Raw genomic sequence first — 56,685 nt, 5'->3', positions numbered from 1 at the left:
TCAAGGTCAAGGAAGTGCTGCAGCGGCCGCCGCTGTTCACCCTGCCGCAGCTGCCGCGGGCCTTCGCCGGCGCCGCCGACGTACGCGGGCGCAGCGTGCCGGTGCTCGACCTCGCGCGCGCGATCGGGCACGACGACGAAGGCGCCGGCGAGCCGCACTACCTGGTGGTCACCGAGTTCAACCGCTCGGTGCAGGGCTTCCTGGTGGCCGGGGTGGACCGCATCGTCAACATCGCGGTCGAGCACATCCAGCCGCCGCCCGAGCTGGGCGGCGACTGCAACTACCTCACCGGCGTCGCCCGCCACCAGGGCGAGCTGATCCAGCTGATCGACGTCGAAAGCGTGCTGGCCGAATCGGCCCCGCGCGGCAGCGACCTGGGCACGCTCGGCCCGCTGCCGGTGACCGGCGGCCCGCGCGAGGTGCTGGTGGTCGACGACTCGCGCGTGGCCCGCAACCAGATCCGCTCCGTGCTCGAACAGCTCGGGCTGGAGGCGGTGCTGCTGTCCGACGGCCGCCAGGCCCTGGACCACCTGCAGGCGTTGGCCCGCAACGGCGAACCGCCGGGCGAGCGCTACGCACTGGTGATCTCCGACATCGAGATGCCGGCGATGGACGGTTACACCCTGACGACGGAAATCCGTCGCGACCCGGCGCTGCGCGGGATGTTCGTGCTGCTGCACACCTCGCTGTCGGGGGTGTTCAACCAGGCCATGGTCGAGCGCGTGGGCGCCGACGATTTCGTGCCCAAGTACTCCGAAAGCGAGCTGGCGCAGCGCGTGACCGCGCGCGTCAACGCCCTGCGCTAGGCGGCGGGACCGGCGCCGCGGCGCGGCTGGCACGCCGCTTGCCTGCCTTCCAGGGCGTATCCGCCCCCGGAGGGCTCCATGTCCGATTTCCTAGGCATCCACGGCACCGCGCTCGCCCTGCGCGAGCAGCGCCTGCAATTGCTCAGCGCCAACATCGCCAACGCCGACACCCCGGGCTACAAGGCCCAGGATCTCGACTTCAACAGTGCGCTGGCGTCCGCGCTGCACCCCGCCACCGCCGCGGGCGGCGACGCCATCGCCACCGCCGCCGAAGCGGCGCGCTACGCCCGCATCTCCACCCAGCCCAGCCTGGACGGCAACACCGTCGACGGCGACCGCGAGAACGCGGTCTACGCCCAGGCCACGCTCGAATACCGGGCCTCGATGTCGTTCGTCGAGTCCAAGGTGCGTTCGATGCTGACCGCGATCACCGGCCAGTGAGCGCCGTGAACGGAGCCCGCCCATGAGAAACCTCCCGATCTTCGACGTCGCCGGCTCGGCGATGAACGCGCAGTCGGTGCGCCTGAGCACGATCGCCTCGAACCTGGCCAACGCCAATTCGGTCAGCGGCAACCCGGACGAGGTGTTCCGCGCCAAGCAGCCGGTGTTCTCGGCCACCCCGATCGACGGCAACCCGGCCCTGGCCGGCGTGCGCGTCGATACCGTGCAGGACAGCACCGCGGCGCCGCTCAAGCGCTACGAACCCGGCCATCCGCTGGCCGACGCCGAGGGCTACGTGTACGCGCCCGACATCGACCCGGTGGCGCAGATGGTGGATCTCATTTCCGCCTCGCGCAGCTACCAGGCCAACGTCGAGGTCTTCAACAGCGCCAAGGAACTCGCCATGGCCACCCTGAACATGGGCCGCTGAGTGCGCGCCCGCCCCGAGGATCCACGATGACCACGATCGCCAACGGCACCGACTACGCCTCGCTCGGCCTCGGCCAGCAGCAGGCGCCGCGCAGCACGGCGCTGGGCCAGGCCGATTTCCTGCACCTGATGACCGAGCAGCTCAAGAACCAGGACCCGCTCAAGCCGCTCGACAACAACCAGTTCCTCGGCCAGCTGGCGCAGTTTTCCACCGTGCAGGGCATCGAGGGGATGCAGGGCGCGATGGCGGCGATGGCCAGCGTGATGGAATCGGACCAGACCCTGCGCGCGGCCGCGCTGGTGGGCCGCGAGGCGCTGGTGGGCATCCAGTCGGTCGACCTGGCCGCCGGCGCCGGGCTGCGCGGCGAGATCTCTGCGCGCTCGGCCGGGCCGGTGACCCTGGACGTGGTCGACGCCAACGGCAACCGCGTGCGCCGCATGACCGTGGAGGCCACGTCCGCCGGCGCCACGCCCTTCGAATGGGACGGGCGCGACGAGGCCGGCAACGCGATCGCGGCCGGCACCTACAGCTTCCGCGCCGTCACCGGCGGCAGCGATCCGTCGGCCATCGACGCCGACCTGCTCGCCGTGCGCGCCAGCGCGCGCGTGGACAGCGTCTCGATCGAACCCACCGGACTGTCCCTCAACCTCGCGGGCCTGGGCGGCGTGCCGCTCTCCGCGATCCATCGCATCGGCTGACCGCCGGCCCGCCCGTCCGCGCGCGCGCCGGACTTTCCCAGGAGCACACCATGAGTTTCCTCATCTCGCTGAGCGGCATGAACGCGGCCTCGGCCGACCTCAACATCACCTCCAACAACATCGCCAACGCCAACAGCACCGGCTTCAAGCAGTCGCGCGGCGAGTTCGGCGACGTGTTCGCGGTCTCCGGCTACGGCCTGTCGAACAACGCCATCGGCGCCGGCACCCGGTTGCAGCGCGTCGCGCAGCAGTTCGGCCAGGGCAACGTCGACTACACCGGCAAGTCGCTGGACATGGCGCTGACCGGCGAAGGCTTCTTCACCCTGTCCGGCGGCGCCGGGCTCTCGTACTCGCGCGCCGGCAATTTCGGCGCCGACCGCGAGGGCTACGTGGTCAACCCGACGGGCCAGCGGCTGCAGGTGTTCCTGCCCAACGCCAGCGGCCAAGGCTTCGACACCGGCCGCATGTCCGACCTGCGCCTTGCCATGGGCGACGCCCCGCCACGCGCCACCGGCGGGATCGACGTCGGCCTCAACCTGCCCGGCAATGCGACCGCGCCGGCGGCGACGCCGTTCGACGCCAACGATCCGGAGACCTACAACCACACCACCTCGGTGCGGGTGTACGACTCGCTGGGCGCGGCGCATTCGCAGTCGATGTACTTCGTGCGCACCGCCAATCCCAACGAGTGGCAGGTGCACACCCAGATCGACGGCGTCACCGTGGGCGGACCGCAGACCCTGCAATACTCGGAGACCGGCGCACTGGTCGTCCCCGCCAACGGCGAGATCCCGCTGCCGGCGTTCACCCCGCCCGGCGGCGCCGCGCCGATGGACATCACCCTGGCGTTCGACGGCTCCACCCAGTACGGCGACCGCTTCGGCGTGTCGGCCCTGGTGCAGGACGGCCATGCCACCGGCCGCCTGAGCAGCATCGAGATCTCGGACGGCGGCGTGGTCAGCGCGCGCTACAGCAACGGCGTGTCCACGCCGCTGGGCCAGGTGGCGCTGACCAATTTCGCCAATCCGCAGGACCTGCAGCCGATCGGCGACAACGCCTGGACCGAGACCTTCGGCTCCGGCCAGGCGCTGCGCGGCGCGGCCGGCACCGCCTCCTTCGGCCAGATCCAGGGCGGCGCGCTGGAGGCCTCGAACGTCAACCTGACCGAGCAGCTGGTGAACATGATCACCGCCCAGCGCAACTTCCAGGCCAACGCCCAGATGATCCAGGCCCAGGACCAGCTGACGCAGACCGTCATCAACATCCGCTGACGCGGTGTGATTCGTGATTGGGGATTGGTGATTCGGACAAGCGCACCAACGCGACCGGATCCACCCAATCACGAATCACCAATCACCACCAATCACGGCCCTCATGGACAAGTCCCTCTACATCGCGATGACCGGCGCCAGCGCCACCCTGCGCGGCCAGGCCGCGGTCGCGCACAACCTCGCCAACGTCGACACCACCGGCTTCCAGGCCACGCTGAGCGGCACCGTCGCCTCGCCGGTCGAGGGCCCCGGCCTCGCCTCGCGGGTAGCCACGGTGCAGCGCACGCTCGGCGTCAGCGACGCCGCCGGCGCGCTCACGACCACCGGCAATCCGCTCGACGTCGCGCTCCAGTCCGGTCACTGGCTGGCGGTGCAGGACCGCAACGGCGGCGTCGCCTATACCCGCGCCGGCGACCTCAGGCTCAACCAGAACGGCCTGCTGACGACCGCCAGCGGGCTGCAGGTGCTCGACGCCGGCGGCGCGCCGCTGGCGCTGCCGCCCTCCGATGCGATCGAGATCGGCGGCGACGGCACCGTGTCGGTGGTGCCGCAGGGCCAGCCGATGGCGACCATGGCCGAGGCCGGCCGCCTGCAGGTGGTCGCGGCCGCGACGCGCGACCTGGTCCGCGGCGACGACGGCCTGATGCGGCCGGCCCCCGGCGCCGAGCCGCCACCACCCGCCGTCGGCACCGTGCTCACCGCCGGCGTGCGCGAGGGCAGCAACGTCGACGCCGCCGGGATGCTGGTCTCGATGATCGAGCTGGCGCGCCAGTTCGAGATGCAGGTACGGGTCTTGCACAGCGGTGACGAGACCGCCCGCTCGGCCAACAGCCTGTTGTCCTCGCGCTGAGCGCAACCACCGACCACGACGGAAAACCGCCATGACCCAGGCTCTATGGATCGCCAAGACCGGCCTCGACGCGCAGCAGACGCGCATGGCGGTCATCTCCAACAACCTCGCCAACACCAATACCACCGGCTTCAAGCGCGACCGCGCCAGCTTCGAGGACCTGCTGTACCAGACCACCCGCCAGCCCGGCGGCGCCACCTCGGAACAGACCACCCTGCCCACCGGCCTGTCGGTCGGCACCGGCGTGCGCGTGGCCGCGACCTCGAAGGAGTTCGCCCAGGGCAGCCTGGGCCAGACCGGCGGCGCACTGGACGTGGCGATCAACGGTCGCGGCTTCTTCGAGGTGCTGCTGCCCGACGGCAGCACCGCCTACACCCGCGACGGCAGCTTCCAGATCAACGCCCAAGGCGAGCTGGTGAACAATTCCGGCTTCCCGATCCAGCCCGGCCTGCAGCTGCCCGAGGGCGCGCAGGCGGTGACCATCGGCGCCGACGGCACGGTCAGCGTACAGCTCGCCGGCCAGGCCGAATCGGTGCAGGTCGGCGCGCTGACCGTCGCCGACTTCGTCAATCCCGCCGGCCTCAAGGCCAAGGGCGAGAACCTCTACATCGAGACCGGCGCCAGCGGCCCCGCGCAGAGCGGCGCGCCCGGCGAGAACGGCATGGGCCTGCTGGTGCAGGGTTCGCTCGAAGGCTCGAACGTCAACGTGGTGCAGGAGCTGGTGTCGATGATCGAGACCCAGCGCGCCTACGAAACCAACGCCAAGGCGATCTCGACCATCGATTCGATGCTCGCCTACCTCAACAACAAACTGTGAGCACGCCGATGAAAGCGCTCCTTGCCGGCGGCCTCGTGCTCGCCCTCTCCGGTTGCGCCGCCACCCTGGGCGACGCGCGGCCGTTCGCCTCCTCGCCCGGCCCGGCCCGCGGCTATGCCGTGGCGGCCCCGGCCCCGGGTTATGCCGCGATGCCGGTGGCCGCGGTCGCCGGCGACGGTGGCGGCTCGATCTATGCGACGGCGGCGGCCGGCTCCGGCAACCGCGGACTGCGCCTGTTCCAGGACAGCAAGGCGCGCGGCGTCGGCGACCTGCTGACCATCGTGCTGGTCGAGAACACCCGCGCCAAGACCAATGCCCGCACCTCGGTGACCAAGGACAGCGGCGTGGACATCGCCGCACCCACCCTCTTCGGCCAGGACATCACCTACAACGGCCGGCCGCTGCTGCAGACCGGGATCGAGGGCTCGCGCGACTTCGCCGGCGCCGGCGACAGCGCCCAGAGCAACCAGCTCGCCGGCAACATCACCGTGAGCGTCGTCGAGGACCTCGGCAACGGCAACCTGCGCGTGGCCGGCGAGAAGCACATGCGCCTGAACCAGGGCGACGAACTGGTGCAGATTCAAGGGCTGGTGCGGGTGGCCGATATCGGCCCGGACAACCGCGTGACCTCCGACCGGGTGGGCGAGGCCCAAATCCTCTATGGCGGCCGCGGCACCCTGGCGCGTTCGAACGCGATGGGCTGGCTCGGCCGGTTCTTCAATTCCGCTGCATTCCCGTACTGAGGGCCGTGCCATGTTCCGGTTGGATTCGATGACAGGGTGGTTCGGGCAGGCGGGTGCGGGCGCTGCGCCGCGTCGGTGGGTGAAGGCCCCGGATGCGGCCTGCGGCCTTATCCGGGCTACGGTCGCGGCGGTTGCGTTGCTGGCGTTCGCGATGCCGGTGCAGGCGGAGCGGATCAAGGACCTGGCCCAGGTGGCCGGCGTGCGCGGCAACCCGCTGGTCGGCTACGGCCTGGTGGTGGGCCTGGACGGCAGCGGCGACCGTACCAGCCAGACGCCGTTCACCGTGCAGAGCCTGAAGACCATGCTCGACCAGCTCGGCGTCACCCTGCCGCCGGGCGTGAACCCGCAGCTCAAGAACGTGGCTGCGGTCGCGATCCAGGCCGAACTGCCGCCGTTCGCCAAGCCCGGGCAGACCATCGACATCACCGTGTCCTCGATCGGCAACGCCGGTTCGCTGCGCGGCGGCAGCCTGCTGATGGCGCCGCTCAAGGGCGCCGACGGACAGGTCTACGCGATCGCCCAGGGCACCCTGGTGGTCAGCGGCTTCGGCGCCTCGGGGCGCGACGGCTCGCGCATCTCCACCAACGCGCCCAACGGCGGCAGCATCCCCAATGGCGCCATCGTCGAACGCGCGGTGGCCGGCGCCGCGCCGACCGGCGTGGTCACGCTGAACCTGCACGATTCCGACTTCACCACCGCCGCGCGCATCGTCTCGGCCATCGACGGCGCCTTCGGCCCGGGCCGCGCGCGCGCGCTCGACGGCGTCACCATCGAGGTCACGCCGCCGGCGGGCGACCGCATCGCCTTCCTCTCGCGCCTGGAATCGCTGGACATCAGTCCCGGCGCCGCCGCGGCCAAGGTGATCGTCAACGCCCGCACCGGCACCGTGGTGATGGGCGGCGAGGTCACGGTGATGCCGGCGGCGGTGTCGCACGGCTCGCTGACGGTCTCGGTGACCGAGAGCGTCCAGGTGAGCCAGCCGGGCGCCTTCGGTCGCGGCGGCACCGTGGTCGCGCCGCAGTCCACGCTCGAGGTCAGCCAGGATGGCGGCCGCATGTTCCTGTTCGAAGGCGGATCCTCGCTGCAGGCGATCGTGCGCGCGGTCAACGCCGTCGGCGCGGCGCCGGGCGACATCGTCGCGATCCTCGAGGCGCTCAAGCGCGCCGGCGCGCTGCGCGCCGAGCTGGAAGTCATATGAAGCCGGGAATCGGGAATCGGGAATCGGGAATCGGCAAGGCGCCGATTCCCGTTCGCGTTCCCGACGCGCGGCCGGGGCACGGCGCTTGCATCCGTGCCCACATGCACTGGTCCGCCGCCATCTCGACCGCCTTGAGCCGGACCCCGGAAGCCTCCGGGCGGCCGCTGCTCCGATTCCCGATTCCCCATTCCCCATTCCCGGCCTTCTAGTGCGCCTGCCCGCCGCCACCGCGATCGAACTCTCGCCCTCGCAGGCCACGCCGCGCGCGGGCATCGAGAAGGCCGCGCGCGAGCTGGAAACGCAGTTCGCGCAGATGCTGATCAAGACCATGCGCAGCGCCTCGCCCGACGGCGGCCTGGGCGGGGATACCCGCTACCGCGACATGTACGACCAGCAACTGGCGCGCGAACTGTCCAAGGGCCGCGGCCTGGGCCTGGCGCCGATGATCATGCGCCAGCTCGAGCGCAGCGCCGGCGGCGCGGACGCCTCGCTTCCCGCGCCGGCCGCGACGCCACTGCGGACGCATGGCCAGCCGCCCGGGATGCTGCCGTTGTCGCCCACCGGCACGTCCGGCATGCTGCCGCTGGCGCCGACGCGCAGCGGCGTCTCGATGCCGGGCCTGGACGTGCAGGCGTACGCACCGCCACGCCCGGCGCCGTCCGACCCCGGGTTCGACCTGTCTTCCGCGGCCGCGGTGGCCGATGCGCCGCTCGACGCCAGTTCGCCCGAGGCCTTCGTGCAGTCAATCTGGCCGCAGGCGCAGAAGGCCGCCGCCGAACTCGGCGTGCCGGCCAAGGCCCTGGTGGCGCAGGCGGCGCTCGAAACCGGCTGGGGCCGCCGCTTCGCCGGCCGCGAGGGCAGCTCGTCGCTGAACCTGTTCGGGATCAAGGCGACCGGCGGCTGGAAGGGCGACCGGATGAGCGCACGCACCCACGAATTCGTCGGCGGCAAGCGCGTGGACGAAAGCGCCGAGTTCCGCGCCTACGGCTCGGTCGCCGAGAGCTTCGCCGACTACACCCGGCTGATCGGCCGCGACCGCTACGCCGCCGCGCGCGGCACCGGCAGCGACGTGCACCGCTTCGCCAGCGCGCTGCAGAAGGCCGGCTACGCCACCGATCCGTCGTACGCGGCCAAGATCACCGCGATCGCCACCGGCGCCACCTTGAACCGCGTCCTGGCCGCGATGCCGACGCGCGATCCCGCGACCGTGCAGTACGCGAGCGCGGGCGCCACCGTGCCGGCCCGGGGCCGGTCCGAAGCCACCGCCACCGTCGCTACGGCCGCGGCCGTGGGCACCAGGGGATAAGCCATGACCGGGATGCTCAGCTCCGGCACCTCCGCGCTGCTCGCGTTCCAGCGCGCGCTGGGCACCGTCAGCCACAACGTCGCCAATGCCTCGACCCCCGGCTACAGCCGCCAGCGGGTCGAACTGTCCGCGCGCGCCGGCCATCCCGAGGGCAGCAGCTGGATCGGCCAGGGCGTCGACGTGACCAGCCTGCAGCGGCTCGCGGACGGCCTGGTGTTCGCGCGCCAGGTCGACAGCAGCGGCGAGCTCGGCCGGCTGGGGCAGCTGTCCTCGTTGTCCGCGCGCGTCGACGCGCTGGTCTCCGGCCCGGCGACCGGCCTGTCGTCGCAATGGTCGGCCTTCTTCACCGCCGCCGACGCGGTGGCCGCCGAGCCCGGTTCCAGCGTGGCGCGCAGCCAGCTGCTCGCGGCCGGCGAACAGCTGGCCGGCCGCTGGCGTTCGCTCGACGGCCAGCTCTCGGCCCTCGAGCAGGAATCGGGGCAACGGCTGCAGGGCACGATCTCCGATGCCAACCAGCTCGCCAGCGAGATCGCCGGACTCAACCGCGCGATCCTGGACGGCGGCCGCAACGTCTCGCCCGACCTGCTCGATGCACGTGCGCTGCGCGTGGAGCGGCTCGCGGGCCTGGTCGGCGCGGAAGCGATCGCCCAGACCGATGGCACGCTCAACGTGTTCACCGCCGGCGGCCAGCCGCTGGTGCTCGGCGCGCAGGCGATGCAGCTCACGACCGTGGCCGACCCGCTGCGGCCCGATCGCCAGCAGATCGCGCTCGACGGCCCCAGCGGCAAGGTGCGCCTGCCTTCGTCGAGCGTGTCCGGCGAACTCGGCGGCATACTCGAATTCCGCGACCGGGTGCTGGATCCGGCGCGCGCCGAACTCGGCCGGCTGGCCACCGTGTTCGCCACCTCGTTCAATGCCGCGCAGCGCGCCGGCGTGGACTACACCGGCGCGCCGGGCGCCGACTTCTTCTCGCTGTCGCCGCCGCGCGTGGACGCGCATACCGGCAACACCGGCAGCGCCAGCGTGGCCGCGCGCATCGACGACGCGTCGGCGCTCAAGGGCCAGGACCTGGTGCTGCGCTACGACGGCGCCTGGTCGGCCACCCGCGCCGATACCGGCGAGGCGGTGGCGCTGTCCGGCAGCGGCACCGCGGCCGATCCGTTCCGGGTCGCCGGCGTGTCGTTCGAGATTTCCGGCACGCCGGCGGCGGGCGACCGCTTCGCCCTGCGCCCGGTGGCCGACGCCGCGGCGAGCCTGCGCGTCGCCCTCACCGATCCGGCCCAGGTCGCCGCGGCCTCGCCGCTGCAGGCGGCCGCCGATACCGGCAACCTGGGCAATGCGCGCGCGGCTTCGGCGCGGGTCACCGATGCCGCGGCGTTCGCCGGTTTCGCCGGCGCCACGATCGAGTTCATCGACGCCAACCAGTACACGATCGACGGCATCGGGCCGTATCCGTTCACCCCCGGCAGCGCGATTTCCGCGCCCGGTGGCGGCTGGTCGCTGTCGCTGGAAGGCGCACCGGCCGCCGGGGACGCCTTCACCCTGGCGCGCACGCCGCCACGCTCGACCGACAACGGTAACGCGCTGGTGCTGGGTGCGCTCGACCAGCGCGGGATCCTCGACGGCGGCAGCCGGTCGCTGACCGCCGGGCTCTCGCAGCTCACCGCCCGCGTCGGCACCGATGCGCGCCACGCCAGCCTCGGGCTGGAGGCGCAGAGCGCGATCCACGCCCAGGTCACCGCCGAACGCGAATCGGTCAGCGGTGTGAACCTCGACGAGGAAGCCGCCGACCTGATGCGCTTCCAGCAGGCCTACCAGGCCGCGGCGCAGGTCATCAGCACCGCCGACTCCATGTTCCAGACCCTGCTCGCGGCCGTGCGTCGCTGAGGATCCGCCATCATGAGCGCACTCCGCATCTCCACCGCCGGCCTGTACGCGCAGGGCCTCCAGGGCATGCTGCAGCAGCAGCAACGCGTGGCGCGCACCCAGCAGGAACTAGTCAGCAACACGAAGCTGCAGCGCGCCGCCGACGATCCCGCCGCGATGGCCCGCGCCCAGCAGCTCGACCATGCCCTGGCCTCGCTCGGCCAGCAGGACCGCAACGCCAATCTTGTCCAGCACCGCCTGCGTTCGCAGGAATCGGCGCTGGCAGATGTCGGCAACCAGCTCAACCGCGCCCGCGAACTCGCGATCCAGGCCAACAGCGGCGCGATGTCGGCGCAGGACCGGGCCTCGGTCGCCGCGGAACTGCGCGCGGTACGCAGCGAACTGCTGGCGATCGCCAACCGCGACGACGGCAACGGCCGCCGCCTGTTCGCCGGCTCGCGCGACGGGATCATCCCGTTCGCCGACAACGCCGGCACCGTGGCCTACGCCGGCGACGACGGCCGCAACGTGGTCGAAGTCGCGCCGGACCAGTGGGTCGCCGATGGCGACGCCGGCAGCGACGTGTTCCTGCGCGTGCGCACCGGCGACGGCATCGTCCGCGGCAGCGCCGCGACCGCCAACACCGGCAGCGGCGTACTGCAATCGAGCGCGGTCGCCGACCACGCGGCCTGGGGCGGGCAACCGCTGCGGGTGGAGTTCACCAGCGCGGACACCTGGCGCGTGCTCGATCCGTCGGGCACGGAGCTGGCCACCGGCGCCTACGCCGATGGCGCCACCATCAACGCCGCCGGCATGCAGCTCACCCTGACCGGGGCGCCCGCGACGGGCGACACGTTCACGGTGGAACCCGCGCCCACGCGCGATATCTTCGCCACCCTGCAGGGACTGGTCGACGCGCTGGAAGCGCCTGCGGCGACCGCCGCGGAGTTCGCGCGGCGCGACAACCTCGTCGGTGCCGCGCTCGGCGACCTGGCCTCTGCGCAGAACCACATGCTGGCGCTGCGGTCGGGCACCGGTTCGCGCCTGGCGGCGCTGGAGACCGCGGAGGACGCGCGCAGTGCGGGCGACCTCACTCTCACCCAGTCGTTGTCGGAACTGCGCGACGTCGATTTCGCCGAGGCCGCCAGTCGCCTCTCGCTGCAGCTCACCGCGCTGGAAGCGGCGCAGAAGACGATGCTGCGCGTGCAGACGCTGTCGTTGTTCGACCGCTTGTAGCAGTTCTCCCTTTGGGTCGCGCCGGCCCTAAAGCTTGACACGCCGGCGCCGTTACCCATCACAGCAGCGGCGAGGACCAATCCCGGTCAGCACCCTGCGAACACCGGCCCAGCCTTCTCGTCGCCGCCGGACCCAACCTTCCAGGAGATGTTCAAATGTCGTCTGTCATCAACACCAACGTGATGTCGCTCAATGCGCAGCGCAACCTGACCGCGTCCGGCGCCGACCTCGCCACCAGCCTGCAGCGCCTGTCGTCCGGCATGCGCATCAACAGCGCGAAGGACGACGCCGCCGGCCTCGCCATCTCGCAGCGCTTCACCACCCAGATCCGCGGCATGGACCAGGCCGCCCGCAACGCCAACGACGGCATCTCGCTGTCGCAGACCGCCGAAGGCGCGATGGCCGAGATCGGCAACAACCTGCAGCGCATCCGCGAGCTGGCCGTGCAGTCGCGCAACGCCACCAACTCCCCGTCCGACCGCGCCGCGCTGAACGCCGAAGCCCAGCAGCTGAAGGCGGAAATCGACCGCGTCGCCAGCACCACCAACTTCAACGACGTCAAGCTGCTCGACGGTTCGTTCCAGAACCAGAGCTTCCAGGTCGGCGCCAACCAGGGCGAGACGATCGACATCGCCAACATCGTCGACGCGCGTTCCAGCGCCCTCGGCAGCTGGACCTCGGCGAGCACCACCACCTACACGCAGACGACGGCAGCGGCGACCGCCACGGCCTTCGCGACCGGCGTGTCGCTCGACATCAACGGCGTGACGATCACCACCGCCGACGGCGCCGCCGATGCGGCAGCGGCGACCGCCGCCCTCGTCGCCGCGTTCGATGCCGCCAAGGCTCTGCCCGCCAATACCGCGCTGGCCAACGTGACGATGGACGCGACGGGTGCGATCACCTCGACCGACGAGACCCTGACCCTGGCCAACCTGACCAACGTCAGCGGCGTGACCGCGGGCTCGACGGACGGCACCGCGACGGTCGTCGCCGGCACGGCCCAGACCGGCTTCGCCACCCTGGACATCTCCACGGCCAACGGCGCCGACGCTGCGATGCTGGCGATGGACGGCGCACTGACCGCCATCAACTCCGCGCGCGCCGACATGGGTGCGGTGCAGAACCGCTTCACCTCGGTCGTCGCCAACCTGTCGACCACCTCGGAGAACCTGTCGGCTGCACGCAGCCGGATCCAGGACGCCGACTTCGCCAAGGAATCCGCGCAGCTCTCGCGCAACCAGATCCTGCAGCAGGCCGGCACCGCGATGCTGGCCCAGGCCAACCAGTCGTCGCAGGGCGTGCTCAGCCTGCTCCGCTGATGGTTCGCACGGGGCGCGGCTGCGGCCGCGTCCCGTGCATTTTTTGCACGACCTGGCCGGCGCGGACCCGCGTCCCCGACGCTTCGCATCCGGCGGCCGCATCCGCTTCACGCTCCACGTTGTCCCGCAGGCGCTGCGCAAGCCGCGACCCTTGCCGCCATCCGCGGCTTGCGCAGCGCCTGCGGGAATTCCCGTCCCACCGCACCACCCCGCATCCGTCCCGCCGAGGAGCACGCCATGCATCGCCAGCGCCCTGAACGCCCGGCCCATGCCGTCGTCCCGGCCCACATCCGCCGGCAGGCGCCACGATGAGCACCACCATCGGCACCGCCGGCAAGCTCGATGTGCCGACCATGGTCGCGCAGCTGGTCGCGGCCGACCGCGCCCAGCCCGATGCGCGCATCGCCCGCAGCGAACGCCAGGTCAACGCCCAGGTCTCGGCCATCGGCCAGCTGCGCGGCGCATTCTCCGCGCTCGGCACCGCCGTCAACGCACTGACCGCGCCCACCAACCTGCAGGCGCGCAAGGCGATCCTGCCGCCCGAAGCCAACTTCTCCGCCACCGCCGGCACGGGGGCCGCCGCCGGCCGCTACCAGATCGAAGTGCTGGCGCTGGCGAGCGCGCAGAAGCTCACCTCCGGCGCGTTTGCGGCCGACGCCGCGATCGGCACCGGCACGCTCACCATCCGTGCCGGCGACACCACGCTCACGATCGATATCGACGCGCCCGCCAACACGCTCGCCGACATCCGCGATGCGATCAACGCCAGCGCCGGCGGCAAGACCGTCTCCGCCACGATCGTCACCGGCGACGACGGCCCGCACCTGGTCCTCAACGCGGTCGATTCCGGGACCGCCGGCGCACTGACGGTCACCGCCAGCGGCGGCGACGGCGGCCTGTCGGCGCTCGCCTACGATCCCGACGGCCCGTCGGGCCTGACGCAACTGCTGCCGGCCGCCGACGCCCGGGTGAAGGTCGACGGCATCGAGCGCACCAGTTCGGCCAATACCATGGCCGACCTCATCCACGGCGTCAGCCTGACCCTGACCAAGGCCGAGCCGGGCGTCGTGCGCGACCTGCGCATCGAGAACGATGCCAGCCTCCAGCGCACCGCGGTCAAGAGTTTCGTCGGCGCCTACAACGCGGCGCTGGGCGCCATCACCCAGACCACCGCCTACAACCCCGCCACCAAGGTCGCGGCGGCGCTCAACGGCGACGCGATGGTGCGCAATGCCACCCGCGAACTGCGCGACATCCTCGGCGACAACGTCACCGACCTGAAGGCGCTCGGCATCACCATCAACAAGGACGGCACGCTCAAGCTGGACGAGGCGGCGTTCGACGCCGGGCTCGCCGCCAATCCCGCGGCGGCCGCGCGCGTGTTCGCGGGCGGCGACGGCCTGGTCGGCAAGGTCGATGCCGTCGTCGACCGGCTGGTCGATCCCGAGGGCCTGCTGCAGGGCCGCAGCCAGAGCCTGGCCGCTCGCAGCAAGGCGCTCGCCAGCCAACGCAGCGCGCTCGACTTCCGCATGAGCCAGGCCGAATCGCGCTACCGCACCCAGTTCACCGCGCTCGACGTGCTGCTCAGTTCGCTCCAGAGCAGCAGCAACTTCCTGACCCAGCAGCTCGCCATCGGCAAATCCACGGACTGACATGAACGCCCGCATCCTCGCCAACCAGTACCGGCAGACCGGCGTGTCCAGCGCGGCGCTGGAAGCCAGTCCCCACCGGCTGATCGCGCTGATGCTCGCCGGCGCGCGCGAACGCGCGCGGCTGGCCGCGGCCTGCCTGCAACGCGGCGACCTGCCGCGCAAGTCGCAGGCGATCAGCGACGCCAGCGCCATCATCGGCGGGCTCAACGGCGCGCTCAACCTGGAGGCCGGCGGCGAGATCGCCGACGGACTGCAGGCGCTGTACGACTACGCGCAAAGGCGCCTGCTCGCGGCCAACGCCGAGAACGATGCGACGCCCCTGCATGAGGTCGACGCCCTGCTCGGCGACATCGAATCGGCATGGCTGGCGATCGCGCCGGCGGTGGGACCGTGATCCCGGTCCTGCCCGTGGACGAGGTCCGCGCGGCGATCGCCGCCGACGCCTGGGACCGCGCGAACGCGCTGCTGCAGGCGCACGACCGGGCCGTGGTCGCGGCCGTGGCCGGGGTCGATTTCAGTACCCAGCCGCAGGCGCCGTGGCGCGCGCTGCTGGCCGCGCAGCAGGCGCTGGCCGACGAGGTCCGGGCTGCGCGCGACGAGGTCGGCCGCAGCCTGGACAAGCTCCACCAGGATCAGCGCGGCGCCCGCGCCTGGCGGCAGGCACTGGCGTGACCACGCCCGCCGCCGCCGCGGAACTGCTGTTCGGCGACACCCTCGCCTGCGAGGAGCTGCGCCCGGCAACGTTCCTGCCCCGGCCGCAGCGCGCCGATCCGGTGCTGGCGGCCAGCGGCGAAGCGCTACTGCGCACGCTGGCGGTGGTCGAGGACGGGCCGCGGCCCGAAGAACCGGACGCCGGCGACCATGCCCTGCACCGGATCGAGGCCAAGCTCGACCTGCTGACCGCCCTGGTGGCCGGGCTGTGCCGCCACGACGACGACGACCCGGTGCGCGCCCTGCAATGGTCGGCCCGCGGCGCCTGCCTGGTACTGGCGGACCCGCCGCCGGCCGGCAGCAACGGCCTGTTCCGGGTCCGACCGGCGGACTGGTTGCCGTCGGCGCTGCTGCTGCCCGCCACTGAGATCGCCCGCGAGGCGACCGACGGCGGCGTCCGCAGCTGGCTGCGCTTCGATGCCCTGCCCGCCGCACTGGAGGCGGCACTCGAACGCCACCTGTTCCGCATCCATCGACGCGCGATCGCCGAGAGCCGCCGTCCGCATCCGGAAATCTGAGCGGCCCGTCACATTTTCAGGCGACCTCGCGCGCACGCCGGGATGGCGCCGCTATCGTGGCGGCAGCGGGCCGAGGGGGCGATGCGTTGCTGCGAGTACTGATCTGCGATGACCACACGCTGGTGCGCGCCGGCCTGCGGCGCTTGCTGGAGTCGTTCGCGGACATCGAGGTGGTGGCGGAGGCCAGCAGCGCCGACGAGGCCGTGCTGCGCACCCGCGAGGCGCTGCCCCACATCGTCCTGCTCGACCTGTCGATGCCCGGGCGCAGCGGATTCGACGCCCTCGCCGAGTTGCGCCGCACCGCGCCCGATTCGGCGGTGGTGATCATGTCGATGCACGACGACGCCCTGCACGTGCGCGAGGCGCTGGCGCGCGGGGCAATGGGCTTCGTGGTCAAGGAGGCCGCGCCGGCGGAACTCGAGATCGCCATCCGCGCTGCCGCCGCCGGCCGCACCTACCTCAGCCCCCAGGTCTCGGCACCGCAATTGCAGGGCTACCGCAACGGCGCCCGCGGCGAAGGCAACCCCGACGCACTGCCCCGCCGGCAGCGCGAGATCCTGCAGGCCCTGGGCGCCGGCCGCACCACCAAGCAGATCGCCGGCGACCTGGGCATCAGCGTCAAGACCGTCGAAACCCACCGCGCGCGGATCATGGAGGCGCTCGGCTGCCGCAACGCCGGGGAACTGTTGCGGGTGGCGCTGCGCCTGCACGACCGCCCCTGAGCCGGGCTGACGCAAAGCGTCGCGCCGCGTCACCTTCTTCCCTCAGCGCGTCGGAAACACGACGCGATGTCGGGGCCGCCCCGACAAGGGCGCGGGAAAGCCCTGATCCGGACCCGGGTCCGCCCCGATTCGAGATCCGTCACCCGAGCCTCACGCTTGCCTCCATGGTCGACAGGGGTCGGCACGGGAGACGCGGCGATGAAAGGCAACATGCGTACCGGGATGGTCCAGGGCGTCAACCTGACGCCGCAGCTGCTGCAGTCGATCCGGCTGCTGCAGCTGACCGCTCCGCAGCTGGAACAGGAGCTGCGCCAGGCGCTGGAGCGCAACCCGCTGCTCGAGCAGGACGAGGCCGCCGAGGAATCCGAGGCCGAAGACACGCCCGAGGCCGCCGCGCTCGAAGTCGCCGCCTGGGACGAACTGCCGGAACCGGCGTTCCTGTCCGGCGGCAGCATCGGCGGCGACGACGACGCCACGCTGCGCATCACCGACGGCGAGTCCAGCGATCCGCGCCTGCGCCTGCTGCGCCTGCTGTCCCTGCACTGGGACGCGCGCGACCTCGAGGTCGCGGCCTGGTGGCTCGACCACTGCGACGACCGCGGCTATCTGGAGCAGCCGCTCGATGCGTTGCTCGCCCAGGCGCGCGCCGCGTTCCCGGCGCGTGCCGACGACGTCGGCCTCCTGCGCCTGCGCCTGCTGCACGGCGACTGGCCGGGCATGGCCGCCACCGACGCCGGCGAGTGCCTGCGCGCGCAGCTGCGTGCGCTGCCGGAAGACGCGACCCGCGCGCTGGCGCTGCGGATCCTGGGCGACCATCTCGACCTGCTCGCCGCGCACGACGAGGCCGCCCTCGCCGCCGCGACCCGGACCGATGCCGACGCGGTGCGCGCCGCGGTGGCCATGATCCTGGGCCTGCGCCCGCACCCGGTGCAGGCGCCGGTGGAGGCCGACCTCGGCCACATCGTCCCCGACGTCGTGGCCTGGCAGGGCGGTGGCGCCTGGCGCGTCGCCCTCAACCGCCGCGGCGCGCCGCAGGTGCGCATCGCCGCGCATTGCGAGCGTGCGCTCGCCGGCAGCGACCATGCCGTGCTGCGCGGCCTGCTCGACGAGGCGCGCTGGCTGGTGCGCGGCGTGGCCATGCGCAACGACACCCTGCTGCGCACCGCGCAGGTGCTGGTCGAGCGCCAGCGCGACTTCCTCGACCAGGGCCCGGAGGCGATCCTGCCGCTGACCCTGCGCGAAGTCGCCGACACCATCGGCGTGCACGAGTCCACCGTGTCGCGGATCGTCAGCGGCAAGTACATCCAGACCCCGCGCGGCACCTTCGAGCTCAAGCGCCTGTTCGCGGTGCGGCTGGAAGGCGCCGGGATCGCCGGCACCGCGGTCAAGGCGATGGTCAAGCGCCTGATCGACGCCGAGCCCGTCGCCGCGCCGCTGGCCGACGACGTGATCGCCGGCCTGCTCGCCCGCCAGGGCGTGCGCATCGCGCGCCGCACCGTGGCCAAGTACCGCGACCAGCTGGCCATCGGCCCGGCCCGCGCGCGCCAGCGCCTGGCCCCGCGCCAGGCCCGGCAGGAGTGTGTGTGATGCGCCAGATTTCCGTGCTGCTCGTCGACGACCATGCCGGCTTCATCTCCGCAGCCATGCGCCACCTGCGGCGGCTGCCTTGGCTGACCGTGGCCGGCACCGCCAGCAATGGCGTCGAGGCGATCGCCCAGTGCGAAGTGCTGCGCCCGGACGTGGTGCTGATGGACCTGGCCATGCCCGAGATGGGCGGGCTGCAGGCCACACGCCTGATCAAGGCCCAGGACAACCCGCCCTACATCGTCATCGCCAGCCATTTCGACGACGGCGAGCACCGCGAGCACGCGCTGCGCGCCGGTGCCGATGCCTTCGTCAGCAAGCTGGCCTACATCCACGAAGTGCTGCCCCTGCTCGAGGCCCTCGCGGGCGTGGACGGCGCCGGCAACGACACGGAGGCCTCGGCATGAGCGAGTCCCGCATCCTCGTCCTCGACCGGGACGGCGCCCGCGCCGAGCGCGTGGCCACCCTGCTCGAGTTCATGGACTTCACCCCGCGCCTGGTCGACGACGCCGCCGATCTCGACCTGTCGCGCGCGCGCGCCAGCGACTGGGTCGCGATCGTGGTCGGCGACGTCGGCGACGGCACCTCGTGGCAAGTGTTCGCCGCGTGGCTGGCCGCCCAGGCCCTGCACCCGCCGGTGCTGGAACTGCCGGGCCACGCCGCCGACGCCGCATGGCGCGCGCACCTGCATCCGCAAGCGGTGTGGCCGCTGGCGTTCCCGATCCGCCGCACCCAGCTGCAGGAGGCCCTGCGCCGCGCCAGCCTCAAGCGCCTGGACGACGATGCCCGCCGCGAGGTGCCGACCTTCGGCCCGACCGGGCGCAGCGCCGGCGTGCTCCAGCTCAACCGCATGATCGACCAGGTCGCACCGCACGACACCACGGTGCTGGTGCTGGGCGAATCCGGCACCGGCAAGGAGGTCGCCTCGCGTGCCCTGCACGCGCGCTCGGCGCGCCGCGACAAGCCGTTCGTCGCGATCAACTGCGGCGCGATCCCGCCCGACCTGCTCGAGAGCGAGCTGTTCGGCCACGAGAAGGGCTCGTTCACCGGCGCGCTGACCCAGCGCAAGGGCCGCTTCGAGATGGCCGAGGGCGGCACCCTGCTGCTCGACGAGATCGGCGACATGAGCCTGCCGATGCAGGTCAAACTGCTGCGCGTGCTGCAGGAGCGCTGCTTCGAACGCGTCGGCGGCACCACCACCATCAAGTGCGACGTGCGCGTGATCGCCGCCACCCACCGCAACCTCGAGGACCGGATCGCCAGCGGCGAGTTCCGCGAGGACCTGTTCTACCGGCTCAACGTGTTCCCGATCGAGATGCCGGCGCTGCGCGAGCGCGGCGAGGACCTGCCCGACCTGGTCGCGGCCATCACCCGCCAGCTGGCCGAGTCCGGCCGCGGCCAGGTGACCCTGGCCTCCGACGCCATCGACGCCCTGCGCCACTACGCCTGGCCGGGCAACGTGCGCGAGCTGAGCAACCTGCTCGAGCGCCTGGCGGTGCTGCATCCGGGCGGCACCGTGCGCGCGGCCGACCTGCCGGCGCGCTACCGCGCCGCGGCCGCCGCCGCGGGCGAGGTCTTCGACCCGGTGGCCGCGAGCGCGCCCGCGCCCGTGGTCGTGGAGCCCGTGCACGCCGCGCTCGCGCCCGACCCGGCGCAACTGTCGGCCACCACCACCCTGCCGCCGCAGGGCATCGACCTGCGCGGTCACATGGCCGGCATCGAACTGGAGCTGCTGCGCGCCGCGCTGGAGCAATCCGGCGGCGTGGTCGCGCACGCGGCGCCGCTGCTGGGCCTGCGCCGCACGACCCTGGTCGAGAAGCTGCGCAAGTACGGCATCGACCGCGACCACGCCGGCGCCTTCGGCCACGAGGACAGCCGTCAGGCGGCGGGTTTCTGACGCCAGCGTGGCACGGGACTTGCCTGATTCCACCCAGACCGACCGGCAGCCCACGCGATGACCGACGCCATCTCATCGATCCTTTCGCAGATCCGCGCGCACGAGATGCGCACGGGCGCGGCGCGCGCCGATGTCGCGCCCTCGAACGCGATCGACGTCGGCGGCGCCGGCAAGGCGGGCGCCGCACCGGGGTTCGCACAGACCCTGTCCAACACCATCGACAAGGTCAGCGCCACCCAGGCCAACGCCGGCGCCCTGCAGCACGCGTTCGAACTGGGCGACCCGCGCGCCGACCTCGCCCGGGTGATGGTGGCGATGCAGCAGTCGCAGGTCGCGTTCCGGGCCACGGTCGAAGTGCGCAACCGGCTCGTGCAGGCCTACCAGGACGTGATGAACATGCCGATCTAGGCGGGGAATGGGGAATGGGGAGCCGGAGAAGCGACTTACCAGCTCCATCTACCGACCGGTCGCACCTGATCTCCGCTCCTGATCTCCCAATCCCGATTCCCGATTCCCCATTCCCCATTCCCGAGTCCCGACCTTCCCATGTCCGTGATCGCACTCCCCAAGGCCACTGCCAACCTGCGCGACCTCGGTCGCCTGCAGGACATCCCGGCGGTGCGCCAGCTCGGCCTGCTGGTCCTGGTCGCCGCCGCCATCGCGCTCGGCCTGTGGCTGTTCTTCTGGAGCCAGAAGCCGGACTTCGTTCCGGTCCAGGCCGGCCTCGACCCCAAGTCCACCGCCGAGGCCTCGGAACTGCTGCGCGGCGCCCGGATCCCGTTCAAGCTCGACCCCGCCACCGGCGCGCTCGCGGTGCCCGTCGACCAGGTCGGGGAGGCGCGGATGGCACTGGCCGCGGCCGGGCTGCCGGCCGGCGAGGGCACCGGCTTCGAATCGATCCAGGGCGACCAGGGGTTCGGGACCAGCCAGTTCATCGAGAACGCGCGCTACCAGCACGCGCAGGAGATCGAGCTGGCCCGCACCATCGCCAACCTGCGCCCGGTGCGCGAGGCGCGCGTCCATCTCGCCCTGCCCAAGCCCAGCGCGTTCACCCGGCAGAAGGAGCCCGCGAGCGCGTCGGTGGTGCTGCAACTGCGCAGCGGCAGCACGCTGGAGCAGGGGCAGGTGAACGCGATCGTGCACCTGGTGGCGTCGTCCATCCCCGGGCTTCCGCCGGAACGGGTCACCGTGGTCGACCAGTTCGGCCGCATGCTGTCCAATGCCGATCCGCAGAGCGACGACGCGATCGGCGCCAAGCAGTTCGACCAGCAGCGCCGCCAGGAATCGGTCTACGTGCAGCGCATCGAGGAGTTGCTGGAACCGATGACCGGCCCCGGCCGGGTCAGCGCAAAGGTCAGCGTGGACATGGACTTCGCCCAGACCGAGGAGGCCAGCGAGCGCTACGGCCCGCAGCCGGCGATGGTCCGCAGCGAGCAGATTTCCGAATCCGGTACGCTCGGCGGCGGCGGCGATGCGGTCGCCCAGGGCGTGCCCGGAGCCGCCAGCAACACGCCCGACGCGGCCGACCTGGCCGCGCCCGTAGCGGCCGAGGCCGCGGCCGGCCCCGGCAGCCGCAGCTCGGTGCGCAACTACGAGATCGACCGCACGCTCACCCACACCCGCCAGGCGCCGGGCCGCATCCGCCGGGTCACCGCCGCGGTGCTGGTCGACAACGTGGCACCGGCGACGGCGCCCGCCGGGACTGCGGGCGCCGCCAACAGGCCGGCCGAGGGCCGGGCGCTGAGCGCCGCCGAGATCGCGCGCATCGAAACCCTGGTGCAACAGGCGATCGGCTTCGATGCCGAACGCGGCGACGTGGTATCGGTGGTGAACGCGCCGTTCGCACGCGGCGCGCTCGACGCCCCCGAGGACGGCCCGCCGATCTGGCAGCATCCGCGCGCATACGAACTCGGACGCCTGGTGTTCGGCGGCCTCGCAGTCCTGCTGCTGATCTTCACCGTGCTGCGCCCCGCTTCACGCCAGCTGCTCGCGGGCAGGGCCGCGACCGCCGCCGCGGTGCCGGCCGGCAGCGTCGACGACGACCTGCCGGTGAGCCTGTCGGGCCCCGCGCCGGCGCAGGTGGCCGCGCCCTCGACGCCGATGTCCGCGGCGTCGATGAACTTCGACGACAAGCTCGAGATCACGCGCGCAGCGGTCAGCACCGACCCCAAGCGCGTCGCCCAGGTGGTCCGCGACATGGTCGACTCCGATGGCTGACCAGTCCCAGGGCGTCGCGCTGACCGGCGTGCAGCGCGCGGCGATCGTGCTGCTCTCGCTCGGCGAGCAGCAGGCCGCCGAAGTGCTCAAGCACATGGGCGCCAAGGAAGTGCAGAAGCTCGGCGTCGCCATGACCTCGGTCGGCGGCGTCAGCCGCGACGCCGTGGCGCGGGTGTTCGACGAGTTCGTCGACGTCCTCGCCCAGCCCAGCGGCCTGGGCAGCGGCGCCGACGACTACGTGCGCGCGGTGCTGACCCAGGCGCTCGGCGAGGACCGCGCCAGCGGCCTGATCGACCGCATCCTGCTCGGTCGCAACACCTCCGGGCTCGACACCCTGAAGTGGATGGAGCCGCGCGCGATCGCCGAACTGGTGCGCAACGAGCACCCGCAGATCATCGCCATCGTCATGGCCCACCTCGACGGCGATCAGGCCGCCGAAGTGCTCAAGTGCCTGCCCGAGCGCGTGCGCGTGGACGTGCTGCTGCGGCTGGCGACGCTCGACGGCATCCCGCCGCATGCGCTCAACGAGCTCAACGACGTGATGGCGCGCCAGTTCGCCGGCAACCAGAACATCAAGTCGTCCTCGGTCGGCGGGGTCAAGGTCGCGGCCAACATCCTCAACTTCATGGATTCGGGGCAGGACGAGATCCTGCTCGGCGCGATCGGCGAGGTCGACGGTGAGCTCGGCACCCGTATCCGCGACCTGATGTTCGTGTTCGACAACCTCGCCGAGATCGACGACCGCGCGATGCAGGCGGTGCTGCGCGAGGTCTCGAGCGAGCAGCTGGCGCTGGCCCTGCGCGGCGCCGACGCCAAGGTGCGCGAGAAGATCACCGGCAACATGTCGCAGCGCGCCGCCGAGATCCTGGTCGAGGACATGGAGGCCCGCGGCCCGGTCCGCCTGGCCGAGGTGGAAGCGGCGCAGAAGGAAATCCTCGCGGTGGTGCGGCGGATGGCCGACAACGGCGACATCCAGCTCGCGGCCAAGGCCGAGGTGCTGGTGTGAACGGCATGGGCGCGCTGCTCGCCGACGACCCGCGCCTCGCCGCCGGCGGCGCGGTGCGCTGGAACGCGCCGGGGCTGGTCGCGGTGCCGCCGCCCGCCTGCGAACCGCCGCCGGCGCCGCCGAGCGTCGAGGAACTGCAGGCGATGGAACGCGCGGCGCGCGAGGAGGGCTACGCCCGCGGCCATGCCGAGGGGCTCGCCGCCGGCCAGGCCGACGTGCGCCGCATGGTGGCGCAGATCGAGGGCGTGCTCGACGGATTCACCCGCCCGCTCGCGCGGCTCGACGGCGAGGTCGCCGAGGCGCTGGCGGACCTCGCCGTGCGCATCGCCGGCAGCCTGCTCGGACGCGCCTACCGGGCCGACCCCACCCTGCTCGCCGACCTCGTGCGCGAAGCGCTGGAGGCGGTCGGCAGCGACTCGCGCGAACTCGAACTGCGCCTGCACAACGACGATTTCGGCGTGCTCGCGCCGCACCTGGCCGGTCTCGACGGCGTGCGCCTGGCCGTCGACGGGGCGCTGGGCCGGGGCGAGCTGCGCCTGCACAGCGAAAGCGTGCGCATCGACGGCACCATCGCCTCGCGCCTGCAGTCGGTGCTCGAGGCGACCCTGGCCGCCAGCGAGCCGCGCCCGTGAGCAGCGTCGCCGCCGCGCACTGGCAGGAGGCGCGCAACCTGCGCCTGGCCGCGCGCCTGCACGCCGCCGACCCGCATCCGCCGTCGCTCGGCCTGGCGCGCGAAGGCGTGCTGCGCCGCGCCGTCGGCCTGACCCTCGAGGCCTCCGGCTGCAGCGCGCCCCTGGGCTCGCGCTGCCGGGTGGAGACCGCCGGCGGGCGCTGGGTGGACACCGAGGTCGTCGGCTTCGCCGGCGACCGCACCTACCTGATGCCCACCGCCGATCTCGAGGGCCTGCTGCCGAACGCCCGCGTGGTGCCCTTGCGCCGCCGCGGCGAGGTCGCGGTCGGCGAGGGCCTGCTCGGCCGGGTCATCGACAGCGACGGCGTGCCCCTGGATGGTCGCGGCCCGATCCGTGCCGAGCATTGGGTGGGCCTGGCCGGCACCGCGATCAATCCGCTGATGCGCGAGCCGATCACCCAGTCGCTCGACGTCGGCGTGCGCGCGATCAACGCCCTGCTGCCGATCGGACGCGGCCAGCGCATCGGCCTGTTCGCGGGATCCGGCGTCGGCAAGTCGACCCTGCTCGGGATGATGACCCGCTTCACCGCCGCCGACGTCATCGTCGTCGGTCTGATCGGCGAACGCGGCCGCGAGGTGCGCGATTTCGTCGAGAGCACGCTGGGCGAGGAAGGACTGCGGCGCGCGGTCGTGGTCGCCACGCCCGCCGACCGGCCGCCGCTGGCGCGCCTGCACGGCGCGCTGCGCGCCACCGCGATCGCCGAGTACTACCGCGACCAGGGCCTGCACGTGCTGCTGCTGATGGATTCGCTGACCCGCTTCGCACATGCGCAGCGCGAGATCGGGCTGTCGGTCGGCGAGCCGCCGACCACCCGCGGCTATCCGCCGAGCGTGTTCGCCAAGCTGCCGCAGTTGGTCGAGCGCGCCGGCAACGGCGCCGACGGCCGCGGTTCGATCACCGCGTTCTACACCGTGCTCACCGAGGGCGACGACCAGCAGGAACCGATCGCCGACGCCGCGCGCGCGATCCTCGACGGCCACATCGTACTCACCCGCCGCATCGCCGACGCCGGCCAGTACCCCGCGATCGACGTCGAGGTCTCGGTCAGCCGGGTGATGCAGGACATCACCGACCCGGCCTGGCGCGAGCGCATCCGCAAGCTCAAGCGGCTGATGGCCGCGCATTCGGCGCAGCGCGACCTGATCGCGATCGGCGCCTACCAGCGCGGCAGCGACCCCGCCGTCGACGAGGCGGTGGCGCGCTGGCCCGCGATCCAGGCCTTCCTCGGCCAGGACGTCGCCGAGGCCGCGGACGTCGAGGCCAGCCGCGCCGCGCTCGCCGCACTGCTCGACGACGGCCCGGCCGGCGTCGCCCCGAACCGCCCACAGGAGGCCTGAATCGATGCGTTCGCAACGACTCGATCCGCTGCTCAGGATCATGCAGCAGCGCCAGGACTCGGTGGCCCGCGAGGTCGCCGACCGCGAGCGCGCGCTCGGCGAACAGGAGCAGCGCCTGGAGGCGCTGCGCCGCTACGCGGAGGAGTACGCCGCGGCGCCCGCGGCCACCTCGATCTCGCCGGCGCTGCTGGTCAACCGGCTCGCGTTCCGCGAGCGGCTGAACGCCGCGGTCGTGCAGCAGGCCGGGATCGTCGACCACAACCGCCAGCTCAGCGACGTGGAGCGTGCGCGACTGATGCTCGCCAGCCGCGAGACCAAGGTGCTCGAGCAACTGGCCGACAGTTACCGGATGCAGGAATCCAGGGTCGCCGAGCAGCGCGTCCAGCGCGAGCTGGACGACCTCGGCGGACGCCGTGCGCGCCTCGCCGCGCTGGCGGCAGACGACGGCTCGACGCCATGAACGGCGCCGGTCCATCGCCGCTGGTCGCGGGGAGCGCAGGCCTGGCATCCGCGGGCCGGGGTGCGCCACGCCTGGACGGCGGCGATCCTCCGCGGTCGCCGGCGCCGGCGCAGAGGCCAGCCGCCCGCGGCGACCGCGGCCACGCCGTCGATCCGAACCCGGCCAGGCCGCACGAACCCGCCACGGACCTCGCACCGGGCGACCGGCCGTTCGCCGAGCTCCTCGTTCCGGCCCCGCCGGCGGCGTCACCGGCAGCGGCACCCGAGGCGGCCGATCGCGGCGAGGACAGCGACGAGACGTCGCCCCAGCACCTGCTCGCGCTGCTCGACGGGCAGTGGTTCGGCGTCCGCACCGCGGCCGTCGCGGCGGACGGCGCGCCCCCCGTGTCGGTACCCGCGCCTGCCGCGCAGCAGCCACTGGACATGCCCGCGGGTGCGTCCGTCTCCATCACCACGGTGCCAGAACTTCCGACCCTCGATGGCGCACCGCCGTCCGCGCCGGGCACCGCGTCCGGCACCTCGCCAGCGGCCACCGGCGCGAACGCGGCCACGATCGCTGCCGAGGGCGCCGTCGTCGCCGACGCGCGCTTGCGACCAGCCACCGACGTCGCCGCGGCTGCGTCTTCGCTCCTGCCGGCAACGGCGGAAGCCGGGACGACGAAACGCGACGCCGGCATCGGCGCGGACCCCGGATTCGCCATCGAAGCGCCGACCGCGGGCGTGGCGGGCGCCACGCCGCCGAGCGGGGCGCGCTCGCCGACGACCGCGACGCTGCCCCCGCTGCCGATGCCCGCCCATCCGGACGCCGGCTTCGACGACGGTTTCGGCCAACGCATCGCGTGGATGGCGGACCAGCGGATCGGTCATGCCGAGATCCGCCTCAATCCCGAGCAAGTCGGGCCGATCGACGTGCGCGTGCAGCTCGATGGCGACCAGGTGCGGGCCGAGTTCCACAGCGCCCACGCCGAAGTGCGCCAGGCGATCGAGGCCAGCCTGCCGCGCCTGCGCGAACTGCTGGGCCAGCACGGATTGCAGCTGGGCCAGGCCGACGTGGGCCAGCGTCAGGCGGGCCAGGACGGCAGCACGCCGCGACGCGACGCGGCGGCCGGCGCGGGTGGCGACGCCCGGGCCGGCGAGGACGCGCCGCAATCGGCACAGACACACCTGCGCCTGCGTGGCCTGCTCGACGAATACGCCTGATGTCGCGGTGTGGTCCGGGCCCGGATGCTCGGTGCAATCCGACCCTCCGTCCCGGGTGCGCTGCGCTTGCCCGGGAGACGCGGGTGTCGCATCACGGCGTCGCCCGGATAAGGCCGTAGGCCGCATCCGGGATACCCGAGGCGCGAAGCGACCCTACCCTCCGTCTCCCGGGTGCGCTGCGCTTACCCGGGCTACGCGGGTGCCGCATCACGGCGTAGCCCGGATAAGGCCGTAGGCCGCATCCGGGGATGACCGGAGGCGCGGAGCATCCGAACATCGACCCCGGGTGCGCTGCGCTTACCCGGGCTACGCGGGTGGCCGCATCGCGCGGCGTGGCCCGGACAAGGCCGTAGGCCGCATCCGGGGAGGTCGGAAGCGCGAAGCGACCCGACCCTCCGGCCCGGGTGCGCTACGCTTGCCCGGGCGACGCGGGTGTCTGCATCGCGCGGCGTGGCCCGGACAAGACCGTAGGCCGCATCCGGGGATGACCGGAGGCGCGGAGCATCCCGAACATCGACCCCGGGTGCGCTGCGCTTACCCGGGCGACGCGGGTGGCCGCATCGCGCGGCGTAGCCCGGATAAGGCCGTAGGCCGCATCCGGGGAAATCGCACGCGCGGCGCGACCCGGCCGGTTCGCCCCGGGTGCGCTGCGCTTACCCGGGCTACGCGGTGGGCGGACGGGGCCCGTCAAGGGTCCGGCGCGCCGACCGGGCGGTTTCCGTCAAAACGCCGTCATCGCCGCGGCACGCGGATTGCATCCCTCCGGCATCCACCGCCGGAGTCGACGTTCGTGCCAGCCCCCGCCACCGCCACCCAGCCCGCCGTTCCCGCCAAGCCCAAGCGCCGGCTCTGGCCCCTGCTGCTGATCCTCGTCGTGGTGCTCGCCGGCGCCGGCGGCGGCGGCTGGTGGTGGTGGCAGGGCAGGCAGCAGGCCGATGCCGAGGCCACGCCGGCCAAACCGGCCCGCCTGCCGGCGCAGTACGTGGCGCTCGAACCATCGTTCGTCGTCAACCTCGCCGACGACGACGCGGTCCGCTACCTCCAGGCCGACGTACAGCTGGTGACCCGCGATCCGGCCACCCTCAAGGCGCTGGAGACACACGGGCCCTCGATCCGCAACCGGCTGCTGCTGCTGTTCGGGCAACAGCAGTCGCGCCAGCTGGCGCAGCGTGCGGGCAAGGAACGCCTGCAGCAGGCCGCGCGCGACGAAGTGCGCGCGCTGCTCAAGGCCGAGGGCGAGCCTGACAAGGTCGAAGCCGTGATCTTCACCAGCCTGGTCACCCAGTAATGAGCGCCGACCTGCTGTCCCAGGACGAGATCGACGCCCTGCTGCACGGCGTCGACAGCGGCGCGGTCGAAACCGAGCCGCCGCCCGCGCCGGGCGAGGCGCGCAGCTACGACTTCGCCAGCCAGGACCGCATCGTCCGCGGCAAGCTGCCGACGCTGGAGATGATCAACGAGCGCTTCGCGCGCACGCTGCGGATCGGCCTGTTCAACCTGCTGCGGCGCTCGGCCGACCTGTCGGTGCGCGGCATCGACCTGCTGCGCTTCGGCGAGTACATGCACTCGCTGCAGGTGCCGACCAATCTCAACCTGGTGAAGATGAAGCCGCTGCGCGGCACCGCCATCGTCACCTTCGAGCCGCGGCTGGTGTTCACCGTGGTCGACAACTTCTTCGGCGGCAGCGGCAAGTTCCACACCCGCATCGAGGGCCGCGAGTTCACGCCCACCGAGATGCGGGTGATCCAGCTGCTGCTCAAGCAGACCTTCGCCGACCTCGTCGACGCCTGGGCGCCGGTGATGCCGGTCGAGTTCGAGTACCTCAACTCCGAGGTCAACCCGCACTTCGCCAACATCATCAGCCCGCGCGAGTACATCGTGGTCAGCCGCTTCAACGTCGAGCTCGAGGGCGGCGGCGGCGAGCTGCACGTGGCGATTCCCTACGCGATGCTCGAGCCGATCCGCGAACAGCTCGACGCCGGCGTGCAGAGCGACCGGATCGAGAAGGACGAAGGCTGGACCCGCGCGATGCGCACCCAGCTGCAGGATGCGCAGGTCGAGCTGAGCTCGGCGATCGCGCACCGCCAGATCAGCCTGCGCGAACTGTCGCGGCTGCGGGTGGGCGACGTGATCCCGATCGAGCTGGCACGCAACGTGCAGCTGCAGGTCGAGCAGATGCCGCTGTTCACCGGCGAGTTCGGCATCCACAACGGCAAGAACGCCATCAAGGTCACGCAGGTGCATGCCGCGCGGACCGTTCCCACCCTCGACTCCCTGGGCAAGACGCCATGACCACCAACGACGCCGCGGCCCTGGCCGCCTTCGATCCGCTCACCGCCGAAGCCGGCCCCGGCCACGGCGCCGACCTCAACCTGGACGTGATCCTCGACGTGCCGGTGTCGCTGTCGCTCGAAGTCGGGCGCACCCGCATCCCGATCCGCAACCTGCTGCAGCTCAACCAGGGTTCGGTGGTCGAACTCGAACGCGGGGCCGGGGAGCCGCTGGACGTGTTCGTCAACGGCACGCTGATCGCGCAGGGCGAGGTGGTGGTGGTGAACGACCGCTTCGGCGTGCGCCTGACCGACGTCGTCAGCCCCGCCGAGCGGATCAAGAGGCTGCGATGAGCGCGACGCCGCTGCACGTGGCCGCGGCGCTTCCGGTGGCCGGTGCCGCCGAGGCGGCGCTCGCCGTGGCGGCCTCGCAGGCGCCGGCGGCGCTGCCTGCCGGCACGACGCCCACGCCCGACGCCGCGACGCCCGAAGCCACCGGCGACGCCGGCGGCACGCCCCCCGCGGTGACGACCGCCCGACCCGCGACCTTGGAGGCCAGGGCCATGGACGCCGCGTCCGCGACCGCAGCCGAAGCCTTCGCCGCACGCGCCGCCGGCGCGGCGGACAGCAGGCCCGCGGCTCCGGCCATGGGCAGCACCGCGCATACCGGCCTGCCGGCTGCCGCACCCCAGTCGCCGGCCACCGCCGGCACGCTCGGCGGCGCCGTGTTCGCCCTGGTCCTGGTGGTCGGACTGATCCTGCTGCTGTCGAAGCTGGCCAGGCGCATGCCCGGGCTCGGCGTCGCCGGCGCCAACCCCGCGCTGCGCATCGTCGGCTCGCTGGCGCTCGGGCCGCGCGACCGCCTGGTGGTGGTCGAGGTCGGCGACACCCAGCTGCTGCTCGGCGTCGGCGCCGGCGGCACCCGCACCCTGCACACCCTCGACCAGCCCCTGCCGGCCGCCGCGGCGAAGTCGCCGCCGGCGTTCGCGCAGCTGCTCGCCCAGCATTTCGGAAAGAAGCCATGACGTTCCTGCGCGCCCTGCTCCGGGCAGCGGCCTCCTGCCGCGCCGCGTTCCCCGCCTGGGTGCTGGCCGCGTGCCTCCTGTCCGCGGCCGCGCTGGTCCCGACCACCGCCTCCGCGCAGGCCGCGCCCACCGCGCCGGCGCAGCCGCTGCCGTCGGTCGACGTCGGCAGCATCGGCGGCCAGCCGGTGAGCATGCCGCTGCAGGTGCTGGCGCTGATGACCGGCATCACCCTGCTGCCGGCCGCGCTGCTGGGGCTGACCGCGTTCACCCGCATCATCATCGTGCTCGGCCTGCTGCGGCAGGCGCTCGGCACCGGCCAGACCCCGAGCAACCAGGTGCTGCTGGCGCTGGCGCTGTTCCTCACCGCGATGGTGATGATGCCGGTGTTCAACGAGGCCTGGGCCAACGGCATCGCGCCCTACCTCGACGACTCGATGGACTTCCGCGCCGCCTGGGCCGCGACCTCCGAACCGTTCCGCGGCTTCATGCTGGCGCAGGTGCGCGAGACCGACCTGATGACCTTCGCCGGCCTGTCGCAGACCGGCCCGTACGCGACCCCGCAGGACGTGCCGTTCGGGGTGCTGGCCGCCTCGTTCCTCACCAGCGAACTGAAGACCGCGTTCGAGATCGCGTTCCTGATCTTCATCCCGTTCGTGATCATCGACCTGGTGGTGGCGAGCGTGCTGATGTCGATGGGCATGATGATGCTCTCGCCGATGCTGATCTCGGCGCCGTTCAAGATCCTGCTGTTCGTGCTGGTCGACGGCTGGGTGCTCGTCGTCGGCTCGCTCGCCGCCAGCTTCAACCCCGCCTGAGGCCGCCACGATGACGCCCGAAACCGCACTCGGCGAGATTTCCCGCGGCCTGCAGATGGCGCTCGTGCTCGGCGGTCCGCCGCTGGTCGCGGTGCTGGTGGTCGGCGTCACGGTCGGCGTGATCCAGGCCGCCACCCAGATCAACGAGCCGACCATCCCGTTCGTGGTCAAGGTGGTGGGACTGGTCGCGGTCCTGGCGACCACCGGGCACTTCCTGCTCGGGCGCATGGTCGCGTTCACCACCGAACTGTTCCACCGCATCCCGCATCTGATCGGCTGAACCCGCGTTGGAGACCGTCTCGCTCGCGTCGATGGCCGGGGTCGACCTGTTCGGCATGCTCGCCACCGTGCTCTGGTACGCGTTGCGCATCGGTGCCGCGCTGCAGGTGCTGCCGGTGATCGGCGGTCGCGGCATCCCGGCGCGGGCGCGGCTGATCACCACCCTGGCGCTGTCGGCGGCGCTGTCGACGGTACTGCCGCCGCCGCCGCCGATGGGCGTGGACGCGGCCACCGCGCTCGGCGTGCTGCGCGAGTTCACCGTCGGCGTCGCCATCGGACTGATGCTGCGGCTGGCGTTCGAGGCCGGGCAGCTGGCCGGGGAATTCGTCAGCCAGGGCATGGGCCTGTCGTTCGCGACCATGGCCGATCCGCTCAGCGGCGCCTCGTCGCCGGTGCTGTCGCAGTGGTTCTACCTGGCGTTCGCGCTGCTGTTCTTCGCCATCGACGGCCACCTCGCCCTGGTCGCCCTGCTCGCCGACAGCTACGGCGGGCTGCCGATCGGCGCCGCGCTGCCGGACGTGCAGGCGCTGCTGGCCGCGGTCCCTGCGTTCTTCGGCGCCTGCATCCGCGCCGGCGCGCTGCTGGCGCTGCCGGTGATGATGGCGCTGCTGGCGGTCAACATCGCCTTCGGCGTGCTCGCGCGCGCCGCCTCGCAGCTCAACCCGATGGCGATCGGCCTGCCGGTGTCGCTGCTGGTCGGCCTGATGCTGCTGATGCTGCTGATGCGCGAACTCGAGTCGCCGGTGCGGGCGCTGTTCGAAGACGCGTTCGCCGCCGCGCGCGCGCTGACCGGCTGACGCACCATGAGCGAGGAGACCCAGAAGGAGGACCGCACCGAACAGCCGACCGAGAAACGGTTGCGCGAAGCGCGCGAGAAAGGCCAGGTCCCGCGCTCGCGCGAACTGGCCAACGTCGCCGTGCTCGGCTGCGCGGTGCTGGCGCTGAAGGCCACCGGCGGCAGCGTCGGCGCCGCGTCGCGCGACTGGATGCGCGGCGCGCTGACCATCGATCCGGCGCTGCTCGACGCCCCCGACCGGCTGTTGCCGCACGCCGGCTCGCTGTTCGCCGGGCTGGTGCTGCCGCTGCTGCCGCTGGTGCTGGCGGCGCTGCTGGCCTGCGCGCTGGCGCCGATGGCGATGGGCGGGCTCCGCTTCGCCGGCAAGTCGCTCAAGCCCGACTTCGCCCGGCTGAGCCCGGCCAAGGGCCTGGCGCGCCTGTACGGCAGCGAGAGCCTGGCCGAACTGCTGCGGTCGCTGATGCGCGTGGCGCTGATCGGCGGGGTCGGCGCATGGGTCGTGTGGCGGTCGTTCTCGACCCTGTTGTCGATGCCCCAGGCCTCGCTCGAGGCCGCGGTCGCGGGCGGCGTCGATCTCGCGCTGACCGCGCTGCTGGCGATGGTCGGATCGCTGGGCCTGCTGGCGGCGATCGACGTGCCCTGGCAACACCGCCAGCACCGCAACAAACTGAAGATGACCAAGCAGGAACTTCGCGACGAGGCCAAGCAGGTCGAGGGCAACCCCGAGCTCAAGGCGCGGGTGCGCCAGGTGCAGCGGCAGATGTCGCAGCGGCGGATGATGGAGGCGGTGCCCGGCGCCGACGTGGTGGTGATGAACCCGACCCACTACGCGGTGGCGATGAAGTACCAGCCCGGCATGCGCGCGCCGACCGTGGTCGCCAAGGGCGTCGACGAGATGGCGCTGGCGATCCGCGCGCTGGCCGAGAAGCACCGGGTCGCGATCGTCGAGGCGCCGCCGCTGGCACGGGCCTTGTATAGGCAGGCGCAGGTCGACCAGGAAATCCCGGTGAAGCTCTACGCCGCCGTCGCGCAAGTGCTGTCCTACGTGTACCAGCTGCGGGCCTGGGTGCCGGGCCGCGGGCCGATGCCGGCAATGGCCGGGGTCGACGTCGGCGCCGACGGCGCGCCCGACCCCGTCGACGGCGCCCCTGCCGACCGCGACGGAAGTCCGTCGTGAGCGGCGCCAGCCCGGGTCGCGGCAGCGCGATCCTCGACAGCCTGCGCCGCGGCGCCGCGACCCCGGTGGTGGTGATCGCGATCCTGGCGATGGTGATCGTGCCGCTGGCGCCGATCGTGCTCGACGCGCTGTTCACCATCAACATCGCGTTGTCGCTGGTGGTGATGCTGGCGGTGGTCTACGTGCGCCGGCCGCTCGAGTTCTCGATCTTCCCCAGCGTGCTGCTGATGGTCACGCTGCTGCGGCTGGCGCTGAACGTCGCCTCCACCCGCGTGGTGCTGCTGCACGGCCACCAGGGCGAGGCCGCCGCCGGCCACGTCATCGAGTCCTTCGGACAGTTCGTCGTCGGCGGCAGCTACGCGGTCGGCATCGTGGTGTTCGCGATCCTGACCATCGTCAACTTCGTGGTCGTCACCAAGGGCGCCGGGCGCATCTCGGAAGTGTCGGCGCGCTTCATCCTCGACGCCCTGCCCGGCAAGCAGATGGCGATCGACGCCGACCTCAACGCCGGCCTGCTGAGCCGCGAGGACGCCAAGGCGCGGCGCCAGGAAGTGCGCGAGGAAGCCGACTTCTACGGCTCGATGGACGGCGCCAGCAAGTTCGTCCGCGGCGATGCCATCGCCGGCATCCTGATCCTGGCGATCAACCTGGTCGGCGGCATCCTGATCGGGATGCTGTCGCACGGCATGGCCTTCGCCGACGCCGCCCAGACCTACACCATGCTCGCGATCGGCGACGGCCTGGTGGCGCAGCTGCCGGCGCTGCTGATCGCGGTCGCCACCGCGATGCTGGTCACCCGCGCCACCGGCGAGCAGGAGATGGGCGAGACGGTGTCGAAGCAGGTCTTCGGCCACCAGCGCGCGCTGACCGTGGCCGCGGTACTGATGGGCCTGATCGGCATCGTCCCGGGCATGCCCAACCTGCCGTTCCTGGTGCTGTCGGCGATCCTCGGCTGGGCGGCGTGGAAGCTGCGCCGGCGCGCGGCCGAGGCCGAAACGCAGGAGGCGAGCCGGCCGGGCGCCGACGCCCCTGCGGCGGCGGCAGCCGAACTGAGCTGGGACGAGATCCGGCCGGTGGAGCCGCTGGCGCTGGAAGTCGGCTACCGCCTGATCGCGCTGGTCGACCAGGCGCAGGGCGGCCAGCTGCTGGCGCGGCTCAAGGGCGTGCGCCGCAAGCTCACGCAGGACCTGGGCTTCCTGATTCCCGCCGTGCACGTGCGCGACAACTTGGAGCTCGCGCCCGGGCAATACCGGCTGCTGGTGCACGGGGTGCCGGTCGCCACCGGCGAACTGGTGCCCGACCGCGAGCTGGCGCTCGACCCCGGCCGGGTGTTCGGTCCGCTCGACGGCATCCCGGGCAAGGATCCAGCGTTCGGCCTGGACGCGGTCTGGATCGTGCCCGGCCAGCGCGCGCATGCCGAATCGCTGGGCTACACCGTGGTCGACGCGGCCACGGTCGCGGCCACCCACCTGTCCCACGTCGTGCGCGAACGCGCGGCCGACCTGCTCGGCCACGACGAGGTCCAGCAGCTGCTGACCGCGCTCGGCCGCAGCGTGCCCAAGCTGGTCGAGGACCTGGTGCCCAAGCTGCTGCCGCTGTCGGTGGTGGTCAAGGTGCTGCAGTCGCTGCTGGCCGACCGGGTGCCGGTGCGGCAGATGCGGCAGATCGTGGAAACCCTGCTCGAGCACGGCGCCCAGACCCAGGATCCGGCCGCGCTCACGGCGGCGGTCCGCGTCGCCCTCGGCCGCTTCATCGTGCAGGAACTCAACGGCATGGCGCCGGAGCTGCCGGTGTACACCCTGGCGCCGGCGCTCGAACGCGTGCTGCAGGACTCGGCCAGCGGCCAGGGCGCCGCGCTCGAACCCGGGCTCGCCGAACGCCTGCATCAGAACCTGGGCGACTGCGTCACCCGCCAGGAGAGCCGCGGCGAACCCGCGGTGCTGCTGGTGCCCGGCGGCGTGCGCGCGTCGGTCGCGCGCCTGGTCCGCCACAGCGTGCCCTCGCTCGCGGTCCTCGCCTACGCCGAGGTGCCGGAAGACAAGCGCCTGCGCCTGGTGGGCGCGGTGGGCTGACGCCGTCACCCGCCGCAAGCGCCGTAGCCCGGGTAAGCGTAGCGCACCCGGGACGGACCTCCCCTTCCATCGGGCGTCACCTCCCGGAGCCCCGGATGCGGCCTGCGGCCTTATCCGGGCTACGCGGCTCGAACACCCACGCGTAGCCCGGGTAAGCACAGCGCACCCGGGACGGCCATCGGGCGTCACCTCCGGGAGCCCCCGGATGCCGCCTGCGGCCTTATCCGGGCTACGCGGCTCGAACACCCACGCGTAGCCCGGGTAAGCGCAGCGCACCCGGGACGGACTTCAGGTTCCATCGGGCGTCACCTCCGGGAGCCCCCGGATGCGGCCTGCGGCCTTATCCGGGCTACGCGACTCGGACTCCCACGCGTAGCCCGGGTAAGCGCAGCGCACCCGGGACGGACTCCAGGTTCCATCGGGCGTCACCTCCGGGAGCCCCCGGATGCGGCCTGCGGCCTTATCCGGGCTACGCGACTCCGAGGCGATTGCGACCGACACGGGCAGCGTCCCACGCGTCAGCGTCCCGACAGCCACGCCCCGCCCCCGGCGCCAAGCTTCCGACGCGCCGGTCCGGGAGTTCAGGCCCGGGTCTTGCAGGACGGGGGCAGGCACCTGCCGCCAGCTACCCGATCCGGGCCAACACCATGCGAATCAAGCGTTTCACCGCTCCCGACATGCGCACCGCCCTGCGCATGGTCCGCGACGAACAGGGACCCGATGCCGTGATCCTGTCCACCCGCGCCAGCGCCGACGGCGCCGGCATCGAGGTGGTCGCCGCCACCGATTACGACGAGGCCCTCGTGGCCCAGGCGCTGCGCGCAGCCGCCCCCGCGGTCGCCGCCGCGCCTGCCCGTCCCCCGGCGGCGACCGCAGCGCCGGCGCGCGCCGCCTCCACATCTCAGGCGCCGGTCGCCAGCGACGGTTCGACCCGCGAGAGCCTGCTCTCGCGCGCCCGTGCCGTGTTCCGCATCGGCGACGCCCCGACCCTGGCCGAACTGACCCGTGGCGCTGCCGACGCGACGCCGGGCGCCGCACCCGCTGCCCAGGCGCCGGCTGCCGCCGCGACACCCGCCACACCCGCCACGCCGGCACCCACCCTGGCCGCACGGCAACTGGGTCCGGCTGCCACCCGCCCATCGCCTGCCGCGCCGGTACCTGCTCCGATCGCGCCACAGCCGGCCCCGAGCCGCTTCGAGGCGATGATGGCCGCGCTCGACGCCGCGCCGATGCCCGCGCCCCCCGCCGAAGCATCCGCACCCGCGCCGGTCGCCGCGGATGTCGCGCCCGCCACGACCGCCTTCCTCGCACCGCCTGCTCAGGCCGGCACCGCCCACCCGGCCGACCGCCCCGTCCGCGAAGACGGAGCGGAGGACTTCGGCCCCCTGATGCCGGACTTCCCGATGCCGCTGCGCCCGGAGCCGGTGACGGACGCCGCCGCCAGCGCGCCGCGCGAATCCATCGCCGCGCAACGCCCGGACGCAGCGCGCCCGCCGGCCGACGACACCGACGGCGAGCGCACCCGCGACGCCATCGCGTCGCGCGTCCTGCAGGCCGTCGCCAGCCCCGAGCTCGACCCCGCCATCGTGTCGATGCGCGAGGAGATGGCGCGGATGCGGCAGATGATGGAAACGCAGATGGAGCAGCTCTCGCTCGAACGCCTGCGCGGCTCGCCCGCGCGCGCGGCCGTACTCGACGCGCTCGCCGGCTACGGCTGCGACGAATCGCTGGCGCGCGAAGTAGCCGCGCAGATCGACCCGCGGCTGCCGCTGGACGCGATCCACGGGCCGATGTTCGAAACCCTGGCGCGGATGATCACCGTCAACCGCAGCGAACCGCTGGAAGACGGCGGCGTGATCGCCCTGGTCGGCCCGACCGGCGCCGGCAAGACGACGACGGCAGCCAAGCTCGCCGCGCGCTTCGCCGCCCGCCATCGCGCCCGCGACGTCGCCCTGGTCACCACCGACTGCGAACGCGCCGGCGCGCGCGAACAGTTGCAGGCCCATGGCCGCCGCCTCGGCATCACCGTGTGCGAGGCCGAGGGCCCCGAGCGCCTGCAGGACACCCTGGCCCAGCTGGTCGACTACCCGCTGGTGCTGGTCGACACCACCGGCCACGCCCCGCGCGACCGCGCCGTGTTCAGCCAGATCCTGTGGCTGCGCGCCGCGCGCAAGGTGCGCAGCCTGCTGGTGCTGCCCGCCAATGCCCATCCCTACGACCTCGGCGAGGTGATCCGCCGCTATCGCCCGGCCAAGCCGGAGGGCGTGGTGCTGACCAAGCTCGACGAAACCGGCCGCCTCGGCTCGGCGCTCTCGGTCCTGGCCCGCCATGGCCTGGGACTTGCCTATACCACCCAGGGCCAGCAGGTGCCGTCGGACCTCGACGCCGCCGATGCCACCCGCCTCGTCCAGTCACTGGAGAAAACCCGCCGTGCTGCCGATAACCCCCTCGCCACCGAGGATCGCCATGCAGTCGCCTGACCCCCATCTGCCCCACGCCCAGCTCAGCGGCCCGGAAGGCGCCGACGCGCCCGCCGGCCCGGTCCGGGTGATCGCCGTCGCCAGCGGCAAGGGCGGCGTCGGCAAGACCTCGGTCTCGGTCAACCTCGCCACCGCCCTAGTCAACGCCGGCCAGCGCACGCTGCTGCTCGACACCGACCTGGGCCTGGCCAACGTCGACGTGATGCTGGGCCTGTCGCCGCGCTTCACCCTAGCCGACGTGTTCGCCGACCGCTGCGAGCTGCGCGACACCATCATCGAAGGCGCCAACGGCCTGCTGGTGGTGCCCGCGGCCTCGGGCAAGCGCCACATGACCGAGCTGCAGCCGAGCCAGCACGTGGGCCTGGTGCACGCGTTCTCGCAGCTCGACCTCGCCCTGGACGCGATGGTGGTCGACAACGCCGCCGGCATCGCCGACGGCGTGCTGACCTTCTGCCAGGCCGCGCAGGACGTGATCGTGGTGGTCTGCGACGAACCGGCCTCGGTCACAGATGCCTACGCCCTGATCAAGGTGCTCAGCCGCGAGCGCGGGCTGAGCCGGGTGCAGGTGCTGGCCAACCAGGTGCAGGACCAGCGCGAGGGCATGCAACTGTTCGAGAAGCTGCAGCGGGTGAGCGCGCGCTTCCTCGACGTGACGCTCAACTACCTCGGCGCGATCCCGCGCGACGAGTGGCTGCGCCGGGCGGTGCAGCGCCAGGAGGCGGTGGTCGACGCGTTCCCGTCGGCGCCGTCGGCGATCGCCTTCCGCGACATCGCCCGTCGCTCGCGGCAATGGCAGTCGCCGGTCGGCGCGCGCGGTCACGTCGAGTTCTTCCTCGAACGCCTGGTCGCCCCGGCGTCGGCGCGCGCCCTGCGGGGGGCTGCGGCATGAACGCCACCGCCACCGCGCAATACCGCGCCAACCAGCAGGGCAGCGCCGCCGAAGTCGTCGAGAAGCACGGCGAACTGGTGCGCCGCATCGCCCACCACCTCGCCGCGCGCCTGCCGGCGAGCGTGGAGATCGACGACCTGATCCAGGCCGGCATGCTCGGCCTGATCGACGCCGCGCGCAATTTCCAGTCCGACCAGGGCGCGGCCTTCGAGACCTACGCCTCGATCCGCATCCGCGGCGCCATGATCGACGAGATCCGGCGCGGCGACTGGGTGCCGCGCTCGGTCCACCGCCGCTACCGCGACATCGTCGCCGCCACCCGCGCGATCGAACAGAGCACCGGCCAGGCCGCCACCGCGCAACAGGTGGCGACCGCGATGGGCGTGTCGCTGGAGGAATACCACGCCATGGTCGAGAACGCCGCGCGCGGCCAGCTGGTGAGCCTGGATGCGCACATGGACGAACACGACGGCGAGCCGCGGCTGGCCAGTCATTGCGGCGCGACCCCCGAACGCGACTTCGAGCAGGGCGCGTTCCGCGACGCGCTGGCCGAGGCCATCGACGGCCTGCCCGAACGCGAGCGCCTGGTGCTGTCGCTGTACTACGAGCAGGAGCTCAACCTGCGCGAGATCGGCGCGGTGCTCGGCGTGAGCGAGTCGCGCGCCTGCCAGATCCACGGCCAGGCCGCGGTGCGGCTGCGCGCACGGCTGGCCGACTGGCGCCGCGACGGCGACGAAGACGACGACTACCTGCCCTGAGCGCACGCGCAACCACACACGCAACCACGAGGTCCGCATGGACAAGAACATCCGCATCCTGATCGTCGACGACTTCTCGACCATGCGTCGCATCGTCAAGAACCTGCTCAACGACCTGGGCTTCTTCAACACCACCGAGGCCGACGACGGCAGCACGGCGCTGATCGAGCTGCGCAAGGGTCCGTTCGACCTGGTGATCACCGACTGGAACATGCCCGGCATGCCAGGCATCGACCTGCTCAAGGCGATCCGCGCCGACGCCGCGCTGGCGAAGACGCCGGTGCTGCTGGTGACCGCCGAAGCCAAGCGCGAGCAGATCATCGAGGCCGCGCAGGCCGGCGTGAACGGCTACGTGATCAAGCCGTTCACCGCCGCCACCCTCGGCGACAAGCTCGGCAAGGTGTTCGAGCGCCTCGGGGCCGCGGCGTGAGCGCGGCGCCCGCCGCGATCGCGCCGGGCGCCGGTGCGCTCGACGAGCGCAATGCGCTGATCGAATGCCTGCACGCCGCCCTGGCGGCGCTCGAGCAGCAGGACGAGCAGGCCTGGCGCAGCAACGTCGACGAGCTGATCCAGTGGCGCACCCAGCCACTGGTGCAGGGGCTGGTGAAGCTCGCGCGCGAGCTCGAGCAGACGCTCGGCACCGGCGCCGGCGGCGGTTCGCTGCCCGAGGCCTGCCTGCGGCTGGAGCACGTGGTCAAGGTCAGCGAAGAGGCCAGCCACCATACCCTGGACCTGATCGAGGAGTGCCGGATACTGCTCGGCACCCTGCCCACCCCCGATGCCGATGCCGAAACGGCCACGGTCTCGGCGGTGCGCGCGCGGCTGTCGGAGATGACCGCGGCCCAGGGCTACCAGGACCTCACCGGCCAGATCATCCGCCGCGTGGTGGAACTGGTGCGTACCGTGCACGAGGGGCTGGGCGAGTACGCGCCCGGCGCCGACCGCCCGCTGCAGCTCTCCAGCCACGGCCATGGCCCCTCGATCCAGGGGCTGGACGCGCCGGCCGCGACCCAGGACGACGCCAACCACCTGCTCTCGTCGCTGGGCCTGTAGGGTCATGTCGTCCGTCGCCTCCGACATCTGCGCCGACTTCCTGGTCGAGGTCGGCGAGATCCTCGACCAGCTCGGCGAGCAGATGGTGGCGCTCGAACGCGCGCCCGCCGACCGCGAATGCCTGAATGCGGTGTTCCGCGGCTTCCACACCATCAAGGGCGGCGCGGGGTTCCTCGACTTCACCACGATGGTCTCGGTGTGCCATGCGGTCGAGGACCGCCTCAACGCCGCGCGCGACGGCAGCGCGCCGCTGGACGCCACGGCGTTCGACGGCGTGCAGCAGGGCATCGACCTGCTGGTGGACATGCTCGGCTGCATCTCCGGCGGCGTCGAGCCGACGCCCGCGCCCGAGGCGCTGCTGGCCGCCCTGCGCGACGGCGCGACCGTCGGCGCCGCGCCCGTGCCGGCGCCGGTCGCCGCCGCGGCTGCGCCGGCGCCTTCCGACGATTCCGTCGACGACCTCGACTTCGAGGCCCTGCTCGACAGCCTGCACGGCGCCGGCGGCGTGCCCGGCGAGGCCGCGCCGCCTGCCCCCGCACCCGCACCCGCACCGCAGCAGCCCGCTCCGGCCGCACCCGCAGCGCGCGCGCCAGCGACCACGCCCGCCGCGCACGACGCCGCCGACGTCACCGTGCGCGTGGACGTGCGCCGGCTCGATGCCATGGTCAACTTGGTGGGCGAACTGGTCCTCGCGCGCAACCGACTGAAGACCATCCGCCCGCGCCTGCGCGACGACGACCTCGACCGCGCGGTGGCCTCGCTCGACGTCGCCACCTCGCGGCTGCAGGGCGCGGTGATGACCGCGCGCATGCAGCCGGTCGGGCGCGTGTTCGCGCGGTTCCCGAAACTGGCGCGCGACGTCGCCCGGCAGTTGCAGAAGCAGGTGCAGCTGGAAGTGTCGGGCGCCGAGACCGAACTCGACCGCAACCTGGTCGAGGCGCTTGCCGATCCGCTGGTGCACCTGGTGCGCAATGCCATCGACCACGGCATCGAGATGCCCGAAGTGCGCCGGCGCGCCGGCAAGCCCGAGCAGGGCCAGGTGCGCCTGAGCGCGCAGCAGGAAGGCGACCATGTCGCCATCGAGGTGCGCGACGACGGCGCCGGCATCGATCCGGACAAGATCCGCCGGCTCGCGGTCGAGAAGCGCCTGGTGGAAGACGACGTCGCCGCGCGCCTGTCCGCCGACGAATGCCTGCAACTGCTGTTCCTGCCCGGCTTCTCCACCCGCGACGAGGTCAGCGACCTGTCCGGCCGCGGCGTCGGCATGGACGTGGTGCAGTCGCGCATCCGCGAGCTCTCCGGCAGCGTGCAGATCCATTCCGAGATCGGTGCCGGTTCGCGCTTCGCGATCCGGGTGCCGCTGACGCTCGCGATCCTGCCGACCCTGCTGGTCGAGGTGGCCGGCGACGTCTACGCGCTGCCGCTGGTGCGGGTGGTCGAGGTGCTCTCGCACGATCCGGGCAAGGCGTTGTGGATCGACGGCCAGCGCGTGCTCGACCTGCGGCAGCAGCCGTTGCCGCTGCTGGGCCTGCGCGAATGGCTGGGGATGGCGCCGGCGCCGCTGCCCGAATCGACCTGCGTGGTGCTGCAGTCGGGCGACCAGCGCTACTGCCTGGCCGTGGACCGGGTGCGCGGGCGCGAGGAGGTGGTGATCAAGGCGTTGCCGCCGACCCTGCGCGGCCTGCCCGGCTATGCCGGCGCCAGCCTGATCGGCGACGGCCGCATGGCCCTGATCCTGGATGTTGACGCACTGCTCGGAACCGGCATGCGCGCGCCCGGCGCGTTCAAGTAAACCCGGCGGGAACCGTTAAGACAGGCCATGGACAGACTCAGTGTCATCGGCGCCGTGCTCGCGATCGCTGCCCTGGTCGGCGGCAGCGTGCTCAAGGGCGCCGGCCTCGCCGGCCTGTGGTCGCCCGCGGCGTTCGTGATCGTGATCGTCGGCACCATCGCGGCGATCCTGCTGCAGACGTCGATGCCCACCTTCATGCGCGCGCTGAAGATGGTCGCCTGGGTGTTCAAGCCGCCGGCGCACGACCATGCCGCGGTGATCGCGCAGATCGTGGAGTGGTCGACCACCGCACGCAAGCAGGGCCTGCTGGGGCTGGAGTCGCAGGTGGCCGCGCAGTCCGACCCGTTCCTGGGCAAGGGCCTGCAGATGGTGGTCGACGGCGTCGAACCCGAGTCGATCCGGCAGATGCTGGAGATCGAACTGCACGGGCAGAGCGCGCGCGACCTGGCCGCCGCCAAGGTGTTCGAGGGCATGGGCATCTACGCGCCGACGCTCGGCATCATCGGCGCGGTGCTCGGGCTGATGGCGGTCATGAAGAACCTCGCCGACCCGAGCAAGCTCGGCCACGGCATCGCCGCCGCGTTCACCGCGACGATCTACGGCATCGGCGCCGCCAACCTCGCGCTGCTGCCGATGGGCAACAAGCTCAAGACCCTGGTCAATGCGCAGACGCTGGAGCGCGAGATGATCGTCGAGGGCCTGATCGCGATCGCCCAGGGCGAGAACCCGCGCAACATCGAAGCGCGGCTCAACGGCTACGTGCACTGACCGCCATGGCGCGCCGGCACCAGCACGAAGAGCACCAGAACCACGAGGCCTGGGCCGTGCCCTACGGCGACCTGGTGACCCTGCTGCTCGCCTTCTTCGTGGTGATGTATGCGATCTCGTCGGTGAACGAGGGCAAGTACCGCGCGGTGTCCGACGCGCTGTCGTCGGCCTTCGGCGGTCCGCCGCGGTCGATCACCCCGATCCAACTGGGCGAGACCCAGCTGCGCGGATCCTCCTTCGACCGGCCGTCGCTGATGACGCCGGGCGCCAGGACCGGCCCGACCGCGACCAGCCCGGTGAGCAACGTGCGCGTCCGCCAGATGCTGGACATGCCCACCGGCGCCTCGGGCGCGGGCGGGCGGACCCCGGAACAGCAGCGGGCGGCGGCGGCGGCGATGGACGCCAGCCTGCGCGGCGAATCCCAGCTCACCTCGCTGGGGCGGCGCATCCAGCACGCGCTGGCCGAACTGGTGCGCCAGGAACTGGTCACAGTGCGCCGCGGCCGGACCTTCCTCGAAGTGGAGATCCAGAGCGACATCCTGTTCGCCAGCGGCGTCGCCGAGCCCAGCCCGGTGGCGACCGCCACCGTGCGCAAGCTCGGCGCGGTACTGCGCGAAGCGCCCAACGCGGTCCGCGTCGAGGGCTACACCGACGACCTGCCGATCCACACCGCGGCGTTCCCGTCCAACTGGGAACTGTCGGCCGCGCGCGCGGCCAGCGTGGTCCATGTGCTCGCCGGGGAAGGCGTCGACCCCGGCCGCCTGGCCGTGGTCGGCTACGGCGAGCACCAGCCGGTGGCCGACAACGCCACGGCCGAGGGGCGCAATGCCAACCGGCGCGTGCTGCTGGTGATCCTCGCCGCGCCCCAGGGCGTCGACGCGGTGCCCGAGGGGCCGGAGATCGCTGCCGACCCGCTCCCCGCCAGCGCGCTCGACCCGACCACGGGCGAACCGCGGGTCACGGCGCCGCGCGCGCCGATCGCGGCGTTCGCGCCGCCCACCAGCCACGCCGGGGCGGACTGACATGCAGGTCTGGGCGATCGCGAACCAGAAGGGTGGCGTCGGCAAGACCACCACCAGCCTGTGCCTCGCGCGCGGGCTGGCGCAGGGCGGCGGGCGCGTGCTGCTGGTCGATCTCGATCCGCATGCCTCGCTGACCCGTGCATTCGCGGTACCGACCGATCCACCGCCAGCCGGCACCCACGACCTGTTCACCGGCGCCGGCGCCACGCTCGCCACCCTGGCGCGACCCACCGACATCCCCGGCCTGCAGCTGGTCGCCGCGCAGCCGGCGCTGGCCACGCTGGAGCGGCGCGGTTCGACCCAGCCGGGCCTCGGCCTGGCGCTGGGTCGTGCGCTGCATGCCGCGCACGCCAGCTACGACCACGTGCTGCTCGACTGCCCACCGACCCTGGGCCTGTTGATGGTCAACGCCCTGGCCGCGGCCGACCGGCTGGTCGTGCCTACCCAGACCGACCCGCTGGCGCTGCACGGCCTGGCCGACATGCTGCGCACCGCCGAGATGGTCGAACGTTCGCGTCGGCGTCCGTTGCCGCAGCACGTGCTGCCGACTCTGTTCGACCGGCGCACGCGTTCGGGCGTGCAGAGCCTGGAGCGGCTGCACGCGCAGTACGAAGGCCGCGTGTGGCCGGACGCGGTGCCGATGGATACCCGCCTGCGCGATGCGCAGGCCCTCACCAATGAAGCCGGATGCGGGGGCCGCGGCGCGGACGCCTATGCACGCGCGCTCGACTGGCTGCTGGCGCAGGCGCAGGCGCCGCAGAGGCAGGCGGCATGACCCACAACGGTGCCACCGACGTGATCGACTACCTGGACGCCCTCCTCGACGACTCGGCGCCCGTCGCCGATCGCCCCCGCGTGGCGGCGCCGCCGCCGGTGGCCGCGCCCGCAGCGGCGGCGCAGGCGCCCGCACCCGTCGCCGCCGCGACGAAGCCGGCCGCGACGAAGCCGGCCGCGGCCGCGGCGACCGGCGTCCAGCCCGGCCCGATCACCATCGCCGCCGCCTCGCGCTGGTTGCGGGTGGTCGTCGGCAGCGACAGCTATGCGCTGGAACTGCTGCGCGTGCAGGAGGTGGTGCGCGTCGTCCCGATCGTACCGATGCGCGGCGCCACCCGGGCGGTGCTCGGGGTGATGAACCTGCGTGGCCGCATCGTGCCGGTGTTCGACCTCGGCCTGTGGCTGCACGCCGGGCAAGTGGACGTCGGCGAGCAGAGCCGGATCGTGGTGATCGAACGCGACGACGAGCTGATCGGGGTCCTGGTCAGCGCGGTCGAGGACGTGGTGACGCTCGGCCGCGACCGCATCGAGCCGCCGCTGCCGGGCAACGCACCGGGCGTCGTGCTCGGGGTCGCCCGCGTCGGCGCCTGCCCGACGGTGCTGTTCGACGCCTACGCGCTCTACGGTTGATGCGCGGCACGCTCAAGTCGCGCCCGCCCACGCCGTTAACCCTCACGACCGCATCGACGTGGCAAAGTCCATGAACCATCTGACGCTCCAAACCGACCTCGGGATCGAACGCGTCGCCGAATTGCAGGCGGCCCTGCAACCGCATCTCGAGGACGACGCGCCTCTGCAGCTCGCCGGCGACCGCGTCGAACGCGTGCACGCCGCCGGACTGCAACTTCTGCACGCCTTCGTCCGCGACCGCGCCGCGCGCGGCCAGACCACCACCATCACCCAGGCGTCGCCGACACTGGCCGCGGCCGCGCGCCAGCTCGCGCTGGCCGTCAGCCTCGGCGTCGACGGCACGGACCCAGCCGACATGCAGCCCGAACACACCACCCTTCCCACCGCAGCCAACGGAGCAACGGCATGAGCGCCAAGCAACTGCTCGTGGTCGACGATTCGACCTCGATGCGCCAGATGGTCGCCTTCGCCCTGACCTCCGGCGGCTACGAGGTGTGCGAAGCCGAGGACGGCCAGGCCGCGCTCGACATCGCGCGCACGCGCTCGTTCGATGCCGTGGTCACCGACGTCAACATGCCGCGCATGGACGGGATCTCGCTGATCCGCGAACTGCGTCAGCTTTCCTCCTACCGCTTCACCCCGCTGCTGATGCTCACCACCGAGTCCGGCGGCGACAAGAAGATGGAAGGCAAGGCCGCCGGCGCCACCGGCTGGCTGGTCAAGCCGTTCGATCCCGAACAACTGGTCGCCACGCTGCGCAAGGTCCTCGCCTGAGATGGACATCACCCGCTTCCACGCCGCGTTCTTCGAGGAAAGCCGCGAAGGCCTCGATGCGATGGAGAGCGGCCTGCTCTCGCTCGAGTCGGGCGGCGCAGGCGCGGATCCGGAAACCATCAACGTCATCTTCCGCGCGGCGCACTCGATCAAGGGCGGCGCGGCGACGTTCGGCTTCTCCAGCGTCACCGACCTGACCCACCTGCTGGAAACGCTGCTCGACGAGGCCCGTGCCGGACGCCGCGTGCTCGACCCGGCCGCGATCGGCGCCCTGCTCGCGTCGGTGGACGTGCTGCGCAGCCTGCTCGGCGCCTGCGAACACGGCAGCGCGATCGACGCCGCGGCGCTGGCCGCCGCGCGCACGGGCCTCGATGCCCTGCTCGCCGGCGACGCCCCGTCCGCGACGGCCACCGCCACCAGCGCCGTCGCGGCGCCTGACGGCGGCGACTGGCGCATCGGCTTCACCCCGGCGCCCTCGCTGTTCCTCAGCGGCAACGACCCGCTGCGGATCCTGCGCGAACTCGCCAGCCACGGCGAACTCGGCGTCGAGTGCCTCGATGCGCGACTGCCCGCGTTCGCCGAGATGGACCCGTTCGAGGCCTACCTGGCCTGGAACCTGACCCTGCCGGTCAGCGTGCCGCGCGCGGCGATCGACGAGGCCTTCGCCTGGGTGGCCGACGACTGCGAACTCGACATCGCGGCCGCCTCCGCCACGACCACCGCGGCGGCCGATACGGGCCCTGCGAAAGCGGCACCCGCGGCCGAGGTCGCGGTGCCCGCCGGACGCCGCAGCAGCGACAACGACAACTCGATCCGCGTCGCCGTGTCCAAGGTCGACGCGCTGATCAACCTGGTCGGCGAACTGGTGATCACCCAGGCGATGCTGCGCCAGCGTTCCGAACACCTCGACCCGGTCGCCAACGAGGCGCTGATGTCCGGCCTGGTGCAGCTCGAGCGCAACACCCGCGACCTGCAGGAATCGGTCATGGGCGTGCGCATGCTGCCGGTCGACTTCGCCTTCAGCCGCTTCCCGCGCATGGTCCGCGACCTGGCGACGCGGCTCGACAAGAAGGTGAACCTGCGCACGCATGGCGAGGCCACCGAGCTCGACAAGGGCGTGATCGAGAAGATCGTCGACCCGCTGGTGCACCTGGTGCGCAACGCCATCGACCACGGCCTGGAACTGCCGGCCGACCGGCGTGCCGCGGGCAAGGACGAGACCGGCACGGTGACGCTCAGCGCCGCCCACCAGGGCGCCAACATCGTCATCGAGATCGGCGACGACGGCCGCGGCCTCGACCGCGACCGGATCCTGCGCAAGGCCGCCGAGCGCGGCATCGCGATGCCGGACAACCCGACCGACGCCCAGGTCTGGGACCTGGTGTTCGCACCGGGGTTCTCGACCGTCGACAAGCTCACCGACCTGTCCGGCCGCGGCGTCGGCATGGACGTGGTCAAGAAGAACATCGCCGCCCTCGGCGGCCAGGTCGAGATCCGCAGTCGTACCGGCGAGGGCACGACCGTGGCGATCCGCCTGCCGCTGACCATGGCCATCGTCGACGGCATGTCGGTCGCGGTCGGCGACGAAGTGTTCATCGTGCCGCTGGGCATGGTGGTCGAGTCGCTGCTGCCCACCGCCGCCGACGTACGCACCATCGCGGGCGAGACCCGCGTGCTGCGCGTGCGCGAGGACTACCTGCCGCTGCTCAACCTCGCCGACCAGTACGGCCTGCCCGCGGCCGCGCGCGACCAGGGCGGCGACGCCCCGCCGCGGATCGCGGTGGTGGTGGAGGCCGACGGCCGCCGCCTGGCCCTGGAGGTCGACGAACTGCTCGGCCAGCAGCAGGTCGTGGTCAAGAACCTCGAGAGCAACTACCGGCGCGTCGCCGGCGTCTCCGGCGCCACCATCCTCGGCGACGGCCGCGTAGCGCTGATCGTCGACGCCGGCGGCCTCGCCCAGTCCGCGCCGTTGCCCGTCGCGGCCTGACGCCTTCGGCCGCGTAGCCCGGGTAAGCGAAGCGCACCCGGGGCCGATGCTCGATCGAACGGCCACGAATCCCGTCCACCGTTGCGGCCGTTCGCGCGCGTCGCGCCCCGGATGCTGCCTCCGGCCTTATCAGGGCCACGCGGCAAAGCGGTACCACCGCTCCCGTAGCCCGGGTAAGCGAAGCGCACCCGGGGCCTCGCTCCCGCACGGGTTCGGCATCGAAACCCGTTCATCAGACCGTGCGCCCCTTCCGGACCATGTAAACGAGGCGCCAGCCCCCTCGCCATGCTCGATCCGACCGCCACGCGCCTCGTCCATCGATGCGATCGTGGATGCGTGTGGCCCCGGATGCGGCCTTCGGCCTTATCCGGGCTACCCGGGCTACGATCTAGATCGTAGCCCGGGTAAGCGAAGCGCACCCGGGACCCCGCTCCCGCACGGGTTCGGCATCGAAACCCGTTCATCAGACCGTGCGCCCCTTCCGGACCATGTAAACGAGGCGCCAGCCCCTCGCCATGCTCGATCCGACCGCCACGCGCCTCGTCCATCGATGCGATCGTGGATGCGTGTGGCCCCGGATGCGGCCTTCGGCCTTATCCGAGCTACGTGGCAACGCGGTACCACCGCTCCCGTAGCCCGGGTAAGCGAAGCGCACCCGGGGAGGCGCCCATGGCATGGCGTTCCGCACGAGACCCGCGACGCGCCGTCCTTGCCATGCACGTTCCAACCCGGCGCATCGCATCGGTCGATGCGGCTGTTGGCGCACGTGATGTCCCGGATGCGGCCTTCGGCCTTGTCCGGGCGACGCGCTCAGCGCGCGTCGTGGACTTCGGCGGCGTTGCGCTCGGCCGCGCTGTTCAGCACCACGATGCTGATCCGCCGGTTCACCGGGCTGCCCGGATCGGTGCGGTCGAACGGCACCGAGGACGACAGGCCGACGACGCGCGAGAGCTTCTCTTCCGCAAGCCCACCGGCCACCAGTGCGCGCCGCGCGGCATTCGCGCGCTCGGCCGAGAGTTCCCAGTTGCTGTAGCCGGTCCTGCCCGAGTACGGCGCAGTGTCGGTGTGGCCGGAGATCGCCACCCGGTTCTCGACCCGGTTGAAGTAGCCGGCCAGCTCGAACAGGATGGCGCGGGTGTAGTCCTTGAGCATCGGCGAGCCCAGGTCGAACATCGGCCGGTTGTGCGCGTCGACGATCTGGATGCGCAGGCCCTCGGGCGTGATGTCGATCAGCAACTGGTCCTTGAACGGTGCCAGCGCCTGGCTGCTGGCGACGGCTTCCTCGAGCGCGCGCTTGAGCGCCTCGAGGTTGCGGCGGTCGAGCTCGTCGCCCGCGCGCTGCGCGGCCGCGGGGTCGCCGCTCGGGCCGGCCTGCGGCGGCTTGCGGACGTGGTCGAACATCCTGATCGGCGCGTCGCCGGCGCCGCCGGGGCCGTTGCTTCCGGGCGCCATGCTCGCGGCCCGGCCCTCGACCGCGCTGGGGTTCTTGAAGTACTCGGCGATGCCGCCGAGCTGTTCCTGCGGCATCGTGGCCACCAGCCACATCACCATGAAGAACGCCATCATCGCGGTCACGAAGTCCGCGTACGCGACCTTCCAGGCACCGCCGTGGTGGGCGTGCGTACCGCGCTTCTTCTTGCGGACGATGATGATCGGTTGCAGCGCGGCGGCCATGGCGGTGTTCCGTCAGCCCTTCGCGGCCTTGAGGTCGGCTTCCAGGTCCTGGAAGCTCGGGCGCACGTCGGAGAACAGCAGCTTGCGCGCGAACTCGATCGCCACCGCCGGCGCATACCCGCGCAGCGAGGCCACCAGCGCCATCTTCACCACCTCGAACGCCTTGCCTTCCTCCTGCGCGCGCTTTTCCATCGCCGAGGAAACCGGCCCGACGTAGCCGTACGCCAGGAAGATGCCGAGGAAGGTGCCGACCAGGGCCGAGGCCACCTTCTGCCCGATCTCCGCCGGCGGCGCGCTGCCGACGATCGACATCGTGTTGATGATCCCCAGCACCGCGGCGACGATGCCGAAGCCCGGCAGCGCGTCGGCCACCTTCTGCACCGAGTACGCCGGTTCCAGGGCCTCGTGGTGGTGGGTCTCCAGCTCGTACTCGAGCAGCGATTCGAGCTCGTGCGGGTTCATGTTGCCGCCGACCATCAGCCGCAGGCAGTCGGTGATGAAGTCGAGGATGTGATGGTCGGCGAGGATCTTCGGGTACTTCTGGAAGATCGCGCTGTCATTCGGGTTCTCGATGTGGTTCTCGATCGCCATCATCCCGTCGCGCCGCATCTTCTGCAGCAGCTCGTAGATCAGCTTCAGCAGCTCGACGTAGTCGACGCGCTGGTACCTGGGGCCCTTGAGCAGGCCGAGGGTGCCGCGCAGCGCGGCCTTCATCACCTTCGGCGGCGTGGCGATGACGTACGCGCCCAGGGCGGCACCGCAGATCACGACGATCTCGTTCAGGTGCCACAGCGTCAGCAGCTTGCCGCCGACCATCATGAAGCCGCCGAGCACGCTCGCGATGACCACGAGGGCGCCGATGATCAGGTACATGCTGGCGATCCATGTTGGGTTCGCGTGGGTAACGGCCCGCGCCGCCACGTCTTGAGCCCCGGCGGCATGCCGCGGCCGGGCCCGGCCGGGCTAAAGAAACGGCGGGCCGGGCCGACATGGACGGAGTAAGCACCCGCCTGCGCCGCCGACCGGTCCGCAGCGGTTCCGACCTTCCGCCTCCACAGGACCGCCTTCCATGTCCCACCCGAACGAAACCGTCGCCGCCCCCCGTGCCGCCGGCACCCAGCACGCCGGCGACGCCGGCAATGGCGAGTTCCTGACCTTCGTCCTGGGCGAGGAGGAGTACGGCGTCGACATCCTGCGCGTGCAGGAGATCCGCAGCTACGACGCGGTGACCCGCCTGCCGGACGCGCCCGACTACATCAAGGGCGTGATCAACCTGCGCGGCATCATCGTCCCGGTCGTCGACATGCGGCTGAAGTTCCGCCTTGCCAAGGCCGAGTACAACGCGCTGACCGTGATGATCGTGCTCAGCGTCGGCGGCCGCGTGGTCGGCATGGTGGTCGACAGCGTGTCCGACGTGGTGCGGCTGGGCGGCGAACAGATCCGCGCGGTGCCGGAGATCGGCGCCACCATCGACCGCCAGTTCCTGACCGGCATCGGCACGCTCGACGAGCGCATGCTGATCCTGCTCGACATCGAGCGCCTGATGGGCCACGAGGACATGGGACTGGTGGCCGCGCAGGCCGCCTGAAGCCGACCGACCGCATTTTCGCGTCCGCGCCGCGGACGCCGCACTTCCGGATCCGCCGCCATGCGCAACAACCTCCCCGTCACCCAGCGCGAATTCGTGCTGGAAGGCGACGACCTGCTGGTCTCGCGCACCGACCTGCGCGGCACGATCGTGTACGTGAACCCGGAGTTCGTGCGCGTCAGCGGCTATCCCGAAGCCGAGCTGATCGGCCAGCCGCACAATCTGATCCGGCACCCGGACATGCCGCCGCAGGCGTTCGCCGATTTCTGGTGCACGCTCAAGGCCGGCCGGCCGTGGGTGGGCATGGTCAAGAACCGGCGCAAGGACGGCGACCACTACTGGGTGGTGGCCCACGTCACGCCCTACCACGAGGGCGCTACCCACGTCGGCTACATGTCGGTGCGGCGCAAGGCCGGCCGCAGCGAGATCGCCGCGGCCGAGCGCGACTACGCCGCGATGCGCGCAGGTACGAGCGCACTGCGCATCCGTCACGGCGCGCTCGCCGCGCCCGACCGCCTGCGCGCGCTCAATCCGCTGTGGCGCCTGTCGCTGCGCCAGCGCCTGCTGCTGGCCGCGGTCGGCGTCGGCGGACTGGCGACGGCGCTGGTGCTGCTGGCATCGGCGGGCACGCCGCTGTCCATTTTGTTCGCGCTCGTGGCAGCCGCCACCGCGGCGGCGGGCTACTGCGCCTGGTGGCTCTCGTGCGACGTGGTCGGACGGCTCGATGCGGCGGTCGCGCACCTGCGCGACTTCGCCACCGGCGAGTATGCCCACGCCATCGCGATCGACCGCGACGACGAGGTCGGACGCGTGCTGCTGGGCCTGAAGTCGATGCAGATCCGGCTGGGTTTCGAGATCGAGGACCGTCGCCGCGAAGCGGCGCAGATGGCGCGCGTGCGCAGCGCCCTCGACGCGGCCTCGACCAGCGTGCTGGTGGCCGACCACGACCATGCGGTCATCTACGCCAACCCGGCCGCGCGCGCCATGCTCGCGGCGGCCGAATCCGACCTGCACGGCGTGCTCCCGGGGTTCTCGGCGGCGTCGCTCGACGGCAGCCCGCTGCACGCGCTCGACCACGACCCCGAGGCGCAGCGCGGGCGCCTGTCGACGCTGTCGGCGCCGCATCCCTACCGGATCGCGTTCGGTGCCCGCACCTTCGACGTCACCGCCACCCCGGTGTCGGGCGCCGATGGCGCGCGCCTGGGCACCGTCGCCGAATGGCGCGACCGCACCGTGGAACTGGCGCTCGAGCGCCAGGTCGAGTCGGTGGTCGCCGCCGCCGCGGACGGCGACTTCAGCCGTCGCCTCGACCTGCACGGCGCCACCGGTTTCGTGCACGCGGTCGGCACCGGCCTGGGCCGCCTGCTGCAGGCCACCGAGCGCAGCCTGCGCGAGACCGCCGGCGTGCTCGATGCGCTCTCGCATGGCGACCTGCGCCCGCGCATCACCAGCGACATGGGCGGCCTGTTCGGCGAGATGAAGTCCAGCACCAATGCCGCCGTCGACCAGCTCGCGCACCTGGTCGCCGACATCCAGGGCGCCACCCGCGCCATCGACGAGGCCGCTGCGGGCATCGCCGCGGGCAATGCCGACCTGTCCACCCGCACCGGCCAGCAGGCGGCGAGCCTGCAGGAAACCGCGAGCTCGATGGAACAGCTGACCGCGACCGTGCGCCAGAACGCCGAGAACGCGCTGCGCGCCAACGGCCTGGCGGTGGGCGCCGGCGAGATCGCCGGGGACGGCGGCAAGGTGGTCGCCGACGTGGTCGCGACCATGGCCGCGATCAGCGAATCCTCGCGCCGGGTCACCGACATCATCGGCGTCATCGACGGCATCGCCTTCCAGACCAACATCCTCGCGCTCAACGCCGCGGTGGAAGCCGCGCGCGCCGGCGAGGAAGGCCGCGGGTTCGCGGTCGTCGCCGCCGAGGTGCGCAACCTCGCGCTGCGCTCGGCCGATGCCGCGCGCGAGATCAAGGCGCTGATCGCCGACTCGGCGGCCAAGGTCGAGCAGGGCGCGGGCCGCGTCGACCAGGCCGGCCGGACCATGGCCGAGATGGTCGCCGCGGTCGGGCGCGTCACCGACATCATGTCCGAGATCACCACCGCCTCCCGCGAACAGTCCGCCGGCATCGAACAGGTCAACCACATGGTGACCCAGCTCGACGAGGCCACGCAGCAGAACGCCGCCCTGGTCGAGGAAGCCTCGGCGGCTGCGCGCAGCCTGCAGGAGCAGGCGACCGGACTGGCGTCGGCGGCGGCGCGCTTCCGCCTGGACGACGCGCCCGGCGCGCGCACGCGCGCGCAGCAGGACCCGACGGCGCCGGAGCGCGCCGGCGCGGCCCGTCGCGCACCGGCGCTCGCCTAAAGCTCCGCCCGCCACGGCCGACAACGTGGCAGGGCGGCACCTCGTCGCCGAAAGCGCCGGTCGCGATGCGACCGCCGCACCGACCCCTCCGGCGCACCCGCGCCAACCCACCACTCGCCGGGCGCCTGTGCGCCGGGCAGGAGCCGTACGTGCGCATCCAGATCCTGTTCCTCGCATCCGCCCTCGCCGCCGCCGGAGGCGCCCATGCCGCCGACTGGCACGACATCTCGTTCAAGGCGCCGGCCGGCGCGCTGGGCGAATTCGCCTTCAGCGGCAACTGGGCCTACGAACACAACGGCTTCGGCCACCTCGGCCAGGGCATCGACGCGAGCGCGTTCGCCGACGACAGCCGTTTCCGCCGCCGCGAAGTCGGCGTGTCGCTGCGCCGCAAGGACCTCTACGACCTGGCCGTGCAGCGCGACCTCGAGTCCGAGACGTGGATGGACGTCAGTCTGAAACTGCATTCGAAGGGCCTGCTGGGCCGCGACATCGGCGCGCTGCGCGTCGGCCAGTTCAAGACCCCGGTCGGCTTCGACGCCGGCAACGCCACGCGCGCCGCACCGTTCCTGGAACCGGCGTTGCCGGTGCAGGCGACGTACGCGGGGCGCCGCGTCGGCGCCGAGTGGTCGCTGCAGCGGCCGGCGTACCTGGCCAGCGTCGCCTGGTACGACGGCAACGACCTCGAGGGCGGCAATGCCGGCAGTACTCTCGCCGGGCGCGCGGCGTGGGTGCCGCGCAACGCCAAGGGCGACGTGCTGCACCTGGGCGTCGCCGCCAGCCGCGAGCGGCCGGACAGCGGCACGACGCGCCTGCGGGCGCGCCCTGAGGTCGCGCTCACCGACGTGCGCCTGGTCGATACCGGCAGCCTCGCCGGCGTCGACGCGATCCACCGCACCGGCCTGGAAGGCCTGTGGATCCGCGGTCCGTGGTCGCTGCAGGGCGAAGTCCTCGAAGTGCGCGCCGACCGCGACGGCGGCCTGTCCGATGTCTCCGGCGACGGCGCCTACCTGTTCGGCAGCTGGGTCGTGACCGGCGAGTCGCGCGGCTACAACGGTTACACCACCAACGTGGTGCCGGCAGAGACCTCCGCGCTCGAAGTGCTGCTGCGCTACAGCCGGCTCGACCTCGACGACGGCGCCATCCGCGGCGGCCGCCAGTCCGACTGGACCGTCGGCGTGAACTGGTACCTCGGCCGCAACCTCAAGCTGCAGGCCAACTACGTGTTCGCGCATGCGCGCCGCGCCGGCGTGCTGCGCGATCCCGAGGCCTTCGGCCTGCGCGCCCAGGTCCATTTCTGATCCGCATCGACGCCTCCGGCAGGGCCTGCCGGGCGTCGAACCCGCTCAAGATCGGGCCGCCCGCGCCGTTACCGGGATCGGGCGCAGGTCGTCCGCGAACCCGCACCGCAAGCCCTCATTCCACCACCGTGCGCCCCTGGCGTCCGGTCCATCGATCGAACCAGGATCAAGCACATGTTCAAGTCACTCTCCATCGGCAAGCGTCTCGCCATCGGCTTTGCCGTGCTTTCGCTGCTGATCGTCGCCATCGGCGGCTTCGCGGTGCAGCGCATGGGCAAGATGCAGGAGGAAGTCCTGCACCTGACCCATCATTCCGTGCCCGCGATCCGCGATCTGGGCAGGATGGCCACCGCGCTGGCCGAGTACCGCGTCAGCGAACGCGGCCTGGTCAGCAGCGCCGCCGATCCGGCCAAGCTGGAGGAGTACCGCAGCGAACTGGTGACCGGGCGCGAGCAGTACGACGCGCTGGCCGAATCGTACGCGGCCAGGGTCGACAGCGACAGCCAGCGCGCGGCGTACGACGACGTGCTGGCCAAGTCCGCGCTGTATTTCGCCAACAGCGTGCGTCTGGTCGAGGCATTGAAGGTCGGCGACCTCGGCCCCGCGGGCGCCGCCGGCGACCTGCGCCAGGCCGCCGCCGATGCCGTGGGCGCCCTGCTGGACGACACCCAGAAGGCGCTGGACGCCGCGGTGGCCGCCGAAGAGGCCGAGTACGCCGCCAACATCGCCGCCATCAGCATCCTGCTGGCGCTGGCGCTGGCCCTGGCGATCGCCGCTGCGCTGCTGATCACGCGCTCGATCGTGCGTCCGCTGTCCGAGGTGATGGGCGCCGCCGACGCGGTGGCCCGCGGCGACCTCGATCGCCCCATCACCGTGGTCGAGCGCAGCGAAGTGGGCGCGCTCGCTTCGTCGATGCGCGACATGGTCGCGACGCTGAAGGGCTTCGTGGCCGCGCAGCGCGGCATGCACGAAGCGCACGATGCCGGCGACATCGACCACCGCATCGCCGCTGAGGATTTCAAGGGTGCCTTCGGCGAGATGGCCGGCCAGGTCAACGCGCTGGTGGCGTCGCACATCTCGGTGAAGATGAAACTGGTGGCCCTGGCGCAGGAGTACGCCAAGGGCGACCTGTCGCGCGACATGGACAGGCTGCCGGGCAAGAAGGCGGTGCTGACCGAGGCCATGGATGCGACCAAGGCCAACCTGGCCGCCATCAGCGCCGAGATCCAGCGTCTGTCCGCCGCCGCCGCCGCAGGCGACTTCAGCCAGCGCGGCGAGGCGCAGCGCTTCGATTTCGTCTATCGCGAGATGGTCGAATCGCTCAACCTGCTGATGTCCAGCGCCGATGCCGGCCTGGGCGAGATCGGCAGCCTGCTCTCGGCGGTCGCCGAGGGCGACCTGTCGCGGCGCATCGACGC

General features: G+C 72.3%; 56 protein-coding genes (1 of these 56 only partly in view). 54 read left to right on the top strand and 2 right to left on the bottom strand.

The annotated features are described in order from the left end of the window. From JMO03_RS11995 to JMO03_RS11755, 50 genes are all read left to right on the top strand, one after another. Positions 1 to 806, top strand: partial view of a chemotaxis protein gene (locus JMO03_RS11995; RefSeq protein ID WP_202843614.1) — the 3' portion only. It extends 115 nt beyond the left edge of the window; the window shows 806 of its 921 coding nt (coding positions 116–921); its start codon lies beyond the left edge, outside the window; it ends in the stop codon at positions 804 to 806. Positions 807 to 884: 78 nt separating this feature from the next. Next, a complete protein-coding gene (flgB, locus tag JMO03_RS11990; RefSeq protein ID WP_202843612.1) occupies positions 885 to 1,247 on the top strand; it encodes a flagellar basal body rod protein FlgB in 363 nt (120 codons plus the stop codon). Between the two features lie 22 nt (positions 1,248 to 1,269). Continuing rightward, positions 1,270 to 1,677 carry a flagellar basal body rod protein FlgC gene (gene flgC, locus JMO03_RS11985; RefSeq protein WP_202843610.1) on the top strand — a complete coding sequence of 136 codons (408 nt, stop codon included), beginning with the start codon at positions 1,270 to 1,272 and terminating at the stop codon, positions 1,675 to 1,677. A gap of 26 nt (positions 1,678 to 1,703) precedes the next feature. Further along, positions 1,704 to 2,375 (top strand): flagellar hook assembly protein FlgD, encoded by a 672-nt coding sequence (locus JMO03_RS11980; protein ID WP_202843608.1) that lies wholly within the window; start codon positions 1,704 to 1,706, stop codon positions 2,373 to 2,375. Positions 2,376 to 2,425: 50 nt separating this feature from the next. Further along, complete coding sequence (flgE, locus tag JMO03_RS11975) at positions 2,426 to 3,646, top strand: flagellar hook protein FlgE (protein ID WP_202843606.1); 1,221 nt, start codon at positions 2,426 to 2,428, stop codon at positions 3,644 to 3,646. 103 nt (positions 3,647 to 3,749) lie between these two features. Then, complete coding sequence (locus tag JMO03_RS11970) at positions 3,750 to 4,496, top strand: flagellar basal body rod protein FlgF (RefSeq protein WP_202843603.1); 747 nt, start codon at positions 3,750 to 3,752, stop codon at positions 4,494 to 4,496. 31 nt (positions 4,497 to 4,527) lie between these two features. Beyond that, positions 4,528 to 5,313 carry a flagellar basal-body rod protein FlgG gene (flgG, locus tag JMO03_RS11965; protein WP_202843601.1) on the top strand — a complete coding sequence of 262 codons (786 nt, stop codon included), beginning with the start codon at positions 4,528 to 4,530 and terminating at the stop codon, positions 5,311 to 5,313. An 8-nt stretch (positions 5,314 to 5,321) separates the two neighbouring features. Then, complete coding sequence (locus tag JMO03_RS11960) at positions 5,322 to 6,056, top strand: flagellar basal body L-ring protein FlgH (protein WP_202843600.1); 735 nt, start codon at positions 5,322 to 5,324, stop codon at positions 6,054 to 6,056. A 151-nt stretch (positions 6,057 to 6,207) separates the two neighbouring features. After that, a complete protein-coding gene (locus JMO03_RS11955; protein WP_238346142.1) occupies positions 6,208 to 7,254 on the top strand; it encodes a flagellar basal body P-ring protein FlgI in 1,047 nt (348 codons plus the stop codon). A 208-nt stretch (positions 7,255 to 7,462) separates the two neighbouring features. Further along, entirely contained in the window at positions 7,463 to 8,560 is a 1,098-nt protein-coding gene (gene flgJ / locus JMO03_RS11950) for a flagellar assembly peptidoglycan hydrolase FlgJ (protein ID WP_337926412.1), read from the top strand. Positions 8,561 to 8,563: 3 nt separating this feature from the next. Beyond that, on the top strand, positions 8,564 to 10,447 hold the full coding sequence (gene flgK / locus JMO03_RS11945; protein WP_238346125.1) for a flagellar hook-associated protein FlgK: 1,884 nt from the start codon (positions 8,564 to 8,566) through the stop codon (positions 10,445 to 10,447). Between the two features lie 12 nt (positions 10,448 to 10,459). After that, positions 10,460 to 11,662 (top strand): flagellar hook-associated protein FlgL, encoded by a 1,203-nt coding sequence (gene flgL / locus JMO03_RS11940; RefSeq protein ID WP_202843594.1) that lies wholly within the window; start codon positions 10,460 to 10,462, stop codon positions 11,660 to 11,662. A gap of 155 nt (positions 11,663 to 11,817) precedes the next feature. Continuing rightward, positions 11,818 to 12,984, top strand: coding sequence for a flagellin (locus JMO03_RS11935; RefSeq protein WP_202843592.1), 1,167 nt, complete (start codon positions 11,818 to 11,820; stop codon positions 12,982 to 12,984). 308 nt (positions 12,985 to 13,292) lie between these two features. After that, a complete protein-coding gene (gene fliD, locus JMO03_RS11930) occupies positions 13,293 to 14,636 on the top strand; it encodes a flagellar filament capping protein FliD (RefSeq protein ID WP_202843590.1) in 1,344 nt (447 codons plus the stop codon). Between the two features lies 1 nt (position 14,637). Continuing rightward, on the top strand, positions 14,638 to 15,030 hold the full coding sequence (gene fliS / locus JMO03_RS11925; RefSeq protein WP_202843588.1) for a flagellar export chaperone FliS: 393 nt from the start codon (positions 14,638 to 14,640) through the stop codon (positions 15,028 to 15,030). Next, entirely contained in the window at positions 14,997 to 15,308 is a 312-nt protein-coding gene (locus JMO03_RS21165; protein WP_238346124.1) for a hypothetical protein, read from the top strand. The genes fliS and JMO03_RS21165 overlap by 34 nt, the downstream gene beginning before the upstream one ends. Continuing rightward, positions 15,305 to 15,865 carry a PilZ domain-containing protein gene (locus JMO03_RS21160; protein ID WP_337926411.1) on the top strand — a complete coding sequence of 187 codons (561 nt, stop codon included), beginning with the start codon at positions 15,305 to 15,307 and terminating at the stop codon, positions 15,863 to 15,865. Before JMO03_RS21165 ends, JMO03_RS21160 begins: the two co-directional genes overlap by 4 nt. An 89-nt stretch (positions 15,866 to 15,954) precedes the next feature. Next, entirely contained in the window at positions 15,955 to 16,587 is a 633-nt protein-coding gene (locus tag JMO03_RS11915; protein WP_202843869.1) for a response regulator transcription factor, read from the top strand. A gap of 198 nt (positions 16,588 to 16,785) precedes the next feature. Then, entirely contained in the window at positions 16,786 to 18,174 is a 1,389-nt protein-coding gene (rpoN, locus tag JMO03_RS11910; RefSeq protein WP_202843584.1) for an RNA polymerase factor sigma-54, read from the top strand. Continuing rightward, positions 18,174 to 18,578 carry a response regulator gene (locus JMO03_RS11905; protein WP_202843582.1) on the top strand — a complete coding sequence of 135 codons (405 nt, stop codon included), beginning with the start codon at positions 18,174 to 18,176 and terminating at the stop codon, positions 18,576 to 18,578. Before rpoN ends, JMO03_RS11905 begins: the two co-directional genes overlap by 1 nt. Further along, complete coding sequence (locus JMO03_RS11900; RefSeq protein WP_202843580.1) at positions 18,575 to 20,068, top strand: sigma-54 dependent transcriptional regulator; 1,494 nt, start codon at positions 18,575 to 18,577, stop codon at positions 20,066 to 20,068. Before JMO03_RS11905 ends, JMO03_RS11900 begins: the two co-directional genes overlap by 4 nt. Positions 20,069 to 20,125: 57 nt before the next feature. Then, positions 20,126 to 20,476 (top strand): flagellar hook-basal body complex protein FliE, encoded by a 351-nt coding sequence (gene fliE / locus JMO03_RS11895; RefSeq protein ID WP_202843578.1) that lies wholly within the window; start codon positions 20,126 to 20,128, stop codon positions 20,474 to 20,476. Positions 20,477 to 20,614: 138 nt separating this feature from the next. Then, a complete protein-coding gene (gene fliF / locus JMO03_RS11890; protein ID WP_202843576.1) occupies positions 20,615 to 22,285 on the top strand; it encodes a flagellar basal-body MS-ring/collar protein FliF in 1,671 nt (556 codons plus the stop codon). Between the two features lie 19 nt (positions 22,286 to 22,304). Next, a complete protein-coding gene (fliG, locus tag JMO03_RS11885) occupies positions 22,305 to 23,291 on the top strand; it encodes a flagellar motor switch protein FliG (protein WP_202843867.1) in 987 nt (328 codons plus the stop codon). 5 nt (positions 23,292 to 23,296) lie between these two features. Further along, positions 23,297 to 23,923 (top strand): FliH/SctL family protein, encoded by a 627-nt coding sequence (locus JMO03_RS11880; RefSeq protein WP_202843574.1) that lies wholly within the window; start codon positions 23,297 to 23,299, stop codon positions 23,921 to 23,923. Then, a complete protein-coding gene (gene fliI / locus JMO03_RS11875; protein WP_202843573.1) occupies positions 23,920 to 25,320 on the top strand; it encodes a flagellar protein export ATPase FliI in 1,401 nt (466 codons plus the stop codon). Before JMO03_RS11880 ends, fliI begins: the two co-directional genes overlap by 4 nt. Before the next feature lie 4 nt (positions 25,321 to 25,324). Further along, on the top strand, positions 25,325 to 25,780 hold the full coding sequence (fliJ, locus tag JMO03_RS11870) for a flagellar export protein FliJ (protein WP_202843571.1): 456 nt from the start codon (positions 25,325 to 25,327) through the stop codon (positions 25,778 to 25,780). Continuing rightward, positions 25,777 to 26,979, top strand: a complete 1,203-nt coding sequence (locus tag JMO03_RS11865; protein ID WP_202843569.1) for a flagellar hook-length control protein FliK — start codon at positions 25,777 to 25,779, stop codon at positions 26,977 to 26,979. Before fliJ ends, JMO03_RS11865 begins: the two co-directional genes overlap by 4 nt. Positions 26,980 to 27,769: 790 nt before the next feature. Beyond that, complete coding sequence (locus JMO03_RS21520; RefSeq protein ID WP_202843567.1) at positions 27,770 to 28,267, top strand: flagellar basal body-associated FliL family protein; 498 nt, start codon at positions 27,770 to 27,772, stop codon at positions 28,265 to 28,267. Beyond that, the gene (gene fliM / locus JMO03_RS11855) at positions 28,267 to 29,271 is read left to right on the top strand and encodes a flagellar motor switch protein FliM (protein ID WP_202843565.1); all 1,005 of its coding nucleotides are present in this window, start codon (positions 28,267 to 28,269) and stop codon (positions 29,269 to 29,271) included. Before JMO03_RS21520 ends, fliM begins: the two co-directional genes overlap by 1 nt. Further along, a complete protein-coding gene (gene fliN / locus JMO03_RS11850) occupies positions 29,268 to 29,603 on the top strand; it encodes a flagellar motor switch protein FliN (protein WP_202843563.1) in 336 nt (111 codons plus the stop codon). Before fliM ends, fliN begins: the two co-directional genes overlap by 4 nt. Before the next feature lie 293 nt (positions 29,604 to 29,896). Next, positions 29,897 to 30,274 carry a flagellar biosynthetic protein FliO gene (gene fliO, locus JMO03_RS11845; protein WP_202843865.1) on the top strand — a complete coding sequence of 126 codons (378 nt, stop codon included), beginning with the start codon at positions 29,897 to 29,899 and terminating at the stop codon, positions 30,272 to 30,274. Further along, on the top strand, positions 30,271 to 31,089 hold the full coding sequence (gene fliP / locus JMO03_RS11840; protein WP_202843561.1) for a flagellar type III secretion system pore protein FliP: 819 nt from the start codon (positions 30,271 to 30,273) through the stop codon (positions 31,087 to 31,089). Before fliO ends, fliP begins: the two co-directional genes overlap by 4 nt. Positions 31,090 to 31,099: 10 nt before the next feature. Continuing rightward, complete coding sequence (locus JMO03_RS11835) at positions 31,100 to 31,369, top strand: flagellar biosynthetic protein FliQ (RefSeq protein ID WP_202843559.1); 270 nt, start codon at positions 31,100 to 31,102, stop codon at positions 31,367 to 31,369. Positions 31,370 to 31,376: 7 nt separating this feature from the next. After that, the gene (fliR, locus tag JMO03_RS11830) at positions 31,377 to 32,165 is read left to right on the top strand and encodes a flagellar biosynthetic protein FliR (RefSeq protein WP_425491835.1); all 789 of its coding nucleotides are present in this window, start codon (positions 31,377 to 31,379) and stop codon (positions 32,163 to 32,165) included. Between the two features lie 6 nt (positions 32,166 to 32,171). Further along, positions 32,172 to 33,341, top strand: a complete 1,170-nt coding sequence (gene flhB, locus JMO03_RS11825) for a flagellar biosynthesis protein FlhB (RefSeq protein ID WP_202843557.1) — start codon at positions 32,172 to 32,174, stop codon at positions 33,339 to 33,341. A gap of 89 nt (positions 33,342 to 33,430) precedes the next feature. After that, entirely contained in the window at positions 33,431 to 35,413 is a 1,983-nt protein-coding gene (gene flhA, locus JMO03_RS11820; RefSeq protein ID WP_238346138.1) for a flagellar biosynthesis protein FlhA, read from the top strand. 647 nt (positions 35,414 to 36,060) lie between these two features. Next, on the top strand, positions 36,061 to 37,893 hold the full coding sequence (gene flhF / locus JMO03_RS11815; RefSeq protein WP_202843556.1) for a flagellar biosynthesis GTPase FlhF: 1,833 nt from the start codon (positions 36,061 to 36,063) through the stop codon (positions 37,891 to 37,893). Then, positions 37,805 to 38,782, top strand: coding sequence for a MinD/ParA family protein (locus JMO03_RS11810; protein WP_425491834.1), 978 nt, complete (start codon positions 37,805 to 37,807; stop codon positions 38,780 to 38,782). The genes flhF and JMO03_RS11810 overlap by 89 nt, the downstream gene beginning before the upstream one ends. Continuing rightward, positions 38,779 to 39,540 carry an RNA polymerase sigma factor FliA gene (locus JMO03_RS11805; RefSeq protein WP_202843554.1) on the top strand — a complete coding sequence of 254 codons (762 nt, stop codon included), beginning with the start codon at positions 38,779 to 38,781 and terminating at the stop codon, positions 39,538 to 39,540. Before JMO03_RS11810 ends, JMO03_RS11805 begins: the two co-directional genes overlap by 4 nt. 37 nt (positions 39,541 to 39,577) lie before the next feature. Continuing rightward, positions 39,578 to 39,970, top strand: a complete 393-nt coding sequence (cheY, locus tag JMO03_RS11800; protein ID WP_149102873.1) for a chemotaxis response regulator CheY — start codon at positions 39,578 to 39,580, stop codon at positions 39,968 to 39,970. Further along, positions 39,967 to 40,593 carry a protein phosphatase CheZ gene (locus JMO03_RS11795; RefSeq protein WP_337926410.1) on the top strand — a complete coding sequence of 209 codons (627 nt, stop codon included), beginning with the start codon at positions 39,967 to 39,969 and terminating at the stop codon, positions 40,591 to 40,593. Before cheY ends, JMO03_RS11795 begins: the two co-directional genes overlap by 4 nt. Positions 40,594 to 40,597: 4 nt before the next feature. Further along, on the top strand, positions 40,598 to 42,385 hold the full coding sequence (locus JMO03_RS11790; RefSeq protein ID WP_202843553.1) for a chemotaxis protein CheA: 1,788 nt from the start codon (positions 40,598 to 40,600) through the stop codon (positions 42,383 to 42,385). 27 nt (positions 42,386 to 42,412) lie between these two features. Continuing rightward, positions 42,413 to 43,153: a flagellar motor protein gene (locus tag JMO03_RS11785; RefSeq protein WP_202843552.1), complete on the top strand. Its 741-nt coding sequence runs from the start codon at positions 42,413 to 42,415 to the stop codon at positions 43,151 to 43,153. A gap of 5 nt (positions 43,154 to 43,158) precedes the next feature. Then, positions 43,159 to 44,175: a flagellar motor protein MotD gene (motD, locus tag JMO03_RS11780; RefSeq protein ID WP_202843551.1), complete on the top strand. Its 1,017-nt coding sequence runs from the start codon at positions 43,159 to 43,161 to the stop codon at positions 44,173 to 44,175. 1 nt (position 44,176) lies between these two features. After that, positions 44,177 to 44,950: a ParA family protein gene (locus JMO03_RS11775; RefSeq protein WP_202843549.1), complete on the top strand. Its 774-nt coding sequence runs from the start codon at positions 44,177 to 44,179 to the stop codon at positions 44,948 to 44,950. Beyond that, entirely contained in the window at positions 44,947 to 45,579 is a 633-nt protein-coding gene (locus JMO03_RS11770; protein ID WP_202843547.1) for a chemotaxis protein CheW, read from the top strand. The genes JMO03_RS11775 and JMO03_RS11770 overlap by 4 nt, the downstream gene beginning before the upstream one ends. A 70-nt stretch (positions 45,580 to 45,649) precedes the next feature. Then, the gene (locus tag JMO03_RS11765; protein WP_202843545.1) at positions 45,650 to 45,988 is read left to right on the top strand and encodes an STAS domain-containing protein; all 339 of its coding nucleotides are present in this window, start codon (positions 45,650 to 45,652) and stop codon (positions 45,986 to 45,988) included. After that, the gene (locus JMO03_RS11760; protein ID WP_202843543.1) at positions 45,985 to 46,353 is read left to right on the top strand and encodes a response regulator; all 369 of its coding nucleotides are present in this window, start codon (positions 45,985 to 45,987) and stop codon (positions 46,351 to 46,353) included. The genes JMO03_RS11765 and JMO03_RS11760 overlap by 4 nt, the downstream gene beginning before the upstream one ends. A 1-nt stretch (position 46,354) precedes the next feature. Further along, a complete protein-coding gene (locus JMO03_RS11755) occupies positions 46,355 to 48,340 on the top strand; it encodes a chemotaxis protein CheA (protein ID WP_202843541.1) in 1,986 nt (661 codons plus the stop codon). Positions 48,341 to 49,150: 810 nt separating this feature from the next. On the opposite strand, the gene motB is transcribed toward JMO03_RS11755, so the two are convergent. After that, positions 49,151 to 50,014 carry a flagellar motor protein MotB gene (gene motB / locus JMO03_RS11750; RefSeq protein ID WP_202843539.1) on the bottom strand — a complete coding sequence of 288 codons (864 nt, stop codon included), beginning with the start codon at positions 50,012 to 50,014 and terminating at the stop codon, positions 49,151 to 49,153. Between the two features lie 12 nt (positions 50,015 to 50,026). Further along, positions 50,027 to 50,887, bottom strand: coding sequence for a flagellar motor stator protein MotA (gene motA, locus JMO03_RS11745; protein WP_202843537.1), 861 nt, complete (start codon positions 50,885 to 50,887; stop codon positions 50,027 to 50,029). A gap of 196 nt (positions 50,888 to 51,083) precedes the next feature. On the opposite strand from motA, the gene JMO03_RS11740 reads away from it, so the two are divergent. The 4 genes from JMO03_RS11740 to JMO03_RS11725 form a co-directional block, all read left to right on the top strand. Next, positions 51,084 to 51,602 carry a chemotaxis protein CheW gene (locus tag JMO03_RS11740; RefSeq protein WP_202843536.1) on the top strand — a complete coding sequence of 173 codons (519 nt, stop codon included), beginning with the start codon at positions 51,084 to 51,086 and terminating at the stop codon, positions 51,600 to 51,602. 60 nt (positions 51,603 to 51,662) lie between these two features. Continuing rightward, a complete protein-coding gene (locus JMO03_RS21375) occupies positions 51,663 to 53,969 on the top strand; it encodes a methyl-accepting chemotaxis protein (protein ID WP_202843534.1) in 2,307 nt (768 codons plus the stop codon). Positions 53,970 to 54,118: 149 nt separating this feature from the next. Further along, positions 54,119 to 55,267 (top strand): OprO/OprP family phosphate-selective porin, encoded by a 1,149-nt coding sequence (locus JMO03_RS11730; RefSeq protein WP_337926409.1) that lies wholly within the window; start codon positions 54,119 to 54,121, stop codon positions 55,265 to 55,267. A 174-nt stretch (positions 55,268 to 55,441) separates the two neighbouring features. After that, positions 55,442 to 56,685 (top strand): HAMP domain-containing protein (locus JMO03_RS11725; protein WP_202843530.1); only part of this gene is annotated, 1,244 nt, incomplete at its 3' end.

Source organism: Luteimonas saliphila (assembly GCF_016774335.1).
Lineage (GTDB): Bacteria > Pseudomonadota > Gammaproteobacteria > Xanthomonadales > Xanthomonadaceae > Luteimonas > Luteimonas saliphila.
The sequence above is the reverse complement of the archived record's forward strand: the minus strand, read 5'-3'. Positions and strand labels throughout refer to the sequence as shown.

What these genes read in the sequence shown, in the direction of transcription:
- fliS (WP_202843588.1), top strand. Translation starts at nt 14,638, where the DNA reads ATGAACGCCCGCATCCTCGCCAACCAGTACCGGCAGACCGGCGTGTCC.
- flgK (WP_238346125.1), top strand. Translation starts at nt 8,564, where the DNA reads ATGACCGGGATGCTCAGCTCCGGCACCTCCGCGCTGCTCGCGTTCCAG.
- JMO03_RS11765 (WP_202843545.1), top strand. Translation starts at nt 45,650, where the DNA reads ATGAACCATCTGACGCTCCAAACCGACCTCGGGATCGAACGCGTCGCC.
- JMO03_RS11740 (WP_202843536.1), top strand. Translation starts at nt 51,084, where the DNA reads ATGTCCCACCCGAACGAAACCGTCGCCGCCCCCCGTGCCGCCGGCACC.
- JMO03_RS11790 (WP_202843553.1), top strand. Translation starts at nt 40,598, where the DNA reads ATGTCGTCCGTCGCCTCCGACATCTGCGCCGACTTCCTGGTCGAGGTC.
- JMO03_RS11900 (WP_202843580.1), top strand. Translation starts at nt 18,575, where the DNA reads ATGAGCGAGTCCCGCATCCTCGTCCTCGACCGGGACGGCGCCCGCGCC.
- flhB (WP_202843557.1), top strand. Translation starts at nt 32,172, where the DNA reads ATGAGCGAGGAGACCCAGAAGGAGGACCGCACCGAACAGCCGACCGAG.
- fliO (WP_202843865.1), top strand. Translation starts at nt 29,897, where the DNA reads ATGGGCAGCACCGCGCATACCGGCCTGCCGGCTGCCGCACCCCAGTCG.
- JMO03_RS11880 (WP_202843574.1), top strand. Translation starts at nt 23,297, where the DNA reads ATGGGCGCGCTGCTCGCCGACGACCCGCGCCTCGCCGCCGGCGGCGCG.
- JMO03_RS21165 (WP_238346124.1), top strand. Translation starts at nt 14,997, where the DNA reads ATGGCTGGCGATCGCGCCGGCGGTGGGACCGTGATCCCGGTCCTGCCC.
- JMO03_RS21375 (WP_202843534.1), top strand. Translation starts at nt 51,663, where the DNA reads ATGCGCAACAACCTCCCCGTCACCCAGCGCGAATTCGTGCTGGAAGGC.
- JMO03_RS11805 (WP_202843554.1), top strand. Translation starts at nt 38,779, where the DNA reads ATGAACGCCACCGCCACCGCGCAATACCGCGCCAACCAGCAGGGCAGC.
- motD (WP_202843551.1), top strand. Translation starts at nt 43,159, where the DNA reads ATGGCGCGCCGGCACCAGCACGAAGAGCACCAGAACCACGAGGCCTGG.
- JMO03_RS11810 (WP_425491834.1), top strand. Translation starts at nt 37,805, where the DNA reads ATGCCACCCGCCTCGTCCAGTCACTGGAGAAAACCCGCCGTGCTGCCG.
- JMO03_RS11770 (WP_202843547.1), top strand. Translation starts at nt 44,947, where the DNA reads ATGACCCACAACGGTGCCACCGACGTGATCGACTACCTGGACGCCCTC.
- JMO03_RS11835 (WP_202843559.1), top strand. Translation starts at nt 31,100, where the DNA reads ATGACGCCCGAAACCGCACTCGGCGAGATTTCCCGCGGCCTGCAGATG.
- JMO03_RS11865 (WP_202843569.1), top strand. Translation starts at nt 25,777, where the DNA reads ATGAACGGCGCCGGTCCATCGCCGCTGGTCGCGGGGAGCGCAGGCCTG.
- JMO03_RS11905 (WP_202843582.1), top strand. Translation starts at nt 18,174, where the DNA reads ATGCGCCAGATTTCCGTGCTGCTCGTCGACGACCATGCCGGCTTCATC.
- fliN (WP_202843563.1), top strand. Translation starts at nt 29,268, where the DNA reads ATGACCACCAACGACGCCGCGGCCCTGGCCGCCTTCGATCCGCTCACC.
- flgC (WP_202843610.1), top strand. Translation starts at nt 1,270, where the DNA reads ATGAGAAACCTCCCGATCTTCGACGTCGCCGGCTCGGCGATGAACGCG.
- fliP (WP_202843561.1), top strand. Translation starts at nt 30,271, where the DNA reads ATGACGTTCCTGCGCGCCCTGCTCCGGGCAGCGGCCTCCTGCCGCGCC.
- JMO03_RS11970 (WP_202843603.1), top strand. Translation starts at nt 3,750, where the DNA reads ATGGACAAGTCCCTCTACATCGCGATGACCGGCGCCAGCGCCACCCTG.
- flhF (WP_202843556.1), top strand. Translation starts at nt 36,061, where the DNA reads ATGCGAATCAAGCGTTTCACCGCTCCCGACATGCGCACCGCCCTGCGC.
- motB (WP_202843539.1), bottom strand. Translation starts at nt 50,014, where the DNA reads ATGGCCGCCGCGCTGCAACCGATCATCATCGTCCGCAAGAAGAAGCGC.
- flgG (WP_202843601.1), top strand. Translation starts at nt 4,528, where the DNA reads ATGACCCAGGCTCTATGGATCGCCAAGACCGGCCTCGACGCGCAGCAG.
- motA (WP_202843537.1), bottom strand. Translation starts at nt 50,887, where the DNA reads ATGTACCTGATCATCGGCGCCCTCGTGGTCATCGCGAGCGTGCTCGGC.
- fliD (WP_202843590.1), top strand. Translation starts at nt 13,293, where the DNA reads ATGAGCACCACCATCGGCACCGCCGGCAAGCTCGATGTGCCGACCATG.
- fliJ (WP_202843571.1), top strand. Translation starts at nt 25,325, where the DNA reads ATGCGTTCGCAACGACTCGATCCGCTGCTCAGGATCATGCAGCAGCGC.
- JMO03_RS11785 (WP_202843552.1), top strand. Translation starts at nt 42,413, where the DNA reads ATGGACAGACTCAGTGTCATCGGCGCCGTGCTCGCGATCGCTGCCCTG.
- JMO03_RS11980 (WP_202843608.1), top strand. Translation starts at nt 1,704, where the DNA reads ATGACCACGATCGCCAACGGCACCGACTACGCCTCGCTCGGCCTCGGC.
- flhA (WP_238346138.1), top strand. Translation starts at nt 33,431, where the DNA reads ATGGTGATCGTGCCGCTGGCGCCGATCGTGCTCGACGCGCTGTTCACC.
- rpoN (WP_202843584.1), top strand. Translation starts at nt 16,786, where the DNA reads ATGAAAGGCAACATGCGTACCGGGATGGTCCAGGGCGTCAACCTGACG.
- flgL (WP_202843594.1), top strand. Translation starts at nt 10,460, where the DNA reads ATGAGCGCACTCCGCATCTCCACCGCCGGCCTGTACGCGCAGGGCCTC.
- fliE (WP_202843578.1), top strand. Translation starts at nt 20,126, where the DNA reads ATGACCGACGCCATCTCATCGATCCTTTCGCAGATCCGCGCGCACGAG.
- JMO03_RS11775 (WP_202843549.1), top strand. Translation starts at nt 44,177, where the DNA reads ATGCAGGTCTGGGCGATCGCGAACCAGAAGGGTGGCGTCGGCAAGACC.
- fliF (WP_202843576.1), top strand. Translation starts at nt 20,615, where the DNA reads ATGTCCGTGATCGCACTCCCCAAGGCCACTGCCAACCTGCGCGACCTC.
- JMO03_RS11955 (WP_238346142.1), top strand. Translation starts at nt 6,208, where the DNA reads ATGCCGGTGCAGGCGGAGCGGATCAAGGACCTGGCCCAGGTGGCCGGC.
- JMO03_RS11760 (WP_202843543.1), top strand. Translation starts at nt 45,985, where the DNA reads ATGAGCGCCAAGCAACTGCTCGTGGTCGACGATTCGACCTCGATGCGC.
- cheY (WP_149102873.1), top strand. Translation starts at nt 39,578, where the DNA reads ATGGACAAGAACATCCGCATCCTGATCGTCGACGACTTCTCGACCATG.
- JMO03_RS11935 (WP_202843592.1), top strand. Translation starts at nt 11,818, where the DNA reads ATGTCGTCTGTCATCAACACCAACGTGATGTCGCTCAATGCGCAGCGC.
- flgB (WP_202843612.1), top strand. Translation starts at nt 885, where the DNA reads ATGTCCGATTTCCTAGGCATCCACGGCACCGCGCTCGCCCTGCGCGAG.
- JMO03_RS11960 (WP_202843600.1), top strand. Translation starts at nt 5,322, where the DNA reads ATGAAAGCGCTCCTTGCCGGCGGCCTCGTGCTCGCCCTCTCCGGTTGC.
- flgE (WP_202843606.1), top strand. Translation starts at nt 2,426, where the DNA reads ATGAGTTTCCTCATCTCGCTGAGCGGCATGAACGCGGCCTCGGCCGAC.
- JMO03_RS11755 (WP_202843541.1), top strand. Translation starts at nt 46,355, where the DNA reads ATGGACATCACCCGCTTCCACGCCGCGTTCTTCGAGGAAAGCCGCGAA.
- fliM (WP_202843565.1), top strand. Translation starts at nt 28,267, where the DNA reads ATGAGCGCCGACCTGCTGTCCCAGGACGAGATCGACGCCCTGCTGCAC.